This is a genomic window from Paraburkholderia sp. Cy-641 (genome assembly GCF_011752945.1).
GTDB lineage: Bacteria > Pseudomonadota > Gammaproteobacteria > Burkholderiales > Burkholderiaceae > Paraburkholderia.
Genome location: NZ_VWWM01000009.1, coordinates 1 through 56,880, shown reverse-complemented (window position 1 = coordinate 56,880; position 56,880 = coordinate 1). Strand labels below are relative to the sequence as shown.

Annotated in this window: 51 protein-coding genes and 1 pseudogene (1 of these 52 only partly in view); 17 read left to right on the top strand and 35 right to left on the bottom strand. The window is 65.3% G+C overall.

The features are described from left to right. The 3 genes from F3J20_RS07290 to argG all read right to left on the bottom strand — a co-directional run. On the bottom strand, positions 1-415 hold the start of the coding sequence (locus tag F3J20_RS07290) for a sensor domain-containing diguanylate cyclase (protein ID WP_167038143.1). Its footprint begins 578 nt before the window's first position; 415 of the gene's 993 nt are visible here — the first part of the coding sequence; it begins with the start codon at positions 413-415; the stop codon falls past the left edge of the window. 183 nt (positions 416-598) lie between these two features. Then, positions 599-772: a hypothetical protein gene (locus tag F3J20_RS07285; protein ID WP_167282802.1), complete on the bottom strand. Its 174-nt coding sequence runs from the start codon at positions 770-772 to the stop codon at positions 599-601. A gap of 63 nt (positions 773-835) precedes the next feature. Further along, positions 836-2,170, bottom strand: coding sequence for an argininosuccinate synthase (gene argG / locus F3J20_RS07280; RefSeq protein WP_167038140.1), 1,335 nt, complete (start codon positions 2,168-2,170; stop codon positions 836-838). 282 nt (positions 2,171-2,452) lie between these two features. Here argG and F3J20_RS07275 point away from each other — a divergent pair, with 282 nt between their 5' ends. Then, positions 2,453-3,670 carry an amidohydrolase family protein gene (locus tag F3J20_RS07275; protein WP_167282800.1) on the top strand — a complete coding sequence of 406 codons (1,218 nt, stop codon included), beginning with the start codon at positions 2,453-2,455 and terminating at the stop codon, positions 3,668-3,670. 35 nt (positions 3,671-3,705) lie between these two features. Here the strand turns inward: F3J20_RS07275 and phnX are convergent, their stop codons facing one another. Together phnX and F3J20_RS07265 are read right to left on the bottom strand one after the other, a co-directional pair. Beyond that, positions 3,706-4,509: a phosphonoacetaldehyde hydrolase gene (gene phnX, locus F3J20_RS07270; protein ID WP_167282798.1), complete on the bottom strand. Its 804-nt coding sequence runs from the start codon at positions 4,507-4,509 to the stop codon at positions 3,706-3,708. A 74-nt stretch (positions 4,510-4,583) separates the two neighbouring features. Then, the gene (locus F3J20_RS07265; protein ID WP_167282796.1) at positions 4,584-5,864 is read right to left on the bottom strand and encodes a 2-aminoethylphosphonate--pyruvate transaminase; all 1,281 of its coding nucleotides are present in this window, start codon (positions 5,862-5,864) and stop codon (positions 4,584-4,586) included. Between the two features lie 119 nt (positions 5,865-5,983). Here F3J20_RS07265 and F3J20_RS07260 point away from each other — a divergent pair, with 119 nt between their 5' ends. After that, complete coding sequence (locus F3J20_RS07260; protein WP_167282794.1) at positions 5,984-6,904, top strand: LysR substrate-binding domain-containing protein; 921 nt, start codon at positions 5,984-5,986, stop codon at positions 6,902-6,904. An 83-nt stretch (positions 6,905-6,987) separates the two neighbouring features. Here F3J20_RS07260 and F3J20_RS07255 read toward each other — a convergent pair whose 3' ends face one another. The 5 genes from F3J20_RS07255 to F3J20_RS07235 form a co-directional block, all read right to left on the bottom strand. Beyond that, entirely contained in the window at positions 6,988-7,341 is a 354-nt protein-coding gene (locus tag F3J20_RS07255; protein WP_167282792.1) for a hypothetical protein, read from the bottom strand. A 59-nt stretch (positions 7,342-7,400) separates the two neighbouring features. Then, positions 7,401-7,658 (bottom strand): hypothetical protein, encoded by a 258-nt coding sequence (locus F3J20_RS07250; protein ID WP_167282790.1) that lies wholly within the window; start codon positions 7,656-7,658, stop codon positions 7,401-7,403. A 60-nt stretch (positions 7,659-7,718) separates the two neighbouring features. Further along, positions 7,719-8,129: a hypothetical protein gene (locus F3J20_RS07245; RefSeq protein ID WP_167282788.1), complete on the bottom strand. Its 411-nt coding sequence runs from the start codon at positions 8,127-8,129 to the stop codon at positions 7,719-7,721. Between the two features lie 347 nt (positions 8,130-8,476). Then, entirely contained in the window at positions 8,477-9,223 is a 747-nt protein-coding gene (locus F3J20_RS07240) for a glucose 1-dehydrogenase (RefSeq protein WP_167282786.1), read from the bottom strand. After that, positions 9,220-9,579, bottom strand: a complete 360-nt coding sequence (locus tag F3J20_RS07235) for a hypothetical protein (protein ID WP_167282784.1) — start codon at positions 9,577-9,579, stop codon at positions 9,220-9,222. Before F3J20_RS07235 ends, F3J20_RS07240 begins: the two co-directional genes overlap by 4 nt. A gap of 32 nt (positions 9,580-9,611) precedes the next feature. On the opposite strand from F3J20_RS07235, the gene F3J20_RS07230 reads away from it, so the two are divergent. After that, positions 9,612-10,973: an MFS transporter gene (locus F3J20_RS07230; protein ID WP_240158737.1), complete on the top strand. Its 1,362-nt coding sequence runs from the start codon at positions 9,612-9,614 to the stop codon at positions 10,971-10,973. Between the two features lie 272 nt (positions 10,974-11,245). Here the strand turns inward: F3J20_RS07230 and F3J20_RS07225 are convergent, their stop codons facing one another. Continuing rightward, complete coding sequence (locus tag F3J20_RS07225) at positions 11,246-12,019, bottom strand: sulfite exporter TauE/SafE family protein (RefSeq protein ID WP_167038120.1); 774 nt, start codon at positions 12,017-12,019, stop codon at positions 11,246-11,248. A 227-nt stretch (positions 12,020-12,246) separates the two neighbouring features. Here F3J20_RS07225 and F3J20_RS07220 point away from each other — a divergent pair, with 227 nt between their 5' ends. Further along, positions 12,247-13,131 carry a LysR family transcriptional regulator gene (locus F3J20_RS07220; RefSeq protein ID WP_167038118.1) on the top strand — a complete coding sequence of 295 codons (885 nt, stop codon included), beginning with the start codon at positions 12,247-12,249 and terminating at the stop codon, positions 13,129-13,131. Positions 13,132-13,354: 223 nt separating this feature from the next. Next, complete coding sequence (locus F3J20_RS07215) at positions 13,355-14,242, top strand: LysR family transcriptional regulator (RefSeq protein WP_167282782.1); 888 nt, start codon at positions 13,355-13,357, stop codon at positions 14,240-14,242. 49 nt (positions 14,243-14,291) lie between these two features. Here F3J20_RS07215 and F3J20_RS07210 read toward each other — a convergent pair whose 3' ends face one another. From F3J20_RS07210 to F3J20_RS07185, 6 genes are all read right to left on the bottom strand, one after another. After that, complete coding sequence (locus F3J20_RS07210) at positions 14,292-14,963, bottom strand: DUF799 domain-containing protein (protein WP_167282780.1); 672 nt, start codon at positions 14,961-14,963, stop codon at positions 14,292-14,294. Positions 14,964-14,973: 10 nt separating this feature from the next. Then, positions 14,974-15,339: a DUF4810 domain-containing protein gene (locus F3J20_RS07205; RefSeq protein ID WP_167282778.1), complete on the bottom strand. Its 366-nt coding sequence runs from the start codon at positions 15,337-15,339 to the stop codon at positions 14,974-14,976. A 209-nt stretch (positions 15,340-15,548) separates the two neighbouring features. Continuing rightward, positions 15,549-16,214, bottom strand: a complete 666-nt coding sequence (locus F3J20_RS07200; RefSeq protein WP_167038673.1) for a CsgG/HfaB family protein — start codon at positions 16,212-16,214, stop codon at positions 15,549-15,551. A gap of 481 nt (positions 16,215-16,695) precedes the next feature. After that, on the bottom strand, positions 16,696-17,070 hold the full coding sequence (locus F3J20_RS07195; RefSeq protein WP_167038110.1) for a copper resistance protein CopC: 375 nt from the start codon (positions 17,068-17,070) through the stop codon (positions 16,696-16,698). A gap of 12 nt (positions 17,071-17,082) precedes the next feature. Then, positions 17,083-17,937, bottom strand: coding sequence for a hypothetical protein (locus tag F3J20_RS07190; RefSeq protein ID WP_167282891.1), 855 nt, complete (start codon positions 17,935-17,937; stop codon positions 17,083-17,085). Between the two features lie 303 nt (positions 17,938-18,240). Further along, a complete protein-coding gene (locus F3J20_RS07185) occupies positions 18,241-18,687 on the bottom strand; it encodes a DUF2946 domain-containing protein (protein WP_167282776.1) in 447 nt (148 codons plus the stop codon). 229 nt (positions 18,688-18,916) lie between these two features. On the opposite strand from F3J20_RS07185, the gene F3J20_RS07180 reads away from it, so the two are divergent. Continuing rightward, on the top strand, positions 18,917-20,266 hold the full coding sequence (locus F3J20_RS07180) for a TAXI family TRAP transporter solute-binding subunit (RefSeq protein WP_167282774.1): 1,350 nt from the start codon (positions 18,917-18,919) through the stop codon (positions 20,264-20,266). A gap of 112 nt (positions 20,267-20,378) precedes the next feature. Here F3J20_RS07180 and F3J20_RS07175 read toward each other — a convergent pair whose 3' ends face one another. The 3 genes from F3J20_RS07175 to F3J20_RS07165 all read right to left on the bottom strand — a co-directional run bounded on the left by F3J20_RS07175 (position 20,379) and on the right by F3J20_RS07165 (position 23,382). Next, positions 20,379-21,236, bottom strand: coding sequence for a ProQ/FinO family protein (locus tag F3J20_RS07175; protein ID WP_167282772.1), 858 nt, complete (start codon positions 21,234-21,236; stop codon positions 20,379-20,381). A gap of 110 nt (positions 21,237-21,346) precedes the next feature. Then, the gene (locus tag F3J20_RS07170; RefSeq protein WP_167282770.1) at positions 21,347-22,711 is read right to left on the bottom strand and encodes an ATP-binding protein; all 1,365 of its coding nucleotides are present in this window, start codon (positions 22,709-22,711) and stop codon (positions 21,347-21,349) included. 8 nt (positions 22,712-22,719) lie between these two features. After that, entirely contained in the window at positions 22,720-23,382 is a 663-nt protein-coding gene (locus tag F3J20_RS07165; protein ID WP_167038100.1) for a response regulator, read from the bottom strand. A 326-nt stretch (positions 23,383-23,708) separates the two neighbouring features. Here F3J20_RS07165 and F3J20_RS07160 point away from each other — a divergent pair, with 326 nt between their 5' ends. From F3J20_RS07160 to F3J20_RS07150, 3 genes are read left to right on the top strand one after another with little or no spacing between them, the layout of a single operon-like run. Next, positions 23,709-25,100 (top strand): TolC family protein, encoded by a 1,392-nt coding sequence (locus F3J20_RS07160; RefSeq protein WP_240162724.1) that lies wholly within the window; start codon positions 23,709-23,711, stop codon positions 25,098-25,100. Beyond that, positions 25,090-26,241 (top strand): efflux RND transporter periplasmic adaptor subunit, encoded by a 1,152-nt coding sequence (locus F3J20_RS07155; RefSeq protein WP_167282766.1) that lies wholly within the window; start codon positions 25,090-25,092, stop codon positions 26,239-26,241. The genes F3J20_RS07160 and F3J20_RS07155 overlap by 11 nt, the downstream gene beginning before the upstream one ends. Then, positions 26,238-29,297, top strand: a complete 3,060-nt coding sequence (locus F3J20_RS07150) for an efflux RND transporter permease subunit (RefSeq protein ID WP_167282764.1) — start codon at positions 26,238-26,240, stop codon at positions 29,295-29,297. The genes F3J20_RS07155 and F3J20_RS07150 overlap by 4 nt, the downstream gene beginning before the upstream one ends. 194 nt (positions 29,298-29,491) lie before the next feature. Here F3J20_RS07150 and hpnK read toward each other — a convergent pair whose 3' ends face one another. The 3 genes from hpnK to F3J20_RS07135 are packed head-to-tail and all read right to left on the bottom strand — an operon-like array spanning position 29,492 to position 32,036. Next, the gene (hpnK, locus tag F3J20_RS07145) at positions 29,492-30,310 is read right to left on the bottom strand and encodes a hopanoid biosynthesis-associated protein HpnK (protein WP_167038092.1); all 819 of its coding nucleotides are present in this window, start codon (positions 30,308-30,310) and stop codon (positions 29,492-29,494) included. Next, positions 30,300-31,676: a bacteriohopanetetrol glucosamine biosynthesis glycosyltransferase HpnI gene (gene hpnI / locus F3J20_RS07140; RefSeq protein WP_167282762.1), complete on the bottom strand. Its 1,377-nt coding sequence runs from the start codon at positions 31,674-31,676 to the stop codon at positions 30,300-30,302. Before hpnI (F3J20_RS07140) ends, hpnK begins: the two co-directional genes overlap by 11 nt. 12 nt (positions 31,677-31,688) lie before the next feature. After that, a complete protein-coding gene (locus F3J20_RS07135; RefSeq protein WP_167282760.1) occupies positions 31,689-32,036 on the bottom strand; it encodes a hypothetical protein in 348 nt (115 codons plus the stop codon). 364 nt (positions 32,037-32,400) lie between these two features. Between F3J20_RS07135 and F3J20_RS07130 the strand changes: the two genes are divergently transcribed. Both F3J20_RS07130 and F3J20_RS07125 read left to right on the top strand, forming a co-directional pair. Beyond that, positions 32,401-33,060: a response regulator transcription factor gene (locus tag F3J20_RS07130; protein WP_167038086.1), complete on the top strand. Its 660-nt coding sequence runs from the start codon at positions 32,401-32,403 to the stop codon at positions 33,058-33,060. Next, positions 33,057-34,460, top strand: a complete 1,404-nt coding sequence (locus tag F3J20_RS07125) for an ATP-binding protein (protein ID WP_167282758.1) — start codon at positions 33,057-33,059, stop codon at positions 34,458-34,460. The genes F3J20_RS07130 and F3J20_RS07125 overlap by 4 nt, the downstream gene beginning before the upstream one ends. Positions 34,461-34,504: 44 nt before the next feature. On the opposite strand, the gene F3J20_RS07120 is transcribed toward F3J20_RS07125, so the two are convergent. From F3J20_RS07120 to hpnJ, 4 genes are read right to left on the bottom strand one after another with little or no spacing between them, the layout of a single operon-like run. After that, positions 34,505-35,563 (bottom strand): lysylphosphatidylglycerol synthase domain-containing protein, encoded by a 1,059-nt coding sequence (locus F3J20_RS07120; RefSeq protein WP_167038082.1) that lies wholly within the window; start codon positions 35,561-35,563, stop codon positions 34,505-34,507. Then, positions 35,560-35,712, bottom strand: coding sequence for a hypothetical protein (locus F3J20_RS07115; RefSeq protein ID WP_167282756.1), 153 nt, complete (start codon positions 35,710-35,712; stop codon positions 35,560-35,562). The genes F3J20_RS07120 and F3J20_RS07115 overlap by 4 nt, the downstream gene beginning before the upstream one ends. Further along, on the bottom strand, positions 35,709-36,881 hold the full coding sequence (gene hpnI, locus F3J20_RS07110) for a bacteriohopanetetrol glucosamine biosynthesis glycosyltransferase HpnI (protein WP_167282754.1): 1,173 nt from the start codon (positions 36,879-36,881) through the stop codon (positions 35,709-35,711). Before hpnI (F3J20_RS07110) ends, F3J20_RS07115 begins: the two co-directional genes overlap by 4 nt. Further along, on the bottom strand, positions 36,878-38,299 hold the full coding sequence (hpnJ, locus tag F3J20_RS07105; RefSeq protein ID WP_167038078.1) for a hopanoid biosynthesis associated radical SAM protein HpnJ: 1,422 nt from the start codon (positions 38,297-38,299) through the stop codon (positions 36,878-36,880). The genes hpnI (F3J20_RS07110) and hpnJ overlap by 4 nt, the downstream gene beginning before the upstream one ends. A gap of 569 nt (positions 38,300-38,868) precedes the next feature. Between hpnJ and F3J20_RS07100 the strand changes: the two genes are divergently transcribed. After that, on the top strand, positions 38,869-40,314 hold the full coding sequence (locus tag F3J20_RS07100) for an NAD-dependent succinate-semialdehyde dehydrogenase (RefSeq protein WP_167282752.1): 1,446 nt from the start codon (positions 38,869-38,871) through the stop codon (positions 40,312-40,314). Between the two features lie 86 nt (positions 40,315-40,400). Here F3J20_RS07100 and kdgT read toward each other — a convergent pair whose 3' ends face one another. Further along, positions 40,401-41,420 carry a 2-keto-3-deoxygluconate transporter gene (gene kdgT, locus F3J20_RS07095; RefSeq protein WP_167282750.1) on the bottom strand — a complete coding sequence of 340 codons (1,020 nt, stop codon included), beginning with the start codon at positions 41,418-41,420 and terminating at the stop codon, positions 40,401-40,403. A 280-nt stretch (positions 41,421-41,700) separates the two neighbouring features. On the opposite strand from kdgT, the pseudogene F3J20_RS32025 reads away from it, so the two are divergent. From F3J20_RS32025 to F3J20_RS32020, 4 genes and pseudogenes are all read left to right on the top strand, one after another. Next, positions 41,701-41,852, top strand: a pseudogene (locus F3J20_RS32025) (SDR family oxidoreductase); the annotation flags it as partial. Between the two features lie 125 nt (positions 41,853-41,977). After that, on the top strand, positions 41,978-42,829 hold the full coding sequence (gene kdgR / locus F3J20_RS07085) for a DNA-binding transcriptional regulator KdgR (RefSeq protein WP_240162723.1): 852 nt from the start codon (positions 41,978-41,980) through the stop codon (positions 42,827-42,829). 756 nt (positions 42,830-43,585) lie between these two features. Continuing rightward, on the top strand, positions 43,586-43,954 hold the full coding sequence (locus tag F3J20_RS07080) for a hypothetical protein (RefSeq protein WP_167038071.1): 369 nt from the start codon (positions 43,586-43,588) through the stop codon (positions 43,952-43,954). Between the two features lie 72 nt (positions 43,955-44,026). Then, complete coding sequence (locus F3J20_RS32020; protein WP_167038069.1) at positions 44,027-44,275, top strand: hypothetical protein; 249 nt, start codon at positions 44,027-44,029, stop codon at positions 44,273-44,275. A gap of 49 nt (positions 44,276-44,324) precedes the next feature. On the opposite strand, the gene F3J20_RS07070 is transcribed toward F3J20_RS32020, so the two are convergent. The 3 genes from F3J20_RS07070 to F3J20_RS07060 form a co-directional block, all read right to left on the bottom strand. Next, the gene (locus F3J20_RS07070; protein WP_167282746.1) at positions 44,325-45,743 is read right to left on the bottom strand and encodes an aromatic acid/H+ symport family MFS transporter; all 1,419 of its coding nucleotides are present in this window, start codon (positions 45,741-45,743) and stop codon (positions 44,325-44,327) included. A gap of 442 nt (positions 45,744-46,185) precedes the next feature. Beyond that, positions 46,186-47,991: an FAD-dependent oxidoreductase gene (locus tag F3J20_RS07065; protein ID WP_167282744.1), complete on the bottom strand. Its 1,806-nt coding sequence runs from the start codon at positions 47,989-47,991 to the stop codon at positions 46,186-46,188. 35 nt (positions 47,992-48,026) lie between these two features. Continuing rightward, positions 48,027-48,890 carry an SDR family oxidoreductase gene (locus F3J20_RS07060; RefSeq protein ID WP_167282741.1) on the bottom strand — a complete coding sequence of 288 codons (864 nt, stop codon included), beginning with the start codon at positions 48,888-48,890 and terminating at the stop codon, positions 48,027-48,029. Between the two features lie 165 nt (positions 48,891-49,055). Between F3J20_RS07060 and F3J20_RS07055 the strand changes: the two genes are divergently transcribed. Continuing rightward, positions 49,056-49,958 (top strand): helix-turn-helix domain-containing protein, encoded by a 903-nt coding sequence (locus F3J20_RS07055; RefSeq protein WP_167282739.1) that lies wholly within the window; start codon positions 49,056-49,058, stop codon positions 49,956-49,958. A 30-nt stretch (positions 49,959-49,988) separates the two neighbouring features. Here the strand turns inward: F3J20_RS07055 and F3J20_RS07050 are convergent, their stop codons facing one another. From F3J20_RS07050 to mprF, 4 genes are all read right to left on the bottom strand, one after another. Continuing rightward, complete coding sequence (locus tag F3J20_RS07050) at positions 49,989-51,179, bottom strand: 4-hydroxybenzoate 3-monooxygenase (protein ID WP_167282737.1); 1,191 nt, start codon at positions 51,177-51,179, stop codon at positions 49,989-49,991. 245 nt (positions 51,180-51,424) lie between these two features. Then, positions 51,425-52,996 (bottom strand): threonine ammonia-lyase, biosynthetic, encoded by a 1,572-nt coding sequence (gene ilvA, locus F3J20_RS07045; protein WP_167282735.1) that lies wholly within the window; start codon positions 52,994-52,996, stop codon positions 51,425-51,427. Between the two features lie 350 nt (positions 52,997-53,346). Further along, the gene (locus F3J20_RS07040; RefSeq protein ID WP_167282733.1) at positions 53,347-54,627 is read right to left on the bottom strand and encodes a virulence factor family protein; all 1,281 of its coding nucleotides are present in this window, start codon (positions 54,625-54,627) and stop codon (positions 53,347-53,349) included. Further along, positions 54,624-56,880 (bottom strand): bifunctional lysylphosphatidylglycerol flippase/synthetase MprF (gene mprF, locus F3J20_RS07035; protein WP_167282731.1); only part of this gene is annotated, 2,257 nt, incomplete at its 5' end. The genes F3J20_RS07040 and mprF, both read right to left, overlap by 4 nt.

Sequence of the window (56,880 nt, the reverse complement as noted above, 5' to 3'; positions counted from 1 at the left end):
GGCCCGGCGACGGGTCCATCGCGCACAGCGCACCGACGATCTCGCCGTTCGGCGCGCGTAGCGCAATCGCCGCATAAAACCGCACGAACGGATGACGCCGCACGAGCATGCATTCGCGGAAGCGGTGGTCGTGATGCGCGTCTTCGATCACGAACAGATCGGCGTCGCGCACCGCATAGTCGGCGAGCGAGCAGGCGCGCGTGACGAGCGGCATCGCCATGCCGACTTCGGCGCGGTAATGCTCGTGCTCCTCGTCGAGCAGCACGATTGCGGTGATCGCCGCGCCGGTCACGCTCTTGAGAATCTCCGCCGCGTGCGTGAAGCATTCGCGCATTACCTGATCGTCATGCAACAGCCATTCGATGACCGAAGACTCCACCTCGGCTTCGCCGGTCGCGGGGGGCTCGATGGGCATCCGGCTGGCCAGGCGGTCGTTACTGTAAGCGAGTTGCACGGCGAGGTTCCAGAATGGGATTAGCTCATGTCAACGGCATAGGCCGGCGAAACTTGAGCGCCGATCGAGCGATCGCGAGAAAAGATGACGAGGGGGCGTGATTGCGCGAACCATGCCTCGTTGCGAGGCGATTTCATGCCGTATTCAGCAGACAAATACGTCGTACGAAGCTGTCGTGCGGAGCCGCTTCGACGTCGCGGCGATCAGGCGGATCGATGAGGAATTGGCGGCGGAAAAACGCAGCAGCGAGGAGGCAAAAGCACGAACGGACGGCGGAAAAAAGAAAACGGGGAAGGACATCCCTTCCCCGTTCTTCACGAGCCTGCTCCGGATTGACGCCCGGATTTACTCTCGCACGGACTCGCGCATTGACTCTGGCAGTTACTCTTTATCCGACTTCACCTGCGGCAGCGCCGAGACGTCGTTCGACGACAGCAGACCCACCTGCGAGTAGATACGCAGCTTGTCGCGCGTATCGGTGATGTCGAGATTGCGCATGGTCAACTGACCGATGCGGTCGCGCGGCGAGAACGTCGACGCGACCTTCTCCATCGACAGACGCTCGGGCTGATACGTGAGGTTCGGCGACTTCGTGCTGAGGATCGAGTAGTCGTTGCCACGGCGCAGCTCGACCGTCACTTCGCCGGTGATCGCGCGCGCGACCCAGCGCTGTGCCGTTTCACGCAGCATGATCGCCTGCGGATCGAACCAGCGGCCCTGGTACAGCAGACGGCCGAGACGGCGGCCGTTTTCGCGGTACTGCTCGATCGTGTCTTCGTTATGGATGCCGGTAACGAGACGCTCGTACGCGATGTTCAGAAGCGCGAGGCCCGGAGCTTCGTAGATGCCGCGGCTCTTCGCCTCGATGATGCGGTTCTCGATCTGGTCGCTCATGCCGAGACCATGACGGCCGCCGATGCGGTTCGCTTCGAGCAGCAGCTCGACCGCGTTCGGGAACGTCTTGCCGTTCAGCGCGACCGGCTGGCCTTCCTCGAAGCGCACCGTCACTTCTTCCTTCGCGACCTGCACGTCGTCGCGCCAGAATGCGACGCCCATGATCGGGTTGACGATCTTGATGCCCGATTCGAGGCTTTCGAGGTCTTTCGCTTCGTGGGTCGCGCCGAGCAGGTTCGAGTCGGTCGAATACGCCTTCTCCGCCGACATCTTGTAGTCGAAGCCCGACTGGCGCATGAACTCGGACATTTCCGCGCGGCCGCCGAGTTCGTCGATAAACAGCTGGTCGAGCCAGGGCTTGTAGATTTTCAGGTCCGGGTTGACGAGCAGACCGTAGCGGTAGAAACGCTCGATGTCGTTGCCCTTGTACGTGCTGCCGTCGCCCCAGATGTTGACGCCGTCTTCCTTCATCGCGGCGACGAGCATCGTGCCCGTCACGGCGCGGCCGATCGGCGTCGTGTTGAAGTAGGTGACGCCCGCCGTCGAGATATGGAACGCGCCGCATTGCAGCGCCGCGATGCCTTCCGCGACCAGTTGCGCGCGGCAGTCGATCAGGCGCGCGCCTTCGGCGCCGTATTGCGTGGCGCGACGCGGGATCGAATCGTAGTCGTCTTCGTCGGGCTGACCGAGGTTGGCCGTGTAGGCATACGGCACGGCGCCCTTCTTGCGCATCCAGTGCAGCGCGGCGCTGGTGTCGAGGCCGCCGGAAAACGCGATACCGACCTTCTGGCCGATCGGAAGACTTTCAAGGATTGTGCTCATAAGCAGTAGCGTTAAACTCGACGTACGGGGAGATTGGGGGTAACAGCTGAGTATCGGGCAAGCCTGGCGATCAGGCAAGTTCGCGGGAGTATACCGTGAACAGGCGCTCAGCCTTGGTTTTTGCCCGCCGGCGGGGGCTTGCGCGGCCCGTATCGCCGTCTGTCCGTCGCGTCGCGAGCGGCCTGCGTTGCTCGCGCTTGAAACCGCTGTGCAATCGCTTTGTAGTCGCTTGGCAGCCGCGTTCATCGTCCCTGTCCTCACCCTCTTCCACTCGACGCCGCCATGACCACGACCGCCACGCCTCTCACGACGAACGCCTCGCTCATCACCAACGTGCGTCTTGCCGACGGCGCGCGCGTCGACGTATCGATTGCCGCCGGCCGCATCGCCGCGCTCGGTCCGGGCCTCGCGCGCGAACCCGGCATGCGGATCGAGGACGGTGCGGGCGCGCTGCTGCTGCCCGGTTTCATCGAAGGCCATACGCATCTGGACAAGACCCACTGGGGCATGCGCTGGTATCGCAACGAGGTCGGCCCGAAGCTCACCGACCGTATCGAGAACGAACGGCGCTGGCGCGCGCAAAGCGGCCACGATGCGGGCGCGCAGTCGCTTGCGCTCGCGCGCGCGTTCATGCAGGCGGGCACGACGCGTTTGCGCACGCACGTCGATATCGATACCGACGCGGGTCTGCGTCATCTCGACGGCGTGCTCGCGACGCGTCAGACCCTGCGCGACGTGTTCGACCTGCAGATCGTCGCGTTTCCGCAATCGGGGCTGCTCGGCCGGCCGGGCACCGACGCGCTGCTCGATCGCGCGCTGGCCGCCGGCGCCGACGTGCTCGGCGCGCTCGACCCGGCGCTCATCGACGGCGATCCCGTGCAGTCGCTCGACCTGACGTTCGGCCTCGCGCAGCGGCATCAGAAGCCGATCGACATTCATCTGCACGAGCCGGGGGAAATCGGTGCGTTTACGCTCGGCCTGCTGCTCGATCGCGTCGCGGCGCTCGGCATGCAGGGGCAGGTGGTAGTCAGTCACGCGTTCTGTCTCGGCGCACTGCCCGAGCGCGAACGCGATGCCCTGCTCGCGCGTCTCGCGGACCTGCGCGTCGCATTGCTGACCACCGCTCCACCGTCGGTGCCGGTGCCACCGCTCAAGGCCTGCCTCGAACACGGCGTGACGCTGTTCGGCGGCAACGACGGCATCCGCGATACGTGGACGCCCTACGGTTCACCCGACATGCTGGAACGCGCGATGCTGATCGCGATGCGCTACGGCCTGCGCCGCGACGACGACCTCGCGCTCGCGTTCGATTGCGTGAGCGGCGTGGCCGCGCGTGCGTGCGGATTCGAGTCGTATGGCTTGCAAGCCGGTGCGCGCGCCGACCTCGTGCTGGTCGACGCGGACACGCTCGCGCATGCGATCGTCGCGCGGCCGGTGCGCAAGCTCGTCATGGCCAACGGCAAGGTGGTCGCGCGCGATGGCGCGCTGGTTGCTCAGTAGACGCGCAGCAGGTCCAGTTCAGCGCGGAGAAAACCTCAGGGCCGCTCGCCACGCGCGAGCCGCGCGTCGATTTCGTGCACGACCGGCAGCAGATCGGCCACGCTGTCGATCACGTAATGCGCGCCCGCCGCCTTGAGCTTGCCGATCGCGGCGTGACGGCGCGCGGCGAACTCGTCGGCGGACAGTGCCTTCACTTCCGCTTCGCTCATGCCGAACGCGTTGCCGCTCACCGCGACGCCGACCGCCCACGTGCCGCCGTTGATGCCCTCTTCGATGCCGACCTCGGTATCGTCGACCTTGATCGCCTCGCGCGCGCGCCATACGCCCAGTTGCGGCAAGGTCTTGTAGATCATGTACGGCGACGGCCGCCCTTCCGGCGTATCGCCGGTGCAGACGATGCTGTCCGGCGAGAAGCCCTGCGCGGCCGCGCCCGGCACGATTTGGTCGATGATCTCGCGCGTATAGCCGGTGGTCGTGCCGATGCGCACGCCGTCGTGACGCAATGCGCTCGCGACTTCGGCGACGCCGGGAATCACCGCGCTATAGCTGGCCGCGACCGCGATGTTCTTCGGCACGAACACGTCGTACACGGCATCGATGTCGGCCTCGCCCGGCGCGTGGTCGTAGCGCTCGGCCCAGGCTTGCGCGACGCGCGGCAGCGCCATCAGCGCCGCGATATGCGGACGCTTGGCCATGCCCATCGGGCCGCGCGCTTCGTCGATCGTGACCGGCACGCCGAACTGCGCGAAGGTTTCGACGAATGCACCCATCGGCGCGCGCGAACCGTAATCGACCACTGTGCCGGCCCAATCGAAAATCACCGCTTTAACGTGCTTCATCTTTCCCGATCCTTTGCAATCCGAATGTGTTGCGCGAGTGCCGCACAAGTGCCTGTTGCACCTGTTGTGCCTGTTTACGCGGCCTGCGCGAGTTGCTTGCGTTCTTCGAGCGCGGCGGCTGGCGGCGCCGCATGCGGCACGCCCATCGTGCGCAGCGCCTGCGCACAGGCGTCGACGACGCGGCGCATCACGGACGCGTCGACCTGGCCGATGCAGCCGATGCGGAAACTGTCCACCACCGTCAGCTTGCCCGGATAGATGATGAAGCCCTGCTGCTTCATCAGTTCGTAAAACTGGGCGAATTCGAACGACGGATGGGCCGGCGAGAAAAACGTCACGATGATCGGCGAGCGCCAGTGCGCATTGAGCAGCGGCTCGAAGCCGAGTGTCTGCATGCCGGCGACCAGCACGTCGCGATTGTTTTCGTAGCGTGCGAGCCGCGCCGGCTGTCCGCCTTCGAGCGTGTAAAGACGCAGCGCCTCGATAAATGCCGCGACCGTATGCGTGGGCGGCGTGAAGCGCCATTGGCCCGTGCGGTTCATCACGTCCCATTGATCGTGCAGGTCGAGCGCGAGCGAATGGCTGCGGCCCTTCGCTTCCTGCAACGCGCTCTTGCGCGCGATCACGAAGCCGAAGCCCGGCACGCCCTCGATGCACTTGTTCGCCGACGAGACGAACGCCTCGCAGACGATCTGCCGCACGTCGAGCGGCACCGCGCCGAAGGCGCTCATCGAGTCGATCAGCAGCTTGCGGCCCTTCTTCGCGACGGCGGCCGCGATTTCCTCGAGCGGGTTCAGGATGCCCGAACTGGTTTCGCAATGAATTGCGACGACGTGCGTGATCGACGGATCGGCGTCGAGCATGCGCTCCACCTCGATGCCGCGCGGCGGCAGATAGTCACCCTTGTCGAGCAGCGTGCAGGCGCGGCCGAGATAGCCGAGCGTTGTCGCCGCGCGCTTGCCGTAGGCGCCGTTCGCGAGCACGAGCGCGTGGCCGTCGCGCGGGATCAGGCTGCCGAGCATCGCTTCGACGCAGTAGCTGCCGCTGCCTTGCAGCGGCACGCAGTCGTACTCGCCGGCGGTGTCGCCGGCAATTTCGAGCAGGCTCGCGCGCAGCTGCGCGGTCATCGCGCGGAAGTCGCCGTCCCACGAGCCCCAGTCGCGCAGCATCGCCTGCCTGGTCGCGAGCGCCGTGGTCAGCGGCCCCGGCGTCAGCAGATAGGGCTCGCCACCGGCCGGCGCGGCGCAGGCGTTTTGAGCGCGGGTGGCCGAAGACGCTGCCGGCGTGCCTGCCGGTGACGCCGGTTGTGCCGACGTGGCTGCTGCCGCTGCTGAACCGCCGATCACGCTTTCCATGTCCGCCACTCCGCTAGAACTGATGTCGATAGCCGACACAGTATAGAAAGCCTGTCCATCGGTAAAATCGATATAATTGATAGAGGTATCGCTAAAACTTATTCGATAGCGAGGCACACGTGCAATATGCGCAATTACGGGCGTTTCATGCGGTCGCGGAACACGGCGGGTTTTCGAAGGCGGCGCAGGCGCTGTCGCTGACGCAGCCGGCCGTGTCGGATCACGTGCGGCGGCTCGAACAGGATTACGGCGTCAAGCTGTTCGAGCGCGGGCCGCGCGGCGTCGCCACGACGGAACTCGGCTTGCGGCTTTTCAGCGTAACGCGGCAGATGCTCAGCTGCGAGCGCGACGCGCGGCAATTGCTCGAATCGGCGGGCGGGCTCGAATCGGGCTCGCTGTCGCTCGTCGCCGACGCGCCCGATCTCGCGGTCGCGCTGATCGGCGCGTTTCGCAAGCAGCACCCGGGCATCGTCGTGACGCTGTCGGTCGCCAATGCGGCCGAGTGCATGCAGCGCGTGCTGTCGAGCGCGGTCGACGCGGCGATCACCGCTGCGCCGCAGGTGCATAGCCGGCTCGAAGCACGCGTGTTGCGGCGCGACCCGCTCGTTGCGATGGTGCCGGCCGGCTACGCGGTCGCAAAAAAGCGCCGGCTCAGCTACGCGGAACTCGTCAGGCAGCCGATGATTTTCCGCGAGCCGCAATCGGTCACGCAGCAACTGCTCGAAATCGAACTCGTGCGCGAGTCGTTGCAGGTCGAGCCGGTGCTTTACGTCGACGGGCGCGAGGCGCTGGAAGAAGCGGTCGCGCAAGGCATGGGCGTCGGCGTGATCGCGCGCGCGGAATTCAAGGAGTCGCGGCGCATCCGGATGGTGCCGCTACAGGATTGCCAGGTGCAGATGACCGAATCGCTGACGCGGCTCGCCGAACGGCCGGGCTCGAATCTGCTCGATGCGTTGTTTGCGGTGGAGTTGGCGGGGGTGGTCGAGGGGGAGCCGGAGTCGGTTAAGGCCGATTCCACGCTGGTGCCGCATAGTTCGTAAAATTTCTGTGCACTGGAAAGACGGACAGCAAAAAGCCGACCCGCGAGAGTCGGCTTTTCGTTGATAGGCATGCGAATGGTGAACTACCGATACTCGTCAATCTCAAGTGTCTCGAACTCGACAGCCAACTCCGCGCCGGCCGTTGCAAGGATTATCGCGACCTGGCGCCCCGGCGTGTCAGAAAAGCGCTCGCTTTTCGAAAGCATGGCAAGTGCGAGGTCGTAATTCGTATCCCCCGGCTTGAGAAGCTTTAACTCGAAGACAATGTTATTGGATACGCTGAAATGTTCAACGGTGCAGCGACTGGTTCCGCTAAAAGTGGCGGTTGCCCGCTTCCCGTCATCTTCCAGCAGGACAATGAGTTTATGCCTGTCGCGAACGGCAAGAGCACTGATATTCCAGTCGTGGAAGTAGTTGAATTGAGTTAACTTGTCCATCAAACAATCACTTTTCAAGGCAGCCGGGAATACTCATTGAACGACAAACAGAAAACGCGCTAAGGCGCGGGCGTGACCGAAATGAACTGCTTCAACTCCGGCTTGTATTCAGCCAGCAGGCTCAGAATGGCCGCACCGAAACGACGTGCGAATTCGTCGTCAATGTTGAAATCGAACTCTTCCAGCAGCACGGGAATATCCAGTTTCCCCTCACACAGGGGACGTACCTCAGCCTCGGCGACAGCATTGCACACCAGCATTTTTTGCTCGGTATCGTAATGAACGACAATCGAACTGGGGGTTCTTTGCTTGCTCATATTGGTCTCGTGTATCCCATGCAAGTGTTGGCATGGCTTGACGCACATTCAACGTAACCGCTACTGCCTCGTACAACACTTGTTAGGGCAGTCAGGCTCAAACGAGATTTCAACGCGCCGACCGTTTTCGACATCGTTCTTCGAATAGACTCGTGAACTTGCCTTTACCGTTCCACGCAAGAAGCCAAATTGATCGAGCACGGCTCTACCCGCTATCAGGCGCGCTTGGGCCAATTGCGCTGGATTCCGTTCGCGTTCCTCAGCATGCCCGCTCACCCACGTTATTTCTTTGGTTTTGTGATTCGCGTAGGTAATCTTTTGATTGGCTACCCAGTTGACTAGTCGTAAAACCTCGTCGGCGGGAATAATCGCGCTATCTGGCGGGAAATAGATATCGAAATTCTCGCCAGGCATACATGCGAAAACGGATCCCGATATCAGCATCGAAAGAATGGCATAGAGCTTATGCATTGTAGGTGACATATCCGGCGATGCTGTCAGCGTTATCGATTGCTCTTTTAAAGTCATTCCGGCAAAACATGAGGACTCCGCTGCACAGCAGCTTTCGGGCGAAACGCTGATCGTAGCAGTTCATAGGCACCCAGCGGTACATCTACAACGAGCCTTGACAACTTTTAACTTCGCATAGGAATGCGATTGGTTTTTGATCTGTGCCAAGGCGAATTTGATATATCGCAAACACGCAAAGCAAACGACAAACCCAACGACAAACGGCGCGGCCTTCCCCACTTCAGGCCACGCCGCTCGCAACGAGCGTTACATCCAATCAAACCAACGCCAAATCAATACCCCCCACCTCACCGCAGCCCGCCACTCGCGATCAACGCTTCTCCCGTCAACCAGCGCGAATCGTCCGAGGCGAGGAACGTCACGACATCGGCGATATCGTCGGGCCGGCCGATGCGTCCGAGCGGCGTTGCGCTGAGCGTCCACGTTTCGAGGTCGGAGCCGATCACGCCGGCGCTATGCGCGCCCTCGGTCTCGACCATGCCCGGATTAACCGCGTTGACGCGAATCCTGCGCGGGCCGAGTTCCTTCGCGAGCACGCCCGTGATGCCGTCGACCGCGCTCTTGGTCGCCGTATAGACCGCGCTGCCCGACGGCGTGATGCGGCTCACGATCGAGCCCACGTTGACGATGCTCGCGCCCTCGCCGAGATGCTTGACGGCCGCCTGGGTCACGAGCAGCAGACCGAGCACGTTGATATTGAAGTGGCGATGAAAATGCTCCTCAGTGATCGCTTCGATCGGCGCGAATTCGTAGACGCCCGAGTTGTTGACGAGGATATCGAGCTGGCCATACGTCTCGACGGCCGCATCGACGATGCCCTGCGCGTCCGCGGCCTTCGACACGTCGCCGCCGACGGCGACCGCCTTGCCGCCCCCTTCGGCGATGTCGGCGACCACCTTGTCGGCGCCCGCGCGGCTCGACGCGTAGTTCACCACCACCGACGCGCCCTGCGCCGCCAATGCCTTCGCAATCGCCGCACCGATGCCTTTCGATGCGCCCGTCACAACCGCTACCTTGCCAGTGAGCTTGCTCATGATGTGTCCTCTGAAGGGTTCGCGCCGGCGTGCCGCTGCGGGAAACCGCAGGGTCCACGCCGATGAAGCTGCAAATGCAGTGGCGCTGTCATTGAACACAATGTAGGTAGCGCGGCGAGCCGGATAAAGCGAATCGAGCCGAACAGATACGCCGGTTGCGGCGAACAATCGACCAGGCGACCAGCCGGCTTGCGCCGGATCGCGTCATTTACACGGGCCTTACGGCCATTGTTTTCCGCTTTGCGCGTCCAGCCGATGCTTCTATAATCGTCCCATCTGTAAATCATCGTTTCACATATAAAACAAAAGACGCTTATCCCTTCGAGCCGCCATTCGGCGAATCCCATCGAATCCATCGCGCTCGCCGTCTTCTGAACGAGAACCTGTCATGTCTGCCTTGCGCCCCACCCGTGTGCGTTACTGGATGCTGTTGCTGGTGTTCGTCGGCACCGTCGTCAACTATCTCGACCGCGCGAATCTCGCCGTCGCCGCGCCGCTGATGAAAAACGAGTTCGGGCTCGGCCCGGTCGAACTGGGCTTTATCTTCTCCGCGTATTCGTGGACCTACGTGATCGCGAACATTCCGGGCGGCTGGGTCGTCGACCGTTTCGGCTCGCGCGTGATGTATGCGTGCGCGATCTTCATCTGGTCCGCATTCACGTTCGCACAGGGTTTCGCGGGACGTTTCGCGACGTTGTTCGGTTTGCGCCTCGGCGTGGGCGTCGCCGAAGCGCCGACCTTTCCGGTCAACAATCGCGTCGTCTCGATCTGGTTCGCGCAGCACGAGCGCGGCTTCGCGACGAGTGTCTATCTGGTCGGGCAGTACGTCGGCATGGCGGCGCTCACGCCGCTGCTGTTCTGGATCGCGCATCGCTTCGGATGGCGCGAGATTTTTCTGTTCACGGGCGCGCTCGGCATCGTCTGGGCCGCGGTCTGGTACGCGATGTATCGGGACCCGGAGCACAGCCGGTGCGTCAATGCGGCCGAGCTCGACTATCTGCGCGAAGGCGGCGCGCTGATCGACCGTCAGACCGGCACGCGGCAACATCACGCGTTTCCGTGGCGCAAGCTCGGTGTGCTGTTTCGCAACCGGCAGATCATCGCGATCTGCGCGGGCAAGTTCGCTTCGCTGTCGTCGCTGTATTTCTTCCTGACGTGGTTCCCGACCTATCTGATCTCCGAGCGCCACATGACGATCCTGAAGGCCGGCAGCGCGAGCGCGGTGCCGTTCGTCGCGGCGTCGGTCGGCGTGGTCGCGGGCGGGCTGTTATCGGACTGGCTGCTGCGGCGCGGCGCCTCGGTCGCGACCGCGCGCAAGACGCCGATCATGACGGGCCTGCTGCTCGTGCCGACGATGACGCTCGCGGTACTGACCGACACCAACTGGATCGTGATCGCGATCATGTCGTTCGCGTTCTTCGCGCAGGGTGTCGCGTCGGCCTCGTGGTCGCTCGTCGCCGACATCGCGCCCGAAGGCATGGTCGGCATCACGGGCGGCGCGGTCAATTTCGCGGGCAACCTGTCGGGCATCGTGACGCCGATCGCGATCGGCTTCATCGTGCGCGCGACCGGTTCGTTCGGCTGGGCGCTCGGGCTCATCAGCCTGTTCGCGATCATTGCCGTGCTGTGCTACACGTTCCTGCTCGGCGAGGTGAAGCGGATCGAGATTGGAGATGAGCGGCGCAATGCAACTGACAATGCGGGGCCGCGTGACGCCGCGCGGGATTCGGCTGATGAAACGCGTGTGTGAGGCGAGTCCACGGTGGTGAGTCAACGCGGGTGAAGTGAAGCCGGTTGAAATTGCCAGGGTATGCCAACGAGTGCCGATGCGTGCCGATACGCAACATGCGCAACGTGCACATCATGCGCACCGGCGCTCGGCAAGCCACACCGCCGCTCACCGCCTGCGCATGAGCGCAATCTGCACGGCCACGCTCGCGAGCACCGCGAGCGCGCCGAGCGTATCCAGAATAACGGGCCACACGATCTCCCTCCTTCGATATCCACTGCGCTCCTGTCTTGTCAAACGAACGCGCGCGCGGTCAATTGAACGCCGAGGCCGAGCAGACAGACGAAGAACCAGCGCCGGAAACTCGCCGCGCCGATGCGTCCGCGCACGCGCTGGCCGAGCCACATGCCGACGAGCGCCGGCAGCACGGCGGCAAGCGAGTTGCCCAGATCGTCGAGCGCGAATGCATGCGCGCCGGCGAGTCCGATCGCGAGTGCGAGCGTCGACACCGTGAACGACAGTCCGAGCGCCTGCACGAGGTCCTCTTTTTTCAGGTCGAGCCCCTGCAGATAGGGGACGGCCGGCACGACGAACACGCCGGTTCCACCGGTCAGCACACCGGTCGCCACGCCGATCACGGGCGAGAGCCAGCGCTCGTGGCGCGCCGGCACCGGAAAGCGCCACGCGAGCAGGCCGGCCGCCGCATAGAGCATCAAGGCGGCGCCGAGTCCCGCGACCGCCCATGCGCCGCCTCCGCCCGCGATGAACGGCGCGGCCACGAGCGTGCCGACGACGATGCCGGCCATCATCGGCCAGAGGCGCTGCGCGAGCGCGCGCACGCTCGCTCCCGCGAACAGTTGCCACATGTTCGTGACGAACGACGGCAACAGCAGCAGCGCGGCCGCCTGCGCCGGCAGCATCAGCGTGCCGAGCACGCCCATCGCGACCGTCGGCAGCCCCATGCCCGTTACGCCCTTGACGAAGCCGGCCACGACGAAGGTGACGGCCACGGTGCCGACACGCGCGACGACAGGCAGGGCAAGCAGCGGCGCAAACGAAGAGGCCATCGGCGGAATTCCGTTGAAGAAGCGATGCTGGCGATTTTCAAGCGCCGCAACGCGCTCCACAATGCGTAAGATACGTAGCGTGGCTTAGTCTGGGGCTAAGGCAGAAGCTCAAGCTGAAACGCTGAAGCTTTAGCGATGCCGTGCTGAAGCCAGCGCCCCGGATCGAACCACCCCAACACTTCGAGCTTCACCCACCCTCTCTCGCGGCTTGCCCCGCCCTCTCGCCCATGCGCTTCGACCTCATCGATCTGCGGCTCTTTCTGCACATTCTCGATACCGGCAGCATCACGCACGGCGCCGCGCGCACGCATATGTCGCTGCCGTCGGCGAGCGCTCGGCTGCGCGGCATGGAAGAAACGCTCGGCATGCCGCTGCTCGAACGCGGCCGCCGTGGCGTCGAGTCGACACCGACCGGCGACACGCTCGCGCATCATGCGCGGCTCGTGCTCGGCCAGATCGACAGAATGCAGGGCGAGCTCGGCGAGCATCAGCAAGGACGCAAGGCATGCATCCGGCTGTGGACCAATACCGCGGCGATCACCGAGTTTCTGCCGTCCGCGATCGGGGTTTTTCTGCGCGAGCATCCGAACGTGCAGGTCGATCTGAAGGAGCGCCAGAGCAGCGAGACGGTCAAGGCGGTGCTGAGCGGCACGGCGGAGATCGGCATCGTCTCCGATGCGGTCGAGCACGGGGCCTTGCAAACGCTGCCGTTCGCGGTCGACACACTCGTGCTCGTCACGAGCCGCGACGATGCGCTGGCCGCGCGCCGGCGCGTCGCGCTCGCGGAAGTGACGGAGCGTGAGTTCATCGGCCTGAGCGCGGACAGCGCGCTGCAAACCTATCTCGGCGAACGCGCGTTGCTGGCCGGCCAGGCGCTCGCGTTCCGCGCGAACGTGCGCACTTTCGACGGCGTTTGCCGCATGGTCGAACAGGGCGCGGGCATCGGCATCGTGCCGGCCACGGCCGCGAAGCGCTATCGTGGCACACCGGGTATTCGCACAATCGAACTGAGCGATCCGTGGGCCACGCGCCGTTTGCTGATCTGCATGCGCGACCTGAATACGATGCCGCGCGCGGAAAAAGCCTTGGTCCGGCATCTGGCGGGCATCTAGCGAACCTGCTTCGCATCGCTTCAGACGATGCGCGGCCGCGCTCGCGATTTCACGGCTATTGCTATCATTCGTTGCCGTCCCGGACCGCTGCACCGGGAGCACGGGCGGGCATGCTCAAGCGTGCTCGGGCACCAGCAGGCGTAAGCAGGCACAAGCAGGCACGCCCAGACAGACAAAAAGGAAACACACCCGGCATGCCGTCCGGCACGCACGAGAGGTATGCATGGAATTTCGCCAGCTTCGCTACTTCATCGCGGTCGCAGAGGAAATGAACATCACGCGGGCGGCCAACCGTCTGCATATGACGCAGCCGCCGCTCTCGCGGCAGATCCAGCAGATCGAGGAAAGCGTGGGCCTGCCGCTCTTCGAGCGCGGCTCGCGGCCCTTGCGGCTCACCGAGGCCGGGCGCATTTTCTACACCCAGGCGAAACGGCTCGTCGACGAAGCCGACGAACTCGCGCCGCTCACGCGCCGGCTCGCGCAACTGGCCGAGCGCATCGTGATCGGCTTCGTGCCGTCGACGCTCTATGGCGCCCTGCCCGCCGTGATCCGCGCGTTTCGCGAGGCCGCGCCGAATATCGAGCTCTCGCTGATCGAAATGTTCACGATCGAGCAACTGGCCGCGCTCAAGGGCGGCCGTATCGACGTGGGCTTCGGCCGTCTGCGTTTCGACGACGAACAGCTCGCGCGCGAAGTGCTCGTCGAGGAACGTATGATCGCCGCACTGCCGCAAGACCATCCGCTCGCGCGGCAAAAGAAGCCGTTAACGCTCGCGGCGCTGGCTCAGGAAACGCTGATCGTCTATCCGAGCACGCCGCGGCCGAGCTATGCCGACCAGCAGCTTTCGGCGATGCACGATCAGGCGCTCGAACCGAAGGCGATTCATGAAGTGCGCGAATTGCAGACCGCGCTCGGTCTCGTCGCGGCGCAGGTGGGCGTGTGCCTCGTGCCGGAGAGCGTCGAGGGTCTGCGCGCGCATGGCGTCGCGTACCGGCAGATTCCGTCGGCCAATGCCGCGTCGCCGATCATCATGAGCCGCCGTCTGCAGGACGAATCGCCCGCGACGACGCTCATGTGCTCGCTCGCGCGGCAGTTGTTCAAGCGGAGCTAAGGGTCAACTGAGGGGCAACCGGGGGCCGCGGTGTGGAAAGCGCGGCGCGTCAATCCGTGCCGTACTTCGGCGAACGCGGCCCATACAGCAGCCCGTTCGGCGGCCCTGCCGACAGCAGACGCGCGCTCGTCAGGCCCGCCACCTCGTGGCCTTCGTCCATCAGCGAATGCGCGACCTGCCTGACCGCCGCCTGCACGAGCATTCCGACGAGCCCGCCGCCCAGGCTGACGTTCATGCCGACCTCTTTGCCGGTTGCGCTGCCGAGGCCTTGCCAGAGCACGTCGCCGGTTTTCAGATCGACGAGTTTCGCCGACGCGGCGACGACCGTCGTGCTGTCGATGATCTGGTAGACCGAGCCGTATTGCGTGATCTTCGAATACAGCACGGCGTCCGCGCCGAAGATGTCGCGCAGCTTCGCGGGCGCGACCTGCTCGATGTCATTTGTCGTCGTAAGGCCGTTCTGTTTGAAGGTCTCGTCCATCAGCGCGACCGGAATCACGTAGTAGCCGGCTTCCGCGAGCGGCAACGTCATTTGCGACAACACGCTCGACGACGCCTTCACGTCCGCCGTCTCATTCACGGGCGGCAACACGAGAATCGCGCGCGGCTGCGCTTTCTTGAACGCGGTGTAATCCGCATGATGCGGCTGGCTCGCGCACGCGGCCAGCAGGCCGAGGATCGACAGCGCCGACACGAGCTTCAGTGAAATCAGTTTCAGCATGGCGTAGCTCTTATTGTGGTTTGGACTTCTTCAACAGAAAGTCCATGTACGTCGACGATTCGGGGAACAGCTGCTCCTCGGCCACGAATTCCTGCTGCGCGTCCTGGTCCTTGCCGACGCTCGCGTACAGCATGCCCAGATGCGCATGGAAACCGGGCGGCGGCGTCTTGCCCTGGGCGCGGATCGTCTGCTGCGCTTTTTCGAGCGCGTCGATCTGCTGCTGCGGGCTCGACTGTCCCTTGAAATATTCGTAGACCTGCGGCTGATAAGCGTCCCATTGGTACAGCGGCGCGGGCCGTTGCGCCGCGCATCCGCCAAGCAGTGTCGCGGCGACGAGCGGCAACCATGCGCCTTTCGTCATGAAGGTGGTTTTCATTGGATCGATGAGGTGAGTCGAAAAAAGAGTGGGCAGCGCGATGCGGAACGTGGGGAGAAATTCGGTATGAAGTGTGATTTCAAGCGTGATTTCAAGCGCGACTTCAAACGTAATTTCAAACAGGATTTCAAGCGCGACTTCGGACGTGAAGCGAATCGCGCGCCGCACCGCATTGCGCTATTTGTGAGGTGTTCCGTTCTGGCGTGCGCTTATCTGGCGGCGTTCAACGCGCCGGCATCGACCTGTTCGACGAGATGATTGACCGCTTCCTGAATCGCCAGATCGAGCACCTTGCCGTTCAGCGTCGAGTCGTAACCGGCGGTGCCGCCGAAGCCGATGATCTCGCGGTTCGACAGGCTGAATTCTCCCGCGCCCTGGCTCGACAGCACGACTTCGGACGTCGTCGTGTCGACGATATTGAGGTTGACCTTCGCGTAGGCGATCTGATTTTTGCCGCGGCCGAGAATGCCGAACAGTTGCTGATCGCCGACTTCCTTGCGGCCGAACTCGGTCACGTCGCCGGTCACGACGAAACGCGCGCCCTTCAGGTTCTGCGCTTTCTTCATGAACGCGGCTTCCTGCCTGATCTCGTCGAGATTGTCGCGATCGAGCACGTTGAAGCGATGCGTCTGTTGCAGACGCGTAATCAGGATTGTTTTCGCCTGGCTGCCGAGACGGTCGATACCGTCCGAGAAAATGCCGCGCATATAGCTCGAACGATTATCGAATTTGCCGAGCGAGACTTCGACCGGCTTGCCGGCATAAGGCGTTTGCGCACTGGAGACCACCGGCACCGGCAAGGTTTGCGACGATTCGGTTGCACAACCGCCCAAGGCGCCGGCGATGGAAAACAGCGCCAGCACGCCGAACTTCATAGACGTTTTCAAAGGATGGACCCCGATGGAAAGACCAGATAAACAGCTTCGCGAAGCGTCCGTTTCTTTTGCAGCGGACGTCGCCTGATCTGAATGATGAGCAATGGATCGCTTCGCAGCGGTGCTGCATGACGACGCGAACGGCAAGCGTTCGCGCGATGCCTGTCGCGCCGCCCAGCGGATCGCCACCTTATCGTGGCCGGCTGGCGCGAACTGTCACGCTTTGCAAAATACGTCGTACGTGTACAACGATTTCAGGAAATAAGCCTTGTCTGATTGATTCGAACTACTGCAAATCGGCTCGGCTTTTTATATGGTGACTCGGCGTTGGGATAGATGTTCTGGAACAGGCGAAATATGAGCCGCGCCATCGATGCTTTTAAAAACCCGATGACGCGGCCTGGCTTTTTAACCGGTTTTTCTACTGTTTTTTTCCGGCGTCCTATCTCAGTCTTATTTCACCTCATTGCCCCGACTTCATTTACTTCACATCGAACCCATAATCGCCATGCGTGCGATGTCCATCCGATGCGACGGCCACCCAATGCACGGTGTAGTGTCCCGCGGCGAGCATCGGCAACGGCACCGTCATCACGGCGGCCTGCTGCGCATCGACCGCGGATTTCTGCGCGTTGACCTGCTTGCCGCTCGCATCGGTGACGGTCAGCGAGCTGAACGCCGGTTCGAGCGGCCCGTCGAACGTGATCCGCACTTGCGCAGGCGAGGCGATCGTCGCGCCCGCGCCCGGCTCCTGCTTCTGCGGAAACACATGCGCGAATGCGGCGCTCGCGAGCGTGGCGCCGGCGAGCAATACGGCCGCGCGCAATGCGCGAGTCTTCAGGTTCTGTTTCATCATCGTTCTCCAGCGTTACTGAAAGAGTGGTTTGCCGAGCGTGGCGGGCGCGATATCGTCGAAGAACAGGTGCGCCTGCACCAGAATGCCGACGTGCGAGCCGCTTGCCCGGTTGAGCGGAATCTGCGCTTCGATACCGAATTGCCCGTAGCGATTCATCCAGATGAAGCCCGGATTGACCGTGCCGGTCGTTTGTCCCTGGCTGCGCGACAGCGGAATTTCCACGAGCGGAATCAGGTTCGCGAACGGCTGCGGCAGACCGGTGTCGTGGACGTGCTGCTGCAGATACGGCAGGCTGTACTGCACCGTGAAGCCATAGTCGAACGCGTTCGGCTGACCCGCGCCGGTGGTCAGCGCGGAGCCCGCCTCGGCCGTTACCGCGACGGGCCGCAGATAGGCGAGCGAGTCCGGCAGATCGCCCATGCCCTTGCCGACGTAGACGGTCGGCGAGATCGTCGAGAAGTTGTCGGCAATCGCGCGACTGCCGGTGCCGCCGAGTTCGGCGTTCACGCCGATCGAGGTCATCAGTTCGTGCGGCTCGTTCACGTACAGCAGGTACTTGAGGCCGACGCCGAAGTTGTCGAAGCCGCGCGCGCCCGGGTTGTTCTGCATGACGTAGCCGCCGTCGACCGAGACCGCGAGGCGCGGCGTAATCAGCTTGTCGTATTCGAAGCTGAACGTGTTGACGCTCTGGTCGCCGTTGTCGCCCGGTACGCGTTGATGGCCGTACTCGAAGTCGGCTTCGTCGCCGACGCCGGGGTCGTCGACGGCAAGCGTCGAGGGAAAGACGCGGTCGCCCGCGATTGCATGGGCATGGGCGAGCGACGGCGCGCCCAGCGCGATCAAGGCCGTGAGCAAGGCCGCCGGCATGGCAAGCGAGGCCGCGCCGACGGTTGCGTTGCAGGCCGCATTGAAGGCCGCGCCCGGCAGCCTGGCCGCGAAAGCGGCGACCGATGTGGTAACCGATACGGTAGCTGATGCGGCCGAAGCGCCGCACCGCGCCGGCGCGGCGGCCAACGCGAAAGCGGTGCGCGGCGCAGAGCCGCCGCGCGTTGCTGGAGTGTGCATGTGTGATCCTGTCTGTTCAGTTGCGACGGGCCGGCGCACGTCGGCGTATGAGCGTGCGCGAGCGGACGCGCGCGGCTGGGCGCGGCGCGTCGTCGAAAATGCGAGTCAGGAAGCGAACGGCGGGGCGCGAGGTTGCGCGAAGGCGAGCGGCTCGGCACGGCGTACGCTGTCGAAGCGAACCGCGACCTGCTGCCGATGCGTAGGGATCGCGACGGCGAACAGCGTCTCGACGCCCGGCATCACGGGCAGATGCGCGAGCAGACTGCAATAGCCGCAGGCGTCGCCATCCGACATCCACGCGTGCTTGCCGGGCGCATCGCCGGGCGCGCCGTCGTGCATCGGCATCGACATCCGCATGGCCGGCATCGATGCCCTAGCGCCGATCGCGTCGGCCTCCATGCCGTCCATCGACGCCCGGCAATGCGCGCCGGACAGCGCGGCAGCGGCGTCGCGGGCCGCGAGCGTATGCGAGATCGTCGGCGCGAGCGTCGTCATCAGGATCGCGAGCAATCCAAGCCAACTGCCGATCTTCCGGTGCAAACGGGTCAACATGCGGGGTAACGGGTGCGCGGCGCCAGGCGACGAAGTGACGGTCCTCGATCGATAGACCGCGAGATGCGCGAAATTATGCCATGCAAGCCCCGCGGCTCGTCCGCGCGCCGGCCTCGTCGCCTAAGCGCCACCGACGCGCCCGGGCGCGGTCAATAGAGCAAACTGCCGACGGCAAACCCGCCGCGCACAGGCGACAATGCCTGATCCCGGCTTCCGGCACGGAGTGTTCATGAAAGCGCAGCGCCCGCGTCCCTTGCCTCTGCCTCGCGAATCCACGCGTGCCGAATGGCGCCACCACGTGATGCCCTACTTCCTGACGGCGCTCGCGATCACGCTGGTGGTCGTGCTGATCGTCTGGATCGCGAACCCGGCGCCGCCGCGCACGATCACGATCAGCGCCGGCCCGCGCGACAGCTCGTTCATCGTCACCGCGAACCAGTACCGCAAGATCCTCGCGCGCAACGGCATCCACCTGAACGTGCTCGAATCGGAAGGCTCCGTGCAGAACCTGCAACGGCTGCTCGATCCAAAACAGCACGTCGATCTCGCGTTCGTGCAGGGCGGCGTCGCCGAGGGCGTCGATACGTCGTCGCTGGTGTCGCTCGGCAGCCTGTTCTATGTCCCGGTCGTCGTGTTCTATCGCGGCACGGGTTTGACGCAGCTCTCGCAGCTCGAAGGCAAAAAGATCGCGGTGGGCCGCGAGGGCAGCGGCACGCGGCTGCTCGCGCTGCAACTGCTCGCGGCCAACGGCATCGAACCCGGCGGCACGACCACGCTGGTGCCGAGCGACGGCCTGCAGGCCGCCACGCAACTGGTCGCGGGCAAGGTCGACGCGGCGATCCTCAGCGGCGATTCCGCGACGCGCGGGCTGATGCTGCGCCTGCTCAAGGTGCCCGGCATTTCGGTGATGAATTTCGACGAAGCGGCCGCCTATACGCGCCTCTTCCCGTTTCTCGACCAGATCGAATTGCCGCCCGGCGTGCTCGATCTGAAGCGGCGCATTCCGCCCGAGACCGTATATCTGGTCAGCCCGACCGTCGAACTCGTCGCGCGCAGCACGCTGCATCCGGCGATCTCCGATCTGCTTATCGAGGCGGCGCAGGAAGTGCATGGCCAGGCGGGGCTCCTGCAGCACGCGGGGCAGTTTCCGAATCCGGTCGCGCACGAGTATCAGATCAGCGACGACGCACTGCGCTACTACCGGACCGGCAAGGGCTTCCTGTACCGCACGCTGCCGTTCTGGATCGCCAGCATCGGCGACCGCACGCTCGTGCTGCTGCTACCGGTCGCGGTGCTGCTCCTGCCCGCGATGCGGGTGGTTCCGGCGCTCTACCGCTGGCGCGTGCGCTCGCGCATCTATCGCTACTACGGGGTGCTGATCGCGATCGAACGGCATGCGCTCGCCGGGGCCACCGAAGAAGAGCGCGCCCATCTTCTCGCGCGCCTCGATCAGATCGAGGCGGCGCTGAACCGCCTGCGCATGCCGCTGGCGTACGCGGATGCGTTTTACGTACTGCGCGAACATGTGGGCTTCGTGCGCAGCCGGTTGTCGGCGGCGCGGCCCGTGATGGAGGCCTGAGGGGGCCTTTTAAGTCTGAAAGTGCCGGGGGCAGTGCGTCGAAGCGGTGCCCTGACATGGGCACCTTGCCGTTCATGCGTGAAGCGGTGCCCTGCAACGGGCCCCTCGCGGTTTATGCCTCCGAGGGCGGTACCGCCGGGGTATCGGCTTGCGTGCTTGCCGGCGCGGCTTGCTCACCGCCGGCTTGCGCGGCAGGCTGCGAACCGGCTTGCAGGCTGGTTTGATCGGCCTCGGCCGCCGCTACGGCATGGGCCTCGACCGGCGCGCTCGCCGGTTCGGCCACGGCGTCGCCGTTTGCAGCCGCCGCCGCTGCTTCGGCCTGCGGCTTGCCGGCCGCCGCATCCTGCGTGCCCGCGGCGGCATTCGCGGTTGCCGCCGCTTTCTGCGCACCCTTGGCCGCGCGATGCGCGAGCAGACGCTGCGCGCCCGCGGCTTCCTGCGCCGTGACCTTGCCGGCCTCGGTGCCCGTCAGATCGACGCGCGCGGCGCCTTCCACGAGGCTCTTCCAGTAGCGGCCGCCACGGCACCACGTCTTGATCGCGTCGCGCAGTTCGGCTTCGGTCAGCGACAGGTCTTTCGCATGCACCACGAGGTCTTCGAAAATGCCGATTTTCAGCGGCAACTTCGGCGCCGGGTTCTTCGGGAATGCCACGGGGAAGCGTTTTTGCAGACGCCCGATCGAGCGGACCACCGGGTCCACCGGTTTCGCATCCGCCACCGGCCTCGTCTGGGCCGCGCCGCGCGATTGCGGCTGGGCTTGCGGCGGGCGCGCGGGCCGCGCGCCCGGCTTCGCATCCGGACGGGAACCGGGCTTGGCGCCCGGCTTCGAACCGGACCGCGCATCCGGCTTGGCGGCGGACTTCGAAGCGGGCCGCGCAGCCGATTTGCGATCGGGCTTGCCGCCCGACTCGGCGGCCGCACGTGCCGCCGCCAGTTGCTTCTTCAGTTCAGCGAGTTGTTCGAAACCCATAATGCACAACCAATCCGTCGATCTGTAAAAACGCGATTGTAGCAGCGTGCGCAAACGCCCTCGTGACAACCCTCAGCGGCATATGGATGGGCGCATGAGTGGGCGCACCGTCAGCTCGCGGCGGGCAGCGGCGCTTCGGCATCGTGCGCGCGCAGACCCGACACCGCGACGCTCAAACCGGGCCGCCCGGAATTGTTGCGCAGCGACAGCGACAGCCGGTGGCGACCGGCGATCCGCGAGACGATCGCGAGCCCGAGCCCGCTGCCCTCGCCCTTCGATTCCGTACCGCGATAGAAGCGGTCGAACACGCGTTCGAGTTCCGCCTCGGGAATGCCCGAGCCGCTATCGACCACTTCGCAGCCGACCTGCTCGCCGGCGCGCCGGAGAATCACGTCGACGCGTCCGCCGGCCGGCGTATGGCGGATCGCGTTATTGACCAGGTTGCCGAGCAGCACACTCATGCCGTGCGGCTCGGCGAGCACCGTATACGCGTCGTTCGGCGTGCGTGCGCCTTCGCATTCGAGCCCGAGATCGATCTCGTGCAGCTCCGCGAGCAGCGAAAAGTCGCTGACCGCCTGCTCGCCGATGCGCCGCAGGCTGACCGGCACCATCGACGCGACCGGCTGCGCGTCTTCGTGCGCGAGCGTCAACAGTTGCTGCACGAGGTGAATGATGCGGTTCACGCGCTGCTCGACGCGCTCGAGCGCGTGGCCTTCGCCCTTCAAGGTGCCGTCGCGCGAGGCCGCCTGCAATTGCAGCTTCAGCGCCGCGAGCGGCGAGCGCAGTTCGTGCGCGGCGTCGGCGATGAAGGTGCGCTGCGCCTGCGACGCCGTATGCAGCCGTTGCAGCAGATCGTTGAGCGCTTCGACGAGCGGCCTGATTTCGACCGGCACGCTGCCGTCCAGACGCAACGGTTCGAGCGAATCGATCGAGCGCGTGGCGAGCGCGCGCGACAGGCCGCCGATCGGCCCGAGCCCGCGCGCCACCACCAGCAGCACCAGCACGATCGTCACCGGCAGCAGTACGCCGAGCGGCCACAGCGTGTGCAGCGCGAGCTGCAGCGCGAGATCCTCGCGTACCGAAACCGGCTGCGCGACCTGCACGTAGCGGTCGTTCTGGTCGACGCCGAAGGTGCGCCACTGGTTATCGCCGTGCCGCACGGTGTTGAAGCCCGGCGGCAGGCGTTCGAGCACCGGCGCCTGCGCGGAGTGGTAAATCAGCTGGCCGCCGCGCTCCCAGATTTCGATGACGATGCGGTCGTCGGCGAGATCGCCGAGATCGGGTTCGCGCTGCTTGCCGAGCGCGACGCCGCGCAGGTTCGACGGCAACGACAGCGCGACGGTGCGCAGCTCGTAGTCGAACAGCTCGCTCGCCTCGCCCCGCGCGGTGTGAAAGATCGCGAAGGCCGCGACGACCGAGGTCGCCGCCATGCCGAAGATAAGCCAGCCGAGCAGCCAGCGGCGAATCGACGTCATGCGCGATGTCATGCGCATCGCTTCAGGCGGTAGCCGACGCCCCGCACGGTGACGACCTGGTCCGCGCCGATCTTGCGCCGCAGGCTGTGCACATGCACTTCGATCGTGTTGCTGCCGACTTCCTCGCCCCAGCCGTAGAGCTTTTCTTCGAGTTCGGCCTTCGTGAACACGCGCGTGGGTTCCTCGATTAGCGCCTGCAGCAGCGCGAATTCGCGCGGCACGAGCGGCACCGGCTCGCCGTTCTTCGCGACTTCGTGCGCGGCGGGATCGAGCGTGAGTTCGCCGTGCGCATAGACCGGCTGCTTCTGGCCGGTGCGCCGCCGCAGCAGCGCGCGGATGCGCGCGGCCAGTTCGTCGAGATCGAACGGCTTGATGAGATAGTCGTCGGCGCCGGCGTCGAGACCGCGAATGCGTTCGTCGATCGCGTCGCGCGCGGTCAGGATGATGACCGGCGCGGCACCGCCATTGCGGCGATAGGCGTTGAGCACGTCGATGCCGTCTTTCTTCGGCAGGCCGAGATCGAGCAGCACGAGGTCGTACACGCCGTTATCCAGCGACAGTTCGGCCGCGCGGCCGTCCTCGGCCCAGTCGATCGCATAGCCGGCGCGGCGCATCGCGCCGAGCACCGTTTCCGCGATCATCTCGTCGTCTTCGACCAATAGCAGGCGCATGGCCTCTCCTTCGTGCGGTGTGGGCCGCGGCATTATCGAATGCAGCAGCTTAACGGTTCCTTATAGGACTCCGATGAGATCGTCGGCGTGCCGCGGCGCCTGGCGGTTGCGCCCGCAACGTCGTGCATCGAGGCACGTTAAGCATGTCTTAAGCGCCCTTTGAGCAGAATCGGCTTCCATTTCGTGGCATCCGTTCGTGATTGTTCGTGATGGCCCCGACCTCTTTCAGGAGCCGGATTTTGCCTGTTTTTCACGCTACGGCGGCGGCTTTTGCAGCGCCCGCATCGGCGCCGACAGCTTCGGCGTCCCGCCGCTGCCCTCGCCCCTTGCGCCAGCTGCGCCTGCTCGCGCCGCTGTGCGCGCTGCTGTTCGGCGGCTGCGCGATCTACCATCGCGAACCGCTCGCGCCGCAAGACACCTCGACATCGACGCGCTCGCTCGAACGCATCCGCATCGATCCGGCGACGATGCCGCTGCCCGAACTGGCCGCGCATCGCTTCGACCCCTCGGACGGGCTCGATATCGACGAAGTCGCGATGCTCGCAGTCGCCAACAATCCCGATCTCAAGCTCGCCCGCGACGATCTCGGCATCGCGCGCGCACAGGCCTATTCGGCGGGACTGCTGCCCGATCCGCAACTGAGCATATCGAGCGATTACCCGGGTGCGGCCGGCACCACGCGCGCGTTCAATTATGGCCTGAGCATCGACGTGATGGCGATCGTGCTGCGCAGCGCGAATAAACAGTCCGCCGACGCGACGCTCGCGAAGACCGATCTCGGCCTGCTGTGGCAGGAGTGGCAGGTCGTCGCGCAGGCACGGCAGTTGTTCATCAAGACGCGTTTCCAGCAGGACACGCTGCCGCTGCTGCGCGAACAGCGCGATCTCGCGCGCACGCGCTACGAGCGCATGGCCGAGGCGCGCCGCGACGGCAATCTGACCGACGACGTGCTGAGCGCCGCGCTGCTCGCCTACGGCGACGCGCGCAAGCAATACACCGACGCCGAACGCGCGGCCGCGCAAACGCATCACGACCTGAACGCGCTGCTCGGCCTCGCGCCCGACGTGCAGGTGCAATTGCAAACGCAACCAGGCGACGGCGACATCACGCCGCTCGCGGACGACACGCTCGACGCGGCGCTCGCGAGACTCGCGCAGCGCCGCCCCGATCTGATCGCGCTGCAAGCCGGCTACGAAGCCCAGGAGCAGAAATATTGCGCAGCGATTCTGAGCCAGTTCCCGAGCCTGTCGGTCGGCTTCGTGCGCGCGCGCGACACTTCGAACATCTACACGAGCGGCTTCCAGATCAACCTGAGCCTGCCGATCTTCAACCGCAACCAGGGCAACGTCGCGATCGAAAAAGCCACACGTGCGCGGCTGCGCGACGAATACCAGACGCGCCTGAACGAGGCCTACGCGGACGTCGCGCATCTGCGCGAGGACAGCGCGATTCTCGCGCGGCAGTTGCAGCAGACCGAGTCCGCGCTGCCCGACGTCGAGCACGCCGCCCGGCAGGCGGCCGCGGCCTACGCCGATCACGACCTCGCGCTCGGTGCCTACACCGATGCGCAAAGCGCCGCGCTCACGAAACGTATCGACGTCGCGACGCTGCGCGAATCGCTCGCCGAACAACGTGTCGGTTTGCAGGCGCTGCTCGGCAGCGCGATTCCCGATGCCTTCTCATCCGCCCAGACATTCATCGACACTCATGCGAAATAGCCTGTTTTCAACGTTGCGGTCGTGGCCGCGCGCCGTCGCCACCGCGGCCACGGTGGCCGTCGCGGCGCCGCTCGCCTGCGCCGTGCTGTGGTACGCCTCCGCGCCTGCGGCTCATGCAGCCGACAGCAGCACCGCCGAGCCGCAACCGTCGGTGGCCGTTCAGACCGTGCGCGTGCAGCGCGCCGAAATCGCGCAACCGGTGCGCGGCTTCGGCGTCGTTGCCACCTCCGCGTCGAGCGTCACGACGATCAACCTGCCCTACCTCGCGCGCATCGTGCAGATGCGCGTGCAGGCCGGCCAGAGCGTCAGACGCGGCACGCCGCTGTTCGTCGTGCAGGCCGACCCCGCCGCCGTGCTGGCCGCCACCCAGGCGACGAGTGCGCTGACGCTCGCACAGGGCGAGCTCGCACGCACGCAATCGCTCTACGACAAGGGGCTTGCCACGCGCTCGCAACTCGCGAGCGCGAGCAAAGCCGCCGACGACGCGCGGCAGGCGCTCGCCGCGCAGCATCAAACCGGCGTCGCGAGCGGCGACAAGACCGTGAACGCGCCGTTCGACGGCGTAGTGCTGCAACTATCCGCGGCGCAAGGCGACCAAGTGCAGGCCGGCGCGGCGATCCTGCAACTCGCGAGCGGTCGCGCCGGCGATACGCAAACCGCCCGCGCGAACCTCACGCTCGGCGTCGAACCCGCCGACGCGGGCGCGATCCATCCCGGCGACACCGTGACCTTGCGCGGCCTCTCCGCCGCGCTCGCGCAGACCACGGCCACGGGCCGCGTTGTCTTCGTCGGCGCCGCGATCGACCCGCAATCGCAACTGGTCAATATCGGCGCGGACGTGCCGCTCGCGCAGACGCCGTTCATCCCCGGCACGCGCGTCGCCGCCGATGTCGCGACGCGCGCCGGCACGCACTGGATCGTGCCGCGCGCGGCCGTGCTGAAGGATCGCCACGGCGCGTACGTGTTCCAGATCACGCCGCAACACAAGGCCCGCCGCGTCGCGGTGACGATCGTGGTCGAAAACGGCGCGAATTATGGCGTGGACGGCTCGCTCGACGCCGCGCTCGGGCTCGTCGTCAGCGGCAACTACGAGTTGACGGACGGCATGGCGGTGCGCACTGGGGGAGACGCGTCGCGATGAACTTCGGCCAATGGATGCAGACGCATCGCCGCTCGCTCCTCTTCGTGATCGCGCTGCTCGCGATCGCGGGTGCGCTCGCCGCGTTCCGTCTGCCGATCTCGCTGTTTCCGAACGTCTCGTTTCCGCGCGCGGTCGTCTCGCTCGATGCGGGCGACCGCCCCGCCGAGCAGATGGCGACGCTCGTCACGATGCCGGTCGAGGAAGCGCTGCGGCGCGTGCCGAACGTGCGCGACGTCGATTCGACGACGAGCCGCGGCGCCGCGGAAATCTCGCTGAACTTCGACTGGGGCACCGACATGGCGCAGGCGACCTTGCAGGCGCAATCGGCGATCAGCGAAATTCTCGCGACGCTGCCGCCCGGCACGACGATGCAGGTGCGGCGCATGGACCCGACCGTGTTTCCGGTGCTCGCGTACAGCCTGACCTCGACGCAGCAGTCGCTCTCGGCGCTGCGCGATCTCGCGCAGTTCCAGATGCGTCCGCTGCTGTCGTCGGTGGAAGGCGTGGCGCGCGTCGAGGTGACCGGCGGCGCGCAGGACGAATTCGAAGTCGCGGTCGATCCCGTGCGCCTCGCCGCCTACAAGCTGTCGCTCGCGGACGTCTCGAAGGCGATCGGCGCAAGCAACGTGCTGATGGCGAACGGCCGCATCGAGGATCACGACAAGCTCTACCTCGTCGTCAGCAACACGACGATCACGCAGCTCGACGAACTGCGCAACGTCGTGGTCTCCGCGAACGGCAATGCAAACGGCGCACAGATCCGCCTCGGCGACGTCGCCACCGTGCGCGCCGGCGTCGTGCCGCAATGGATGCGCGTCACCGCCGACGGCCAGGACGCGGTGCTGCTCAACATCTATCAGCAGCCCGGCGCGAACAGCGTCGCGATGGCGCGCGCGATCCGCGCGAAGCTCGCCGCGTTCGGGCCGCAGATGCCCGCAAGCGTGCATCTGTCGAACTGGTACGACCAGAGCGAACTGGTGATCGCCTCGGCCACCAGCGTGCGCGACGCGATCCTGATCGGCATCGTGCTGGCGGCGCTGACCTTGTTCGTCTTCCTGCGCAACGGGAAGATCACCGCGATCGCGGTCGCGCTGGTGCCGGTCGTGATGGCCGCGACGATCCTGCTGCTCGACGTGTTCGGCATGGGCTTCAACATCATGACGCTAGGCGGCATGGCCGCCGCGGTCGGCCTCGTGATCGACGACGCCATCGTGATGATCGAGCACATCGTGCGGCGCATGCGCGAGGCCGGCGCGCACGCGTTTCATGGCCGCGTGATGGCCGCGGCGCTCGAATTCACGCGGCCGCTCGCGGGTTCGTCGGCGGCGACATTGATTATCTTCGTGCCGCTCGCGTTTCTGTCGGGCGTGACGGGCGCGTTTTTCAAGGCACTGTCGGTGACGATGGCAAGCGCCCTGTTCATTTCGTTTCTCGTCACCTGGCTCGCGGTGCCGATTCTGTGCGACCACTGGCTCAAGCCCGAAGACGCCGAGGAGCATGCGGAAACACGCCTCGCCGCGTGGCTGAACCGGCGCTATGCGGCGCTGGTCGGGCGCGTGATCGCACGGCCGCCGCTCGTGCTGCTCGGCGTGCTGCCGCTCGTCGTGGTGGCCGCGTTCGCGTTCACGCGCGTCGGCAGCGGCTTCATGCCAAGCATGGACGAAGGCGGCTTCGTGCTTGACTATCACACGCAGCCGGGCACCTCGATCACCGAAACGGACCGGCTCATGAAGCAGATCGAGCAGATCATCCGCGCGAATCCGAACGTCGCGACCTACTCGCGCCGCACCGGCGCGGGTCTCGGCGGCGATCTGAACGAACCGAACAAGGGCGACTTCTTCGTGCGGCTCAAGTCGGGCAAACGCGAGCCGATCGAGACCGTGATGGAAGAAATCCGCGCGCGGGTCGAAACGCAGGTGCCGGGCGTCAACATCGAACTCGCACAACTGATGGAAGACCTGATCGGCGACCTGACGGCCGTGCCGCAGCCGGTGCAGATCAAGATCTTCTCCGACGACACCAACACGCTGCAGGCCACCGCGCGCAAGGTCGCGGCGCGTATCGGCCAGATTCAGGGCATCGTCGACGTCGACGACGGCATCAACCCGGCCGGCGATGCGCTCGAGCTGCATATCCTGCCCGCTGCCGCGGCGGCCGAGGGCATGGACCCGCAAGCGATCGCGCAGGCCGTCACCGACATGCTCGAAGGCAATGTCGCGACGCAGTTCCAGAGCGGCCCGAAAACGGTCGGCGTGCGGGTGCGCGTGAGCGGCGCGCGCGAACTCACCGATACGCAACTGGGCCAGTTACAGATTCGCGCGCCCGACGGGCATCTGTTTGCGCTCAAGCGCGTCGCCGATCGCGTGACCGTCACGGGCCAGCCTGAAATCAGCCGCTCGAATCTGAAGCGCATGGTCGCGGTGACCGCGCGCATCGACGGCCGCGATCTCGGCTCGACGATCGCCGACGTGCAGAAGGCGCTCGGCGACGCGAACCTGCTGCCGGCCGGCGTCTACTACGAACTGGGCGGCCTGTATCAGCAACAGCAGATCGCGTTCAAGGGGCTCCTGACCGTGTTCGGCGCCGCGCTCGCGCTCGTGTTCGGCCTGCTGCTGTTTCTCTACGAGCGCCTGCGCGTCGCGCTCGCGGTGCTGGCGATGCCGCTGCTCGCGGCGGGCGCGGTGTTCATCGGCCTGTGGGTCACCGGCATCGAGCTGAACATCTCGGCGATGATGGGGATGACGATGATCGTCGGCATCGTCACCGAGGTCGCGATCTTCTACGTGTCGGAATTGCAGGCGCTGGTGCGCGACGAGGAGATGCCGTTTCACGAAGCGCTGCAGAGCGCCGGCCGCAATCGGCTGCGCCCGATCGCGATGACGACGATTGCCGCGATTCTCGCGCTGCTGCCGCTCGCATTTGCCTTGGGGCAAGGCTCGGCGATGCAGCAGCCGCTCGCGGTCGCGATCATTTCCGGGCTGATCGTGCAGTTGCCGCTCGTGCTGTTGCTGTTGCCGGCGCTGTTGAGGCTGCTGATGAAGAAGCAGACGGTGTGAGGTGTCGCCGGGTGACGCGGCGCGCCGGGTTCATTCGTGCCGGGCGTGCCGTGCTACGAGCCGTACCTGCTGACCTGGCTGCTGCCGTGCCGTGCGTTGATATCGCGCCGGAGTCGCGCGGCATCCGCATCGAATCCGCGCCACGACGCTTCATGGCCGCTTCATTGCCACCTCATCGCCACCCCATCGACGCGTCAGGCGAGCACGTCCGCAAAGCCGCCGACCGGCGCGCCAAGCGCACGAATCGCGGCGGCCACCCGCGGCGACAGCAGTGCGTGCAATTCGTCGGCATGACGGTAGTCGTGCATGCCGGCGCTCAGCGCCTCGCCTTCGACCGCCGGGTGGCAGTAGATCTCGCCGACGCCATGCGGCAGATCGGCGAGCGCGGCAAGCCATGCCGCTTCGTCCATCCGGCCGCTCGCCGCGATCCCGACCACGTAGTCGTTATGCGCGATGCCGGCTCGTTCGAGACGCCTCTTCACCTGCGCGATCCACGGCCGCAGCCACAGCGGCGCATTGGCCTCGAACGGCAGGCGCATCGCCTTCATGCCGTAGTCGCGGCCGATCTCGAGAATCAGGCCGAGCACGGTCGGATGCAGATGAAAATGCTTGTGCGTGTTGACGTGATCGAGCGTGAGCCCGCTCGCGGCGAAGGCCTCGAACTGCGCGCGGATTTCGCGCGCGAGTTGTCTGCGCACGTGCGGCAGAAAGAAAAACCGCACACCGTCGCGCACCATGTTGCTGCCGAAGCGACCGTGTTCGTCGAGCAACGCGGCGATCTCCGCGCGCGGCGCGAGCGCGGCGCCGTCGGCGAGCACCAGATGCAGACCCACGCGCAACTGCGGCAATCTGCGCGCACGCTCGATCGCATCGCTCGCGGCCGGCGCGCCGACCATCAGGCTCGCCGCGCGCAGCACACCGTCGCGATGCGCGCGCTCGACCGCGCAGTTCACGCGCGGGTGCAAGCCGAAATCGTCGGCGGTCACGATCAGGCCGCGTGGCTTAGCCGCCATCCGAGGGCTCCATGGCGGGAAGCCGTCCGCCGCGCTCGGCAGCCGGCGTTTCGAGTCCCATGCGCGCGCCGCGCCACACGACGTGCGAGCCGAACGCGCTGACGAGCCATTGCAGCGCGAGCAGGGTGTCGCGCAGCGGCACGAGCGGCAGATCGCGCCAGAAGGTGCGCTCGCGCCGCGCGGCACGCAGATGCAGCAGCAAACGCGCCCCCAGGCACACCACGCTCGCCGTCGCGCTCGCAACCACGGCGTACTGCGATGCGAACGGCGTGTGCACGCAGGCGTGGGCGGCGAACGTCGCGCTCAGCCATGCGCTCGTCAGGAGCCACGGCGTCGGAAACGTAATCAGCAACGACATGAAACCGGGCGGATTCACCGAGCGGATCGTGCGCAGCCAGCGCGTTTCACGTTGCCAGAGCGCGGCGAAGGTCGGCTCGATCACGTCGGTCGCGACCACCACATGCGAGAGCACTGTTTGCAGACCGAGTGCGCGCACGTGCTCGGCGAGCCAGTAGTCGTCGGCGAGACAGTTCTTCAGCGCGTCGAAGCCGCCGATGCGTTCGAGCGTCGCGCGCCGCAGCGCGAGCGTCGCGCCGAAGCCGAAACGGCGCGAGCCCAACGCATGCGCGACGCGCACCGACGGCGCGAACCACTCGTTGATGAAAAGCGCGCCCACGCGCGGCCAGAAACCGCCGACCCCGCGCGCAACGTAAAGACAGGTGACGACGCCGACGCCCGGGTCCGCGAGCGGCGCGGCCACGCTGTCGAGATAATCGGCGTCGACGGCGATGTCGCTATCGGCGATCACGATCACGTCGTGCCGCGCGCGCTCCGCCATGTTGATGAGATTGCTGACCTTCAGGTTGCTGCCATGCACGCGCGTGTCGATCGCGAGTTCGATGTCGTGCCGCGGATAAGCGGCCTGCAAGCGGCGCACGACCGCAATCGCGGGATCGTGCGGCGACGACACGCCGAGCACCAGCTGAAAATGCCCGTGCCGCTGCTCACAAAACGTGCGCAGATTTTCGTAGAGACGCGGTTCGGCGCCGCACAGCGGCTTCAGTACGCTGACGCCGACCTGCGCGAAATGACGGGGCGGCGGCTCGACGCACGAGCTGTTCGGGGTATGAGCGGTGTATGCAGTATCGGTGCCGCCAGCATGAGCAAGCGCCGCGCCGGCCGCGCTTCGATCATCGCCACGGGCAGCGGATCGACGGGCCCATCGATGCGCGAACCACTTCGGCGCCTCGTCGCGCCGCACGCCGAAAAACGGCATCGCGACGGCGGCCACCACCGTGTACAGCGTTGCGCCGATACAGCCTGCCAGCAGGACCCATTGGCATGCATTCAGCACCTGCGCCACCATCGCCCGTGCCCGTCAGTGCCCGGCCAGCACGAACGCCTGCCCGGTCAGGCGCAGATGAAGCACGACGAGCCAGCGCCGCGGACAGCCGGCGGCAATCGCAACCGGCGATGCATGGCGGCCCGCCGTCGCGTAATCGTGCTTCACCGCGAATTCGAACGCGACCTGCGCGAATTCGCGTGCGACCACCACGCCGCCGACGATCAGCGCGAGCGCGAACAGACGGAACGACATGGAAGCGAAAAAGGTGTGGGATACAGGCAGCATCGGCAGCGTGACGCACAGCAGCGTGTCGGCGCCCATGGCCGTGACCGAGGCGACCAGCAGATGGGCTCGCAGCATGTCGATGGTGGCTGGCTTCATAACGTGCCTTGTGCGTGGCCTTGCGGCCTGAACGGATGCGCGGCGTCATCGGCGGGGGCTGCTCGAACACGTTGATCGACGCCCCGATCGGCCTGAAATATCTACCGCGTCAATCAATCGAAGTCCTTGCGATAAGTTTTCGACAATCTGACAACCCGATGGTCTCGCGCGCATCTCGCAACCCGCGGCGACCATCCATAAATAGCGCGTCGATGGTATCGATTCAAGCTGAAGGATACCTTAAGCAAACCTATGGTATGAAGTAGCTGACGAACGGCATCGTCCCACCAGGATGCCGCGCCCCGGCGCTTGCACAAGCCGCCGGGAGTTATGCAATAAACCTGAAAAACGGAATCTCTGCCCCATGCGTGTACTCCTCGTAGAAGACGACGAGCTCATCGGCTGCGGTGTCGAAGCCGGTCTGCGCCAGGCCGGCTTCACGGTCGACTGGGCCTGCGACGGCCACAAGGCCAGCCTCGCGCTCGACACCACCCGTTATGCATTGATCGTCCTCGATCTCGGCCTGCCGCGCGTGAGCGGCATGGAACTGCTCAAGCGGCTGCGCGACGCCGGCAACGACGTGCCGGTGCTCGTGCTGACCGCGAAAGGCAGCGTGATCGAGCGCGTCGGCGGTCTCGAAGCGGGCGCCGACGATTATCTCGGCAAGCCCTTCGATCTCACCGAGCTGATCGCGCGTTGCCGGGCCCTGCTGCGCCGCGCACAAGGTCGCAGTATCGATCTGATTCGTTACCAGAATCTGACAGTGAACCCCGCCGCGCAAACGGTGGAGATCGACGAGACGCGCGTGCCGCTCACCTCGCGCGAATGGGCCATCCTGCTGCAATTGCTGACCCATCTCGGCATTCCGCAGTCGCGCTCGCAACTCGAGGAAAGCCTGTACGGCTGGCAGGAAGAAATCGAAAGCAATGCGATCGAGGTCCACGTGTCGAACCTGCGCAAGAAACTCGGCGCGGGCCTCATCAAGACCGTGCGCAATATCGGCTATGTGATGGAGAAGCCGTGATGGGCCCGTCGATTCGCCGGCGTCTCGTGCTGCTGGTGCTCGCGAGCATCGCGCTCGTGTGGGGCATCGCGCTCGTCTCGAGCTACCGGCAGGCGTCGCGCGAAGTCGGCGAATGGGAAGAGGCGCGTCTCGCGGAACTGGCGCAGATTCTCGCGCTGCTCGACTCGACCAACCTGAGCACGCTCGCCAATGCGCGCATCGACGTGCGCGAAGAGGAAAAAGGCGGCGAGCCCGGCGCAAGCCTGCTCGACGACGACGACACGCTGCCGCGCGACGCCCTCTTCCAGGTGCGCGAGACTAACGGCGAGGTTCTCGCGGGCAGCCCGCAACTACACGCGCTCGCCGCCTGGGACTTGCCGCTGCCCGCCGCGAGCGGCGCGCAGGACATCGTGCTGGGCGGCCAGCTTTATCACTCGTTCACGCTGCGCGACACGACGCTCGGCCATAGCGTGCGCGTATTCGAGCCGGCCAATACGCGCAGCGACCTCGTGAGCGGAGTCGCGAGCCGCATCGCGCGGCCCACGCTGATCGCGCTGCCGGTGCTCGCGCTGCTCGTGTGGATCAGCATCGGCTTCAGTCTCGCGCCGCTGAAAATCCTCTCGGTGGCGATCCGTTCGCGCGACATCAACCGCATGGAGCCGGTCGGCATCGGCCGCACGCCGATCGAGGTGCGCCCGCTCGTCGACGCGATCAACCAGATGCTGTCGCGGCTGCACCATTCGCTCGAACGCGAACGCGCGTTTACCGCCGATGCCGCGCACGAACTGAAGACGCCGCTTGCCGCGATCAAGGTGCAGGCCCAGGTCGCGCTCGCCGAACCGGACGTCGCCTTGCAGCGGCTCGCGATGAAGCGCGTCGTGCAAGGCGTCGATCGCAGCGCGCGGCTTGCCGAGCAGTTGTTGCTGCTCGCGCGCCTCGACGCGCAGGAGAAGTTGCCGACCGAGCCACTCAAGCCCGCGACGATCGCCAGAACCACGCTGCTCGCGAATCTGCGCAACGCGCAGCAGAAACACATCGACGTGATGCTGACCGGCGACCTGCTCGCGGAGATCGACGCGGAGCCGGTGCTGATCGGTATCCTGCTCGACAATCTGCTCGATAACGCGATCAAGTACGGGCGCGCGGGCGGCACGGTCGAAGTGGCCGTGCAGCATGCCGACGAGCGTGTGCAGGTGTGCGTGCGCGACGACGGCCCAGGTGTCGCGCCCGACGATCTCGCGCGGCTCACGAGCCGTTTTTTCCGCGCGCCCGGCAATCAGGCGACGGGCAGCGGGCTGGGCCTGTCGATCGTCGCGCGGATCGCCGAGCACTTCGGCGCGAGCCTGCAACTGGGCGCGGGTATCGGCGAGCGCGGGTTGGCGGTGAAGGTGTCGTTTCCGGCTTACGGGGCGACGCGCTGAAGCACGCCGCACTGAAGCACGATGCACCGAGCGCGGCGCAACGCTCAGCGCCGGCCGCGTTCGAGGTTCGCTTCGCCGAGCGCCGAACCCTGCTCGGCCAGTTCCGCCCGCATGTCATGCGGCACGGTCTGGGCGGGCCGGTTGCCGGCCGACTCGGCGAACTGCCATGCGATCAACCCCGGCACGAACATCAGCAGGTCGCGAATCCGCCGCGCGGCCGCGAGCGCGAGACAAGTCGCCGGATCGATGCCGAGTGCGCCGCCGATCAGAATGAAGCCGCCCTCCTGCACGCCGAGCCCGCCTGGCACGAAGAACGCCGCGCTGCTGATCGCCTGGATCAGCGACTCGATCACGACCGCTTCGACGAGCGTCACGTGCACGCCGAGAAAATACAGCGCGAGCCAGATTTCGAGCGACGTCAGGAAGCATTGCAGCGGCTGCCAGAAGAACAGATAGCGCAGTATGACCGCGCGGCGACGCCAGATCAGCTTGATCGCCTGGTCGATCTGCGCCGACTGGCCGACGAGCTCGGCAAGCTTGCCGCTCGTCATATGGTTGAGCGCACGCGTCATGCGCTCGAACGGATTCGCGTGCTGCACGAGCGCGAACAGCACGAGCAGCGGCGTGAGCACCACGACGCCCCACGCGAGCTGTCCGGCGAGCCGCAGCGTGCCCGATTGCGCGTGGGCGAACAGGAAGCCGATACCGACCATCGTGAACAGCAACTGGCTGATGACCGTCAACTGCATATCGACGACGATGCTGCCGACCGCCGTCGACGAGCGCACGCCCCAGCGCCTCAGCATGCGGAACGAGACGAGCTCGCCGCCGATCCGCGCGACCGGCAGCATGCTGTTGACCGACTCGCGCACCCACACGAGATGCAGCATCCTGCCGAAGCTCGGACGGTTTGCGCCGCGAATCAGCGAGCGCCAGTCGCAGGCGTTGGCCATCATCGGCAGCACGTGCGCGAGCGCGGCCAGCACGAGGCCCGCGCCGGCCGCGCGCAAGGCGCCGAGCACGGCGCTGGGATCCTCGCGCCACACGAGCCACAATGAAATGAGCAGACCCGCAAGCGCGGCCGCGCGACCGAGATGCTTCATCGCGCGCCGACCTCGCAGGCCGTGGTGATGGCGGCCGGGCGCTTCGTCACGCGTGCCGCCGCGACCAGGCGGTGTTGCGAACCGCGCCCGCCTGCTTCCTTGAAAACCTTGTCGATCATTCGCTGCCCAACCTGCCGTTCGTTCGTCATTCGTCCTGTGCCGCCGACAGCAGTCCGTCGCCGTCGACCTTGAAGCTGAAGCCGCGCCAGATCACGCGCGAGGAGCGGAAGCTCATGACGAAAATCGCAAACGATACGATATCCCAGAGCGGCAGCAGCCAAAGATCGCGGTACGGCCTGCGCAACGCGCGATCGGACGACAGTTTCAACGCGAGCCGCGCGCCCATCGCGACGAGCACGAGCGGCCACGCCCAGAGCGCCGCGCCCGAAAACACCAGCGCGAGCAGCGCAAACGCGGACGGATGCACGAGCGCCGAGCCGAAATGCCCGAGTGGATCGATACGGCGAATCGTGCGGCTCCAGCGCAGTTCGTGCGTGATCAACTTCGCCGCGCTCGATTCGACGCACGCATGCGAAATCGCGAACGGCGGAATCGCGACGTCCTCGCCGATCGCGCGCACTGCCTCGCCGATCGCGTGATCCTCGGCCAGATGCCGCGCGAACGGCTTGAAGCCGCCGATCCGCTCGTAGGTGTCGCGCCGCATCGCGATGGTCTGGCCGAAGCAGGGTCGCGCGAGCCCGAGCGCGAGTCCGGTGACGACGCCGGGCAGGAACTGGTAGTTGGTCGCGATCGCCGAGAGCCGCGGCCAGAAGCCTGGATCGGGCTGGCCGCGATAGGCGCACGTGACGAGCCCGACGCCGGGCTGCTGCAATTCGCCGATCACGTTGCGCAGATAGTCGGCGCCGACGCCCACGTCGCTGTCGGCGAATACGAGCACGTCGTGACGCGCCTGCGGCAGCATGTTGAGGATGTTGCTGATCTTGCGGTTCGGGCCGTAGAGACGCGCATCGGCCACCACGCTCATATCGGCGTCCGGATGCAGCCGGCGTAACGCGTCGACGACTTGCAGCGCGGGGTCGGCCGAGTCGTGCACGCCGAACAGGAACTGCACCGGCCCCGGATAGTCCTGCTCGCAGAAGCTCGTGAGATTGTCGAGCAGCGCCCACTCGTTGCCGTGCAAAGGCTTGACGACCGTGACGGGGGGAAAGCTCGTGGGCTCGGCCACCGCCCTCGCGAAGAAGCGCCCGATCAGCGCGCTCGCGAGCACGGTATAGCCGATGCCGACAACCGCCGCCGCCGCGCACGCATACGCGAGCGCGAGGCCCGCAAAATGCGCGACGAGATGCGCGGCGTTCACGCCTCGTGCGCGCGCAGGAAGCGGAAGAATTCGACGCCTTCGCGCAGACGCCGTTTCATCATGTCCCAGCTCGTCAGCATTTCACGCACGATCTCCCAGATCTTCGACGGCCGGAAATAGAAGCGCTTATAGAAGTTCTCGAGCTGGTGATAGATATCCTCGCGCGACAGATGCGGATAGCCGATCGCCGCCAGCTGCACGCCTTCCTTGCTGACGAGGTTGATCACCTTGTTCTCTTCGAGCCAGCCGTTTTCGACCGCCTGGTTGTAGAGCGTCGTGCCCGGATACGGCGCGGCGAGCGACACCTGGATCGTATGCGGATTGATCTCCTGCGCGTAGGTGATCGTCTTCTGGATCGTTTCCTGGGTTTCGCCGGGCAAGCCGAGAATGAAGGTGCCGTGAATCTTGATGCCGAGCTTGCGGCAGTCGTCGCTGAAGCGGCGCGCGATGTCGGTGCGCAGCCCCTTCTTGATGTTCAGCAGGATCTGGTCGTCGCCGGATTCGTAGCCGACCAGCAGCAGGCGCAGGCCGTTTTCCTTCATGATCTTCAGCGTCGAATACGGCACGTTCGCCTTCGCGTTGCACGACCACGTGACGCCGAGCTTGCCGAGACCGCGTGCGATTTCCTCGACGCGCGGCTTGAAGTCGGTGAACGTGTCGTCGTCGAACATGATCTCCTTGACTTCAGGCATGTTGTCGCGAATCCACTTCACTTCGGCGAGGACGTTCTCGACCGAGCGCGTGCGGTAGCGATGCCCGCCCACGGTTTGCGGCCACAGGCAGAACGTGCACTTCGAACGGCAGCCGCGGCCCGTGTAGATCGACACGTACGGATGCTTGAGGTAGCCGATGAAATAGTTGTCGATCTTCAGGTCGCGCTTGTAGACCGGCGCGACGAACGGCAACTCGTCCATGTTTTCGAGGATCGGGCGCGCTTCGTTGTGCTCGATCGAGCCGTCGGGCGCGCGATAGCTCAAGCCCTTGATCTGCGCGAACGGCTTGCCCTCGGCCACTTCCTGACAGGTAAAGTCGAATTCCTCGCGGCAGACGAAGTCGATGGCCTCGCTGGCGGTCAGAGAGTTGTGCGGATCGACCGCGACCTTCGCGCCGACCATGCCGATCAGGAGCGACGACTTGCGCTTTTTCAGGTCTTCGGCGAAGAGTGCATCGGTCGGAAAGGACGGCGTGCTCGTATGGATGACGACGAGATCGTATTGCGCGGCGATATCGAGCGTGGCTTCGACGGAGAGGCCGTCGGCGGGCGCATCGAGCACGCGGCTATCGGCAATCAGCGCAGCCGGCTGAGCGAGCCACGTCGGGTACCAGAATGAACGGATTTCACGCTTGGCCTGATAGCGCGAACCCGCGCCACCATCAAAGCCATCGTAGGACGGCGCCTGCAAGAACAGGGTTTTCATGGATGCTCCAGCAAGCCTTTTTAGGCGCTTTCGGTTTTCGGTCGGGATCTATCTGATCCATTGCCCGCGGACATGCGCAGCGATCATGCGTTCGACCTGCACATGACAACGGCCGCGGTCCTCGAAGGCCACGGGCAGTGGCGAAGATAGTACGGAGCAAAGCTGAAGGAAACCTGAAGCATGATACTGCGTTCCGGCCCCGCGCGGCAGCGTCGCGAGGGTCGATTCAGGGGGATTTTCGTGTGATGCGATGCTTGTCGCATCGATATGGTATCGGAATGGAAAGACGTGGCTCGAAGCGCGGTGATTCACGCGGCGCGCTACATGACCCCGCGCATGAACAGATACAACAGATACATCCGCAGGCGCATGACGACTCGCGCGAACCCGCCACGCCCCGGCGGCAAGAGGCATGCCATCCACGTCGCCACAAGCCCGCGTCCGGTGAGATTGCGCGCAATCAGATAAGATAATTGGTATCGGCAGTTCAATCATGGCCGCGCAGGTCCTGTCGCTTCTTGCTTCACGACCGCGCGGCCTGTCGTTTTTCCCACTCACAGGAACCCAGCATGGCTATCCCGAGCTACACCGATACCCGACTTCTGATCAACGGCGAGTGGTGCGATGCCGCCAGCGGCAAGACCCTCGACGTCGTCAATCCCGCGACCGGCGAGGCTATCGGCAAGGTCGCGCACGCCGGCATCGCCGATCTGGACCGCGCGCTCGACGCCGCGCAGCGCGGCTTCGAAGCCTGGCGCAAGGTGCCGGCCAACGAGCGCGCCACGATCATGCGCAAGGCCGCCGCGCTGGTGCGCGAGCGCGCCGCCGACATCGGCCGCCTGATGACCCAGGAACAGGGCAAGCCGTTCGTCGAAGCGCGTCTCGAAGTACTGGCCGCCGCCGACATCATCGAATGGTTCGCGGACGAAGGCCGCCGCGTGTACGGCCGCATCGTGCCGTCGCGCAACGTCGCCCAGCACTCGCAGGTACTGAAGGAGCCGATCGGCCCGGTCGCCGCGTTCACGCCGTGGAACTTCCCGGTCAACCAGGTCGTGCGCAAGCTCTCCGCGGCGCTCGCCTGCGGCTGCTCGTTCCTCGTGAAGGCGCCGGAAGAAACCCCGGCGTCGCCGGCCGCGCTGCTGCAGGCCTTCGTCGAAGCCGGCGTGCCGGCCGGCGTGGTCGGCCTCGTGTTCGGCGATCCGGCTGAAATCTCGAGCTACCTGATCCCGCATCCGGTGATCCGCAAGGTCACGTTCACGGGCTCGACGCCGGTCGGCAAGCAACTGGCCGCGCTGGCCGGTTCGCACATGAAGCGCGCCACGATGGAGCTCGGCGGCCACGCCCCGGTGATCGTCGCCGAAGACGCCGACGTCGCGCTCGCGGTCAAGGCCGCCGGCGCCGCGAAGTTCCGCAACGCGGGCCAGGTCTGCATCTCGCCGACGCGTTTCCTCGTGCACAACAGCCTGCGCGAAGAATTCGCCGCGGCGCTCGTCAAGCATGCCGAAAGCCTCAAGCTCGGCGATGGCCTCGCCGAAGGCACGACGCTCGGGCCGCTCGCCAATGCGCGCCGTCTGAGCGCGATGGCCAAGGTCGTCGACGACGCGCGCAAGACCGGCGCGACGATCGCAACGGGCGGCGAGCGCGTCGGCTCGGCCGGCAACTTCTTCGCCCCGACCGTGCTGACCGACGTGCCGCTCGAAGCCGACGTATTCAACAACGAGCCGTTCGGCCCGATCGCCGCGATCCGCGGCTTCGACAAGCTCGAAGAAGCGATCGCCGAAGCGAACCGTCTGCCGTTCGGCCTCGCGGGCTACGCGTACACGAAGTCGTTCGCCAACGTGCATATGCTGTCGCAGCAGATGGAAGTCGGCATGCTGTGGATCAACCAGCCGGCCACGCCGACGCCGGAAATGCCGTTCGGCGGCATCAAGGATTCCGGCTACGGCTCGGAAGGCGGTCCGGAAGCGATGGAAGCCTACCTCGTCACGAAGGCCGTGACGGTGATGGCGGTTTAACGACGCACTAATAGAAAGAGACAGGCCGGCTCCGCGCTTGCGCGCGGAGCCGGCCTTTTCGTTTCCGACGCCTTCGGAATGGCGCGTCAGACGTGCGCGTCGCGCTCGTTGAGCGGCGGCGCCTGCGTGGCCGCCGCGAACTCCTCGCGCAACGCGTCGCGAGCATGATGCCGGCGCACCCACAGCGCCGTGAGAATCGGCACCAGAATCGCGGTGACGAGGCAAGCCGTCGCGACCATCGCGGTCGCGGCCGGCACGAGCGGCTTGAAGCTCGGAATCATGTCGGCGATGATCGCCGGATTCGCGACCGCCGCCCCCGCCGTCGACGATGCCGCAAGCCCCGCCGCGCCATTGCCGCCCGCGATCCAGCGGTCGGCGAGAATCAGCGGAATGCCGGTCACGACGATCACGCCGAGGCCTAGCGCGATGCCGGGCAGCCCGCTCGTCACGATCACGTTCAGATCGATGCCGTTGCCGAGCGCGAAACCGAAGAACGGGATCAGCGGATGCACGCAGCGGCCGAACAGGTCGCGCAGCTCGCTATCGAGGTTGCCGAGCACGAAGCCGATCAGGAACGGCAGCACCGCGCCGACGAACAGGCGTGGCTCGAAGAACGCGACGCCGGTCGCGCCGAGAATGATCATGCTGATGAGCGGCCCCGATTCGACGGACATCAGCACGAACGCGCCCGCCTCCTCCTTCGTGCCGTACTGCTGCATCACGGCTGCGTAGAGACCGCCGTTGGTCATGTCCATCGAGGTCGTGATCGCGAGCACCGAGAGCCCCGCGAAGAGCCCGGTCTTGATGCCGTCGATCGGAATGAAGCGCGCCGCGATCAGCGTGACGACCCACGCGACCGCCATCTTGGTGGCGAGCAACGTGCCCGATTTGCGCAACACGGTGCCGGTCGCGCGCAGATCGATCGTCGCGCCCATGCAGAAGAACCACACCGCGAGAATCGGCACCGTGCCGGTAATCAGGCCGTTGGTGAACGAGCCGAAGTATTTGCCCGCGCCGGGCGCGAACGTGTGCACGCAGGCGCCGAGCAGCAGCGGCACCAGCATCAGGCCGCCAGGAATGCGATCGATGGCCTTTTTGATCTTCATGCCTCCTCCATGGACGGTCACGTCCCGTTGACGGGTGGATTACCCGGGGTCATGTCCCGTTCTGCGCCGGGCTCTCCCTGTCCGGCGCAATATAGCACCACAAAAGGAACATCGTTCCGTTTCTTTTTGCAAACGCCGACTATCGTTTACCCGTTACGGCACTGAAACCCTTGCCAGCTTTAATGACGCAGAGCAATATTTTTCGGACCAGCGTTCCGGAATCGAAATTGTGCGTTACAGTGCTCGGGCACAGGGCGCGGCACAGCGCCGATCCTGCGAGCGGAGAACGATAGATGGTCTCGGCCGCATTCCGGCGGGCCGCTGGGGTATCCCGGACGATCTCGCGGGGCCCGTGGTGTTTCCGCCTCGCTGGCGTCGGACTACGTGCATGGACATACACTCGCGGTAGACGGCGGCCGGCTTGCGCGCTAGCCCGGTAAGGCGACGGCGCGGCTCGGCACAGACAGGGAATGACGGACATGGCGGCAACGGAAACACGACGCGATAAAGCGCGGGACGAGACTAACAGCAAGGCGGTCAGCAGGACTGACGAGAAGATGCGCGGCAAATCGCGCAAGCACACCGCCGACGCATCGCCCGAGGCGGACGGCGGCGAGCGCGGCGAATCCGCGTCGTCGGTGGGTCGAGTCTTCGCGATTCTCGGCGCGATCGGCGACAGCGGACAGATCGGCATCAGCGAGCTGTCGCAACGGCTCGGCATGTCGAAGACCACCGTGCATCGCGTCATTCAAACGCTGAAGGCGCTCGGCTACGTCACGCAGGAAATCGAAACCGAGCGCTACCGGCTCACGATCCGTCTGTTCGAACTCGGCGCGAAGGCGCTCGAAAGCGTCGATCTCGTGCGCGAGGCCGACACCGAAATGCGCCGCATCGGCCAGATGACGCGCGAAGCGGTTCACCTCGGCGCATTCGACGACGACGCGATCATCTACATCCACAAGATCGACGCCGACTACGGCCTGCGCATGCAGTCGCGCATCGGCCGGCGCAATCCGCTGCACAGCACGGCGATCGGCAAGGTGCTGCTCGCGTGGATGGCGCCGGCCGATGCGCGCGAGGTGCTCTCGCACGTCGAATTCCGCAAGTCGACGCAGAAAACGCTGACCTGCGCCGAAGCAGTGCTGAGCATTTTGCCGCGCGTGCGCGAGCAGGGTTTCGGCGAAGACAACGAGGAGCAGGAAGACGGCCTGCAGTGCATCGCGGTGCCGGTGTTCGACCGCTTCGGCCGCGTGATCGCCGGGCTGTCGATTTCGTTTCCGACGATGCGCTGCGGCGCCGATACGAAGCAGCACTATGTCGCCCTGCTCAAGCAGGCCGGGCTCGCGATTTCGGCGCGGCTCGGTTATCGCGAGACGAGCGCGCCGGAGCCCGTGGGGACGCCGCCCTAGAGGGCGTACGATGGGCTCGATGAACCTGGGGTGCCTGGGGTGCTTGATGAAGTACCGCAGCGGCACCTGTGATGCGCACGTCGCGTGCTCGTATCCGATCGAAGCTTAAGAGAAGCTGATGGCGCAACACGTGCGATGTCATCGATCCGACATGCGCGCGCAGGCGTCATGCGGCCTCGGATCCCCAGTCTGCAACTGAATGTATCCGCGCGATACCTCCGACGCGAAACACGATTCGGCCTGCCCCGCCGTGCCCGCGAACCGTCAATGTATCGAACGCCCGCTTCATACCGATACCTCAAGGGCTCGCGCCTACGCTTCTTTTCATAGCGCGCTCAAGGGCTTGCCGATCCGCTTAACAATCCCCTGTCATTTCGACGCGTTAGGCTTGCCGTTTTTCCGTCACGTCCGTTGTCACCGTATGGCCGCGTTGCCGCGCGCGCGTATCGACACGTCCTGTTACACACAAACACACCGATAATCGCGCCGCTCAGTAGAGTTCGGTTCACACGAAACACAATGGCAACTTTTGCCAAGGGAGCAACATCATGAAGAAAATTTTCGCACTCGTCATTCTGGCCGCCACGCTCGGCGGCGCATTGAGCGGTTGCATCGTGGTCCCCGACGATCATCATCACGACCATCACTACGACCACGATCATTATTGAGCGGATGGTGCGCGCTTCATGAGGCATTCGTGAAGCCGCGCGCCGACGCGCCTGACCTCACCACACTCATCAAAACAGAGAACACACTATGAGTCACTCTCGCAGCCGCTGGATGTCGTCGGCGATCGTCGCGGCCCTCGCGATCGGCGTATCGTCGGCCGCGTTCGCGCATGTCGACGTTGGCGTTAACATCGGCATTCCGGGCGTCGTGGTAGCGCCGCCCCCGCCGGTCTATGTGCAGCCCGCGCCCGTGTACGTGGCGCCGCCGCCCGCGGTCGTGATCGCGCCGGGCTGGTACGGCGATCGCTACTACGATGGCCATCGCTATTGGGGGCGGGACGAGTGGGAGCATCATCACGAAGAATGGCACGGCGATCGGCACGATAACGGCTGGCACGGCCGCGGCCACGATCACGACGATGGTTGGCACGGGCATGGGCACGATCACGATCACTGAACGATGCCCGGCGGCGGTCCTGCCGCCGCGCCACGCCGGCATTCGCGCCACCCCTTCGACAGGAGCGACGACGTGCTACACAACGATCCCAGGCGCGTGAGCGCGCATATCGACGGCGCGCTGATCTGCGCCGAATACAGCGAGCAAACGGGCCAGCTCTGTTTGCGTCAGGACGGCATGCTGCTGCGCGAGTGGTTTCCGCCGCATTCGTGGATGGCGATCGCGTCGGTGGCCGGCGCGCGCCACTGGGGCACCCGTCCCACCGACGACGATCTGCTTGCACTGCTGCACAACGAGATGGCGTTGCTGCGCGCGTCGTGAGCGCATTGTGAGTTCATAGTGAGTTTTCACGGCAACGCTATCTCCCCCCTCATTTCAGCGCCACCGCGCCGGCCGCTTCATCCGTGGACGCATCGTCTTGCGCATCCTCGGGCGCGTCTTTGTGCGCGTCTTTGTGCAATACGCGCCGCATCATCAGATACACGCCGCTCGCCGACACCATGGCCGGCAGTGCCAGCAGGCTGAACACCGCGCCGAACTTCCAGCCGAGCCCCATCAGCGCCGCGCCGACGAGCGCGCCCGCGACACCGCCGATGCGGCCGATGCCGAGCATCCACGCGACCCCGGTTGCACGCGCACGCGTCGGATAGAAACTCGCCGCAAGCGCCGACATCGACGTGACCGCGCTCGTCGCGACCGTACCCGTGAGGAAGATCAGCGTACCGAGCCACACCTGATGGCCGACGCCCTGCCCGACCAGCAACACGAGCGCGCCGACCAGCACGAACGTGAAGGCGATCACGCGATGGCCGGCGAAACGGTCCATGATCCAGCCGACGCACAGATTGCCGAGCACGCCGCCAAGCGGAAACAGCGAGGTCATCAAGGCAGCTTTTTCGCCCGAAAAGCCGGTGTCCTTGAACAGCGTGGGCAGCCAGTTGGTGAGCAGGTAGTAGATCAGCAGCCCCATGAAATAGGCGAGCCACAGCATCAGCGTGCCGAAACGGTAGCGTGCCGACAGAATGATCGAGAGCGCGCCTTTGGTACGCGCGTTGCCTGCGCTGTGCCGCACGTCGATCGCGAAGAAATGGCAGCCGTCGAAGCGGCTCTGCGGCGCAATGCGTTGCAGGATTCCCGCGATACGTTGATCGGCCTGCTTGCGCACGGCGAGAAATTGCGCGGATTCCGGCAGCAGCACCATCAGCAGCACGGTCAGCACGATCGGGCCGACGCCGCCCGCGACCAGCACGCTCGGCCAGCCGAATTGCGGAATCAGCCACGCCGAGGCGAGGCCGCCGATCGCGAGACCGCATGAAAAGCCGCAGAACATCGCATTGACCGCGACCGCGCGAATGCGAGCGGGTGCGTACTCGGACATCAGCGTGACCGCGTTCGGCATCGCCGCACCGAGACCGAGGCCGGTGAAAAATCGCAGTAAGGTCAGCGATTCGATCGAGGTCGCGCGGGCCGCGGCGAGACTCCATAGTCCGAAGAAAAAGACCGACAGCACGAGCACCGTCTTGCGGCCGATGCGATCCGCGAACGGACCGGCCGCGAGCGCGCCGATGCCGAGTCCGACGAGCGCCGCACTCATCACCGGGCCGAGCGCGCTGCGCGCAATGCCCCACTGCTGCACGAGCGACGGTGCGATAAAGCCGACCGCAGCCGTGTCGAAACCGTCCGCCGCGACGACAAGAAAGCACAGCACGAGAATCGTCCACTGGAATGGCGAAAAGCGCTGCGCGTCGATAAAGGCCTGCACATCCACATTGCGTTCGGAGCGCGTCATTTGCATGCTCCCGTTTCAAGGCGAAAAGGCGTGGCGACGCCGTGCGGGCGTGATGCCATTGCCGGCAGGGTCGTTGGCGCCGGCGCGTCACCGCATTGCGGTCCGCTACAGGGCCAGGGTTGGCGCTTGTTCATTGCGATGTCTCCGTGAAATGACGAGATTTTTTTATTGTTTGGATTACTACTGAAAGTGCGGACTCCTGAGCCGAACCAGAGGCCGGTTTCGGCGAGTCGATTGGAGTCCAGTCGCATGCGGCGCGGGCCGATGCGGCTCTCCGAGACAGGAAAGCCGCATCATCCGGCGCGATTCGTTACTTCTGACGCGGTATCGCGAGCCGGCCTTGCGTCAGCCGTGAGCCTGCTGGATATGCCGATCGGTTATGCACGCACCGTGCGAACCGATCGTGCGCCGTTACGCTGGCCGGCCAATGAACGGTTCCTGCTCAGGTGCCGCTTCTCAATGCCGTGACCGGCGCGTTGTCGCGCATGCCCGCGCTGCTCCCGGCCGCGCCGTCCTGTGCTTTTGCCGCGTTGCCGCCTACGCCCACACCCGCGAGATTGCGCCCCGTGATGTAGCCGAAGGTCATGATCGGCCCGAGCGTGATGCCCGCGCCCGGATAGTTGCCGCCCATCACGCTCGCGCGATCGTTGCCGACCGCATACAGTCCGGCAATCGGCGCGCCCGCCTCGTCGAGCACTTCGCCGGTGACCTGGGTCGCGATGCCGTCGAACGTGCCGAGGTCGCCCATCAGCACCTTCAGTGCGTAATACGGTCCGTCGCCGATCGGCGCGACGCACGGGTTCGGCTTGTGCTCGGGGTCCGCGAGATAGCGGTTGAACGAGGTCGTGCCGCGGCCGAACTCGGGGTCTTCGCCGCGCACCGCGTTGACGTTGTAGCGCTGCACCGTGGCTTCGAGCGCCGCGCCGTCGAGCCCCGCGTTGCGCGCGAGTTCGGCGAGCGTGCGGCCCGTGCTCAGATAGCCGTTGCGCAGCAGCGGACCGAGCGGCACCGGTGCGGGCTTGGCAAAACCGAGCCCGTATTTGCGGATCGTCGCGTGGTCGCAGACGAGCCACATCGCGGTTTCGCGTTCGCTCTCGCACGCTTCGATCATGGCGGCGCCCACGTCGTGATACGAATTCGCTTCGTTGGTGAAGCGCTTGCCGCCACGCGTCACGCCGATCACGCCGGGCTTGTAGCGATCGAGAAGATGCGGAAACACACCGACGCTGCCGTCGCTCATCGGCACGCGCGACACCGGCATCCACGCCGCGGCTTGCGGATAACGTATCGCCACCCGCGCGCCGAGACGTTCGGCCATGCCGAGCCCATCGCCGGTATTGCCCGACGGCACCGGCGATACGTGTTCGCCGCCCCGCCGCACATGCGGATAGGCACGCGCGATACGCGCCACGTCATGCGAGAAACCGCCGCACGCGAGCACGACGCCACGCCGCGCGACGATGTGCCGCTCGCCGTCCGGCCCATTGACGAGCGCGCCGGTGACGCGCCCGTCCGTCACGATCAATTCGCGCGCGGCGGTATTCGTGTGAATCGGAATGCCGAGATCGAGCGCCGATTTCGCGAGACGCGCGGCGAGCGCATTGCCGCTCGTGATTTGCACGCCGCGCCGGTACAGCGCGAGATCCTTCAGATGGCTCGCGAGACGCTTCGCGACGTACAGCGCGGACTTGAGCGAACGCGTCGCGTTGAAGAAGTGCTTGAGGTCCGCATTCGACGAGTTGAACATCATGCCGATGAACGTGATCGTCTTGAGCGGCGGACGCAGCCGCGCGATGTCCTTGCCGAGCGCGCGCGCATCGAACGGCGCGGCCACGACCGAGCGGCCGATATCGACACCGCCGCCCACGTCCGGGTGATAGTCCGGGTATAGCGTCGGCACGAATTTGACCGTGGTCTCGCGCTCGAAGAAATCGAGCATTTCCGGGCCCGTGTCGAGAAAGGCCTCGACGCCGGCGGCATCGAAGAACGCGCCGGTTTCATTGCGCATATAGGTCAGCGCCGCTTCGCGCGTATCGCTGACACCATTGCTTTGCGCGTGACGGTTGCCGGGAATCCACAGCACGCCGCCGGAAAACGCGGTCGTGCCGCCGAAAAACGGCGCCTTTTCGATCACGACGACGTCGAGTCCATGCTTGCGCGCGGTGATGGCCGTCGAAAGGCCGCCCGCGCCCGAGCCGATGACGAGCACGTCGCAGGTCAGCGCAGCGCTGTGCGTTGCATTGGTCATGGTATCGCTTCCTTGTAGGAGAACTTAGCGAGAACTTAGCGGGCGGCTTGCACGGCCTCGAAACCGGGACGCGGCACGAGATCCATCAGCATGCTTTCGAGGCCGCCGTCGACGGTGATTTCCGCGCCGTTCACATAGGCGGCGCGCGTGCTCGCGAGAAACGCGACCACGTCGGCGATATCGTTCGGCTCGCCGATGCGGCGACTGGCCGTCATCGCACTGCGGCGGCGTTCGATATCGCCCTGCTCATAGAACGTGGCAGAGAGCGGCGTGCGGATCATGCCCGGACACACGGCATTGCTGCGAATGCCACGCGGCCCCCACTCTGCCGCGATCTGCTTCGATAGCAGCGTCACGCCCGCTTTGCCCGCGCTGTATGCGCCGCTATAGGTTTGCGGATGATGCGCGGCCACCGAGGCGACGTGCACGATAGCGCCGGAACCGCGCTTCAGCATGCCGTGGCCGAACTGCTGCGAGCACAGCATGTAGCCAGTCAGATTCACGCGCAGCATCGCGTTCCAGGCGTCGAGTCCGATCTCTTCGATACCCCCCGGCCGCAGCAGACCCGCGTTGTTCACGAGCACGTCGGCGGCACCATAGGCAGTTTCGACGGCCGTTACCGCGCCGCGCACGCTGTCGATATCGCCGATATCGCACGTCAACGCGAGCGCATCGACGCCGCTTGCGTTCAGCGTTTGCGCCAGCGCCCGGCACTTCTCCTCATCGCGATCGAGCAGCGCGAGACGCGCGCCGGCCCCGGCGAGCACCTGAGCGATCGCGCCGCCGATTCCGCCCGCCGCTCCACTCACGACGCACACGCGCCCTTCGAGACCGAGCCAGTGCCGTGAGTGTGCATCTCCCTGGTGCGGCTTTGCCTGCGTTTCCGCGTTATTAGTCATCCGAATCTCCATGGTTCTGATCGTGACGGCGATGCGCTGTCGCGGCCTGAGCGCCGCGCTATCCACCGTATCTTTCATGGCAAAAAGTATAGCGACGCGGCTTGCGCGGAAATTGGACAAAGACGGCGCATCGCAGGACAATTCGAACATAGGAGACGAAACGGCATGAGGAATATCCCTAACTACGATCTGTACGGCGAGTCGGTACGGCCGCCGTGGTACGACGCGTTCAATTTCGAATGGATCGTCGAGCGTAGCCGGCCGAATGACTGGCATATCGCCGCGCACCGGCACGATGCGTTGCTGCAGATTCTCTATATCCGCAGCGGCACGGGGCACGTGCTGGTCGAAAGCGAAAAGCTCGCGATCGAACCACCCTGCCTCGTGCTGCTTCCCGCGCAAACGGTGCATGGATTCGTGTTTTCGCCGGAGATCGACGGGCTCGTGATTACGGCCGCGCAGCGGGCGCTGGAATCGATTTCGAAGGTAGTGTCGCCGGGACTGTTGCCGGTGCTGCAGCGGCCCGCACTGATCCCCGTGCGGCGCGAAATCGGCGAGCACACGCTGATGCCGTTATTCGGTTTGCTGGAGCAGGAATTTCGCGGCAGCGCACGCGGTCACATCGCCGCGGGCATGTCGCTGATGATTGCACTTTTTGTGCAAGTAGCGCGCCTGGCCGATGCCGTATCGAGCGCCGGCGCGACGACCGGCTCGACGATCAACGACCGGCGCGCGGCGCAGCTCAAGCGGCTACGCGAACTGATCGCCGCACACGTGCGCGAACATCAGCCGATCGATTTCTATGCGGAAAAACTCGGCGTTACGGCGGCGCAACTGGGCCGCATCTGCCGCGAGGAACTCGGCCATTCCCCGTTGTCGCTCGTCAACGATCAACTGATACGCGAGGCGCAGCGCGATCTGGTCTACTCGGGATCGAGCATCAAACAGATCGCGCATGCGCTCGGTTTCGAAGATGCCGCTTATTTCAGCCGCTATTTCCGTAAGCAGACCGGCGTCACGCCCAAGGAATTTCAGTCGGCGGCGCATCGGGACCTGTCGATCAATTAGGGTTCCCGAGCGCCGCGCGAGGCGCATCGCTTATAGCATGCCTTGCATCTGCGCGCCGGCCACGCCGACGTAGTTCTCCGCGAGCACCGTGGCCGCCGTGCGCGAGGTCGTCACATACTCGAGTTCGGCAACCTGCAACTGCTGCTCGAACGCCGAAGCGCCTTCGATACGATGCATCATGCTCGTCATCCAGTACGAGAAGTGCTCGGCGCGCCAGATGCGCTTGAGCGCGGTTTCGCTGTAGCGCTCGAGCAGATCGGTGCGGTTTTCCTTGTAGAACGCGTTCAGCGCCTGGCTCAGCACGTTCACGTCGGCGACCGCGAGGTTCATGCCCTTCGCGCCGGTCGGCGGCACGATATGCGCGGCGTCGCCCGCGAGGAACAGGCGCCCGTGCTGCATCGTCGTCGAAACGAAACTGCGCATGCCGACGATGTTCTTCTGGAAAATCTGGCCGTCGACAATCTTCTGGCCGTCGTGCGAATCGGCACGCGCATGCAGTTCCGCCCAGATGCGATCGTCGGACCAGTTATCGACCGAGTCTTTCGGGTCGCACTGGAAGTACATGCGCTGCACGTTCGGCGAGCGCGTGCTGATCAGCGCGAAGCCGCGCTCGTGACGCGCGTAGATCAGTTCCTCCGACGACGGCGGCCCTTCGCTCAGGATGCCGAACCAGCCGAACGGATAGACCCGTTCGAAGTCCTTGCGGAGTGCCTGGGGAATCGCCGCGCGCGACACGCCTTGCGAGCCGTCGCAGCCGATCACGAAGTCGCATTGCAGTTCGTGCTCGGCGCCCTCGTGGCGATAGCGGATCGACGGCGTGTCGGTGTCGATGCCCTGGATCGACGTGTCCGTCACGCCGAAGCGCAACTCGGCATTCGCGGCGACGCGTGCCGCGACGAGGTCCTTGATCACTTCGTGCTGGGCGTAGACGGTGATCGCTTTACCGGTGAGGTCCATCAGATCGATGCGGCGGCGCTTGCCTTCGAAGGCGAGTTCGAAACCGTGATGCAGCGCGCCTTCCGCTTTCATGCGTTCGCCGAGGCCGGTTTCGGTCAGCAGGTCCATCGTGCCCTGTTCGAGCACGCCGGCGCGGATGGTGGATTCGATCTGGTCGCGGGTACGCGTTTCGAGCACGACGGACTCGATGCCGCGCAGGTGAAGCAGGTGGGAAAGAAGCAATCCGGCGGGCCCGGCGCCGATGATGCCGACTTGAGTGCGCATGCTGTGTCTCCTGAATGTGGCGATGAATTGGCGCACAGTGTGACGATCACGACCGGTATCCCGCAACGCGATAAATTGGATAGGCTGTATCGCCTCAGGAGATAGAAGGCTGATGGTGAAGACGCTCGTGGCGCCCTCGCATCGACCGAAAACGCACGCCAGGCGGGGCTTTCCGCCGAGCTCAGGAATTCACGGCGCAGTGCGTCGATGTGACGCACCCCTCAGGTAAACCCCGATGCATTCAACTAGACAAGAAACAGCCGATACACGGGATTGTGTGTCTCTTCCCAGTACGGATAGCCGAGTGTCCTGAGAAAACGATCGAACTCCGCGTTCTCGCTTGCGGGCACCTGGATGCCGACGAGAATCGAGCTACAGTCCGCGCCCTGGTTGCGATAGTGGAACAGGCTGATGTTACAGTTCGGCGCCATCGACGAGAGGAATTTCATCAGCGCGCCCGGGCGTTCCGGGAATTCGAAGCGGAACAGGCGCTCGTCGAGCGCGAGCGGCGAGCGGCCGCCCACCATGTAGCGGATGTGCTGCTTCGAGAGTTCATCGAGCGTGAGGTCGACGGTGGCGAAACTGTGGGCTTCGAACGCGCCCGCGATCTGCGCCGACTCGCTGCGGTTGCGGATCTGTACGCCGACGAAGATGTGCGCCGAATTGGCATCCGCGATCCGGTAGTTGAATTCGGTGACGCTGCGCGTACCGACCAGTTCGCAGAAGCGTTTGAAACTGCCGCGCTCTTCGGGAATCGTCACTGCAAACACCGCTTCGCGCGCTTCACCGACTTCGGCGCGCTCGGCAACGAAGCGCATGCGGTCGAAGTTCATGTTCGCGCCCGAGGTGATCGCGATCAGCGTCTGATTTTCGATGCCCTCCCGTTCGGCATACTGCTTCGCACCGGCCACCGCCAAAGAACCGGCCGGTTCGAGCACGCTGCGCGTGTCCTGGAACACGTCCTTGATTGCCGCGCACAGTGCATCGGTATTCACGAGCAGCACTTCGTCGAGATACTCGCTGCACAGGCGGAAGGTTTCCTCGCCGACGAGCTTGACCGCCGTGCCATCGGAGAACAGGCCCACTTCGTTCAGCGTCACGCGCTCGCCCGTTTTCAACGACGCCGCCATCGCACACGAATCATCGGTCTGCACGCCGATCACCTTGATCTCGGGACGCACCGATTTTACGTACGCCGCCACACCGGCCGCGAGCCCACCGCCGCCGATCGGCACGAAGATCGCGTGAATCGGCCCCTGGTGCTGGCTCAGGATTTCCATCGCCACGGTGCCCTGGCCTGCGATTACATAGGGGTCATCGAACGGATGCACGAAGGTCAGGCCACGCTCTTCCTGCAGTTTGACCGCGTGACCATACGCATCGCTATACGACTCGCCGGACTGCACGACCTCGACGGTCGGTCCGCCATGCGTGCGGATCGCGTCGACCTTGAGCTGCGGCGTCGTGACCGGCACCACGATGATTGCCTTCACGCCCATACGTGCCGCCGACAACGCCACGCCCTGCGCATGATTGCCCGCCGACGCGGTAATCACGCCGCGTTGCAGCGCCTCGGCCGGAATATGCGCCATCTTGTTGTACGCGCCGCGCAGCTTGAACGAGAACACCGGCTGGTTGTCCTCGCGTTTCAGATAGACCGGATTGCGCAGCCGCGCCGACAGGTTCGGCGCATGTTCGAGTTCGGTCTCGCGCGCCACGTCGTAGACGCGCGCGGTCAGGATTTTCTTCAGGTAGTCGTGGGAAAGTGCAGCGCGCTCGGCCGCGACGACGGCCCGTTCGAGTTTGTTCGATAGCAAGGCAAGCTCCTGGTTAACAACGAAGATGCAACAACGATGCAACAACGAATCGACCGCGATCGATGGCAACGGACCACGATCGGCAGCAAGTTCGCCAGGAGGCAGGCAGAAAAGCGGACATAAAAAAACCCGCCTCTGTGGCGGGTTAGTTTGTCACTGCCTTGTCTGTTCTATCCGACGTGCGCTAACCCACCATTCGATGAATGATGCTAATAATCAGCGCAATACGGATGTCGAGGCAGTGCATGCAGGCGATCTTCGTCGACCCGGCGGGCTTTGTCAATCCCGCAATGCTCGACGCTGCCGGGGCGTGCAGGCTCGAACGCCCCGGCGGGACAGCAGAGCGACGTTCAATCCTGCACGCCGCTCTGCTTTCTGAATGCGGTGAGAATCCGCTGCTCCAGCGCGTTGTAATCGCGGCCAAAGTGATGGTCGCCGGACGTGCGGATCACGTCGACACCGGTCTTGTCGAGCGCCGGACACAGCGTGTCGGTCTCGCTCTCGCCATAGAAGCATTGCACGATCGACGGCGGCACATGCGTCAATTCGGGCCGCACGTTCAGTGCCTTGTCGCTTGCGGGCATGCCGAGCCAGCCGCCCACGCGAATCTGGAAATCGGCGTCGGGTGCGAAGCCGAGCAGCGAGATCAGCGACACCTTCGCGCGCTGCTCCGCGGGCAAGCGGTTGTACGCGAACGGCATCACGTCCGCGCCGAACGAATAGCCGACGAGCGCGATGTGTTGCGCGTGCCAGCGCGCGCCGTAGGTTTGCATCACGCGCGCGAGATCGCGGCTCGTTTGCGCGGGCGGCTTCTCGCTCCAGAAGTAACGCAGGCTGTCCCAGCCGATCACCGACACGCCATCCTTCTGCAACGCCTGCGCGATCGTCTTGTCGAGATCGCGCCAGCCGCCGTCGCCGGAGATCACGATCGCCATCAGGCCGTTCGGATGCGCGGCCGGCAATTCGATGAGCGGCAGATCGGACACGTCGTCATCGCCCGTCGATACCGATTGCAGATGCGGCGTCAGCAACGCAACGAGACGCGTGCGATCGGCCGCGCCCGTGTTCGCCTTTTCGACGAAGCCGGGCACCTTGTCGCGAATCACGGTCGGGTCCGGCGCGCACGGGTGAAAGCGCGCGTCGAGCGTGCGCTCGGCATCGACCGAGACGGCGCCCGCAATCGTGTTCGACGGGGCCTGTTCGAGCACGTGCATCGCGAGCGTCGCGCCCTGCCCCGTGCCCGCGACGATCGGCGCGAAGTACTGATTCGAGCGCGCTTGCCGTTCGAGCTGATGGCTCAACGCTTCGGCATCGCCGACGAGCTGATGGCAGGTCTCTTTCTTCGCGCTCAGGTTCGCGACGTATTGCGCGGTATCCACGCCGACGGTCATCGCACCGGCCTGCGCGAGCGCATCGGCGCTTTGCTGATCGGCCGCGCTCCAGCCGCTCGCCTGCGAATACAGCACGACGAAGCCGCGCAACGGCCCATCCGGCTGCGTGACCCGGACCTCGCCATAGCGGCCGCCGGCGACGGTGGTGGTAGTGGTAGTAGTGGTGGCCGCATGCGCGAGCGCGCCGCCGCTGAGAACGCTCGCCGCGATGGCGAGCCGGAAAAACGGATGCAAGGTCATGAACGCCGGCCTCCTGCCAGCAACGACAGGTCCGCCAGCGTGAAAAACACGCCCATCGAACCCGATGCCGCGAGATAACGCGGCTCCCAGTGCGGCTGAAACTTGCTTTTGAAAGCACGCAAGCCGCGGAAGTTATAGAAACGGCCGCCGAAGCGCCACACGATACCGGCAACCCGATGCCAGCGCGACGCCAGCGGCGTCGGCTGAACGCCCGAGAGCGGCGCGATGCCGAGACTCAGCGAGCGGAAACCGGCCTGCTTCAGATGCAGCGCGAGCTGCGTGAACAGATATTCCATCGCGTACGACGATGCGCTTTCGAGGTGGCGCATCACGCCGACGGTCGCCTCGGTATTCAGATCGGTCGTCATGAAGGTCACGAAGGCGACCGGCTCGCCGTTCTGGCGCACCAGCATCACCGATTGCGCAGCCAGGTATTCGTCATGGAAAGCCGCGACCGAGAAGCTCTTCTCGCGCGCGTCGCGGCTGTCGAGCCAGCCGTCGGAAATGCCGCGCAGCGTTTCGAGCGAGGCCGGCACGTTGGCCTGATCGATCACTTCGACCGTGAAGCCGTCGCGCTCGCCGCGCTTGAGCGCATAACGCAGATGCGCGCGGTGCGAGCCCTTCAGATCGAAATCGTCGAGCACGATATGCGCTTCCTCGCCGAGCTTCATCAGCGTGAGACCCGCGTCGAGATAAAGCGGCAGCGCATTGGCACGCACCTGGTAGAACGCGGCGCGGCCGCCGTGCGCATGTGCGAGCGCGACGAACTTGCCGATGAGACCGGCCCACTCCTCGCGCGGCCCCACCGGATCGTGCAGCGCGGCCCACGTGCGGCCGTATTTCGCGTACATCAGGAACGCTTCGCGCGATTCCGAAAACAGGAAGCTCTTGTCGCCCATCAGCGCGAGGCCGGCGTCGCTGCGCTCCTGCGCACGCACGATGCGCGCGGCGTCGTGCAAGTCCTCGGGCGCCGGTTTGACGAAACGCCCCGGCGCCGGACGCAGCAACTGCCAGAACGAAAACGTCGCGGCGAACAGGCTGGCGGCCAGTGTCGCGCGCAGCGCGCGCGGGGCGCGTTCGTCGAAGGCGAACTGCCACCAGAGATCGCGCGTGTACGGCACGTCGCGGAAGGCGAACAGCATGACCCACGTCGCCAGCATCAGCACCATGGCGATCGACACGAGCCAGCCCGCCGTGAAGCGCTCGGCGAACAGCGACGAATGACGGTTGAAGCGCTTGCGCGTCGCGAGCAGCAGCGCGATCAGCATGCCGAGCACGCCGGCCTCGACGAACGCGAGACCTTTGGTCAGCGACAACGCGAGGCTCGACACCGCGAGCACGAGCGTCATCCACCATGCCGCGTCGAGCCGCCGCAGCAGACCGCGCGCGACGAACAGCAGCAGCACGCCGAGCACGCTGCACAGCATCTGCGAGCTTTCGAGCACCCACAGCGGCACCATATCGCGCAGGATATGGATGCGTTGCCAGAACGCGGGCGTCGCGCTCGAAATCACCAGCATGCCGCCGACCACGAACGTGACGAGGCTCAGAAACAGCGGCGCGAGTTCCGACACGCGCTCGGCCTGCAGCCGCGACAGATGGTTCTTCAGCGCACGGCCTTCGAAACCCGCGAGCAACGCGGCCGACACCAGCAGCGGAACGCCGAAATAGATCGCGCGATAGGCCAGCAGCGCGGCAACCATCTGCTGCATCGGCACACTGCCGCTCAGCGTAAACACCATCGCCGCCTCGAACACGCCGACGCCGCCGGGCGTATGGCCGATCATGCCGAGCAGCATCGCAGCCGCGTAGACGGTGATGAAACCGATAAAGCCGACGTTCGCGTGCGGCAACAGCGTCCATAGCGCGAGACCGGCGGCCACCACGTCGAGCACGGCCAGCGCGACCTGGGCAAGCAGATCGCGGCGTGCGGGGATATCGAATGAAAGCCAGGACCAGCGCGTGCGGACCGGCCGCGTTTCGCGGCGGCACGCGGCGGCGGCGAGCCCCAGCGCGACCAGCAGCGCCGCGCCGCTCCAGCGCAGCGCCACCGGTGTGAGATGCAGCATCGGTGCGAGCTGGCCCGCCATGCAGACCATGCCGAGCGCGGTCATCAGCACGAGCGCGAGCGCCAGCGACACGCTGGTAAACACCGTCATGCGGCCGATCTGCGCGGGCGTGACGTTCGCCACGCCGTAGACGCGGGCGCGCACCGCCCCGCCCGTCAGCGCGCCGAAGCCGGTGGCATTGCCG

Excerpts from the sequence above, each read along its gene's own strand:
- argG (WP_167038140.1), bottom strand. The coding sequence starts at position 2,170 with ATGAGCACAATCCTTGAAAGTCTTCCGATCGGCCAGAAGGTCGGTATC.
- F3J20_RS07275 (WP_167282800.1), top strand. The coding sequence starts at position 2,453 with ATGACCACGACCGCCACGCCTCTCACGACGAACGCCTCGCTCATCACC.
- phnX (WP_167282798.1), bottom strand. The coding sequence starts at position 4,509 with ATGAAGCACGTTAAAGCGGTGATTTTCGATTGGGCCGGCACAGTGGTC.
- F3J20_RS07265 (WP_167282796.1), bottom strand. The coding sequence starts at position 5,864 with ATGGAAAGCGTGATCGGCGGTTCAGCAGCGGCAGCAGCCACGTCGGCA.
- F3J20_RS07255 (WP_167282792.1), bottom strand. The coding sequence starts at position 7,341 with ATGGACAAGTTAACTCAATTCAACTACTTCCACGACTGGAATATCAGT.
- F3J20_RS07250 (WP_167282790.1), bottom strand. The coding sequence starts at position 7,658 with ATGAGCAAGCAAAGAACCCCCAGTTCGATTGTCGTTCATTACGATACC.
- F3J20_RS07245 (WP_167282788.1), bottom strand. The coding sequence starts at position 8,129 with ATGCATAAGCTCTATGCCATTCTTTCGATGCTGATATCGGGATCCGTT.
- F3J20_RS07240 (WP_167282786.1), bottom strand. The coding sequence starts at position 9,223 with ATGAGCAAGCTCACTGGCAAGGTAGCGGTTGTGACGGGCGCATCGAAA.
- F3J20_RS07235 (WP_167282784.1), bottom strand. The coding sequence starts at position 9,579 with ATGGATTCGATGGGATTCGCCGAATGGCGGCTCGAAGGGATAAGCGTC.
- F3J20_RS07230 (WP_240158737.1), top strand. The coding sequence starts at position 9,612 with ATGTCTGCCTTGCGCCCCACCCGTGTGCGTTACTGGATGCTGTTGCTG.
- F3J20_RS07225 (WP_167038120.1), bottom strand. The coding sequence starts at position 12,019 with ATGGCCTCTTCGTTTGCGCCGCTGCTTGCCCTGCCTGTCGTCGCGCGT.
- F3J20_RS07220 (WP_167038118.1), top strand. The coding sequence starts at position 12,247 with ATGCGCTTCGACCTCATCGATCTGCGGCTCTTTCTGCACATTCTCGAT.
- F3J20_RS07215 (WP_167282782.1), top strand. The coding sequence starts at position 13,355 with ATGGAATTTCGCCAGCTTCGCTACTTCATCGCGGTCGCAGAGGAAATG.
- F3J20_RS07210 (WP_167282780.1), bottom strand. The coding sequence starts at position 14,963 with ATGCTGAAACTGATTTCACTGAAGCTCGTGTCGGCGCTGTCGATCCTC.
- F3J20_RS07205 (WP_167282778.1), bottom strand. The coding sequence starts at position 15,339 with ATGAAAACCACCTTCATGACGAAAGGCGCATGGTTGCCGCTCGTCGCC.
- F3J20_RS07200 (WP_167038673.1), bottom strand. The coding sequence starts at position 16,214 with ATGAAGTTCGGCGTGCTGGCGCTGTTTTCCATCGCCGGCGCCTTGGGC.
- F3J20_RS07195 (WP_167038110.1), bottom strand. The coding sequence starts at position 17,070 with ATGATGAAACAGAACCTGAAGACTCGCGCATTGCGCGCGGCCGTATTG.
- F3J20_RS07190 (WP_167282891.1), bottom strand. The coding sequence starts at position 17,937 with ATGCCGGCGGCCTTGCTCACGGCCTTGATCGCGCTGGGCGCGCCGTCG.
- F3J20_RS07185 (WP_167282776.1), bottom strand. The coding sequence starts at position 18,687 with ATGTTGACCCGTTTGCACCGGAAGATCGGCAGTTGGCTTGGATTGCTC.
- F3J20_RS07180 (WP_167282774.1), top strand. The coding sequence starts at position 18,917 with ATGAAAGCGCAGCGCCCGCGTCCCTTGCCTCTGCCTCGCGAATCCACG.
- F3J20_RS07175 (WP_167282772.1), bottom strand. The coding sequence starts at position 21,236 with ATGGGTTTCGAACAACTCGCTGAACTGAAGAAGCAACTGGCGGCGGCA.
- F3J20_RS07170 (WP_167282770.1), bottom strand. The coding sequence starts at position 22,711 with ATGACGTCGATTCGCCGCTGGCTGCTCGGCTGGCTTATCTTCGGCATG.
- F3J20_RS07165 (WP_167038100.1), bottom strand. The coding sequence starts at position 23,382 with ATGCGCCTGCTATTGGTCGAAGACGACGAGATGATCGCGGAAACGGTG.
- F3J20_RS07155 (WP_167282766.1), top strand. The coding sequence starts at position 25,090 with ATGCGAAATAGCCTGTTTTCAACGTTGCGGTCGTGGCCGCGCGCCGTC.
- F3J20_RS07150 (WP_167282764.1), top strand. The coding sequence starts at position 26,238 with ATGAACTTCGGCCAATGGATGCAGACGCATCGCCGCTCGCTCCTCTTC.
- hpnK (WP_167038092.1), bottom strand. The coding sequence starts at position 30,310 with ATGGCGGCTAAGCCACGCGGCCTGATCGTGACCGCCGACGATTTCGGC.
- hpnI (WP_167282762.1), bottom strand. The coding sequence starts at position 31,676 with ATGGTGGCGCAGGTGCTGAATGCATGCCAATGGGTCCTGCTGGCAGGC.
- F3J20_RS07135 (WP_167282760.1), bottom strand. The coding sequence starts at position 32,036 with ATGAAGCCAGCCACCATCGACATGCTGCGAGCCCATCTGCTGGTCGCC.
- F3J20_RS07130 (WP_167038086.1), top strand. The coding sequence starts at position 32,401 with ATGCGTGTACTCCTCGTAGAAGACGACGAGCTCATCGGCTGCGGTGTC.
- F3J20_RS07120 (WP_167038082.1), bottom strand. The coding sequence starts at position 35,563 with ATGAAGCATCTCGGTCGCGCGGCCGCGCTTGCGGGTCTGCTCATTTCA.
- F3J20_RS07115 (WP_167282756.1), bottom strand. The coding sequence starts at position 35,712 with ATGACGAACGAACGGCAGGTTGGGCAGCGAATGATCGACAAGGTTTTC.
- hpnJ (WP_167038078.1), bottom strand. The coding sequence starts at position 38,299 with ATGAAAACCCTGTTCTTGCAGGCGCCGTCCTACGATGGCTTTGATGGT.
- F3J20_RS07100 (WP_167282752.1), top strand. The coding sequence starts at position 38,869 with ATGGCTATCCCGAGCTACACCGATACCCGACTTCTGATCAACGGCGAG.
- kdgT (WP_167282750.1), bottom strand. The coding sequence starts at position 41,420 with ATGAAGATCAAAAAGGCCATCGATCGCATTCCTGGCGGCCTGATGCTG.
- kdgR (WP_240162723.1), top strand. The coding sequence starts at position 41,978 with ATGCGCGGCAAATCGCGCAAGCACACCGCCGACGCATCGCCCGAGGCG.
- F3J20_RS07080 (WP_167038071.1), top strand. The coding sequence starts at position 43,586 with ATGAGTCACTCTCGCAGCCGCTGGATGTCGTCGGCGATCGTCGCGGCC.
- F3J20_RS07070 (WP_167282746.1), bottom strand. The coding sequence starts at position 45,743 with ATGACGCGCTCCGAACGCAATGTGGATGTGCAGGCCTTTATCGACGCG.
- F3J20_RS07065 (WP_167282744.1), bottom strand. The coding sequence starts at position 47,991 with ATGACCAATGCAACGCACAGCGCTGCGCTGACCTGCGACGTGCTCGTC.
- F3J20_RS07060 (WP_167282741.1), bottom strand. The coding sequence starts at position 48,890 with ATGACTAATAACGCGGAAACGCAGGCAAAGCCGCACCAGGGAGATGCA.
- F3J20_RS07055 (WP_167282739.1), top strand. The coding sequence starts at position 49,056 with ATGAGGAATATCCCTAACTACGATCTGTACGGCGAGTCGGTACGGCCG.
- F3J20_RS07050 (WP_167282737.1), bottom strand. The coding sequence starts at position 51,179 with ATGCGCACTCAAGTCGGCATCATCGGCGCCGGGCCCGCCGGATTGCTT.
- F3J20_RS07040 (WP_167282733.1), bottom strand. The coding sequence starts at position 54,627 with ATGACCTTGCATCCGTTTTTCCGGCTCGCCATCGCGGCGAGCGTTCTC.